Consider the following 55646-nt stretch of genomic DNA (forward strand, 5'->3'; position numbering starts at 1 on the left):
GTGCCTTTTGGGCCAGCACGCCAGCATAGTGGGCAAGGCCCTCGCCCGATGCTTCGTAGTAGTCCACAAAACGCCACTGGCCCGAAGGCTCCACCTGAAAAAACCAGATGGCCGTGGCGTCATCCATGCCGAGGTCCCAGGCCGTGTGCACGGGCAGTTCCGGGGCGAAGGGCAGAGGGATGATACGGCCCTCGCGGTCGGCGGCGTCCATCAGGGGCGCGTAGTAGGCCCCGCGCACGGCGGCGGCGAAGGAGCATTCAAACTCCTGCATGTATTCGGCTTCGTCCATGCTGCGCCGCGCGGCCGCCAGTTCCGCCTGGGGCAAGTAGCCTGTCTGCGAGGCCGGGAACCGGAAGCGCGACCACAGCCCTTCCGTGTCGGCCCCGGCCTGCTGCCAGACATCGTAAAGCAGGTTGTCCGTGCCCTGCGGCGTGCCGCAGAACAGCGCCCGGCCCAGACGGTCTGCCAGCATGGGGCGGAAAATCTGTGTCCAGACCTGACGCGGCATGTCGGCGGGTTCGTCCAGCACAAGATCGTCCAGATACAGACCGCGCAGGGCCGGGGCGTTATCGGTGCCGAGCAGCCGTATGCGGCCCCCGGTGGGCAAAACGCACACAAGCTCGCTTTCCAGAAAACGCGAACCGGGTATGGCTCCGGCAAAGCGCTTGCAGTAATCCCAGGCCACGGCCTTGGCCTGCCCCTGAAAGGGCGCGGCGTAGGCCGCCCGCCAGTCTTCACGGCCAGCGACAAGCGCCTGCCGGATGAGATCATTGACCGCCGCCACTGTTTTGCCGAAGCGCCTGTGGCAGAGCAGCACGCAGAAGCGCTTGCGCTCCTCGTGAAACTGCCATTGCAGGGGGCGCGGACTGTAGGGAATGACATGCGGCATGAGCGTTGAAGCCTCCTGCGTGGTCTGGATCAGACTGGCTTTCAAATGGTTCACATTTCAATCAGGGCCTGTTCGTCAGGGGCGCCTGTCAGGGGACCACATTGGCTTCAGGCACGGTGCCTTTGCCGGAAGATGAACTGGGCGGGCCGCCCCACACCACCACGACCTTGGGCGGCGCATCGGGTGCATCCTCTTCGCGCAGTGAGCGTAAGATTGCGTGCAACTCTTTTATTTCCTTGACGATATCAATGCTTTTTCCGGCAATTTCAGCCTCGTCCAGTGTGCGCGTGAGCAGGTCAAGGCGCTGCTCCAGACTGTCCAGGAGGCGCGAGCTTTTCCGCGTTTTTCTGCCGCGAGGGCTTGCGGCGGGCATCAGTGGTTTTCTCCATCCGCGCCAATGCCGGACTTGCGCAAAAAAGCGCCTTGACGGGCGGGCGGTATGAGGTGCAGGCGGTCCTCCTGCCGTTCAAGACCGTGTTCCAGCCGTTCCAAAAGTCGGTCCAGGCCGGAAATGCGAATGTTCAGGGCCTGTATTTCGCCGCGCAGGGTTGAAAGCTCGTTGTGCAGCCCGGCCAGATCGGCATTGCCCGGCGTGAGGCGCAGGGTTTCTTCCAGAGCGCTGATGCGGCGGCAGGCGGCGGCCTCACGTCGGGTATCGCGCTGCAGGTGCAGCAGGTACTCGTCCTGCCGCACAAAGGCGCGGCGCAGGCTCCAGAGCGCCCAGGCAAAAAGCCCCTGAACGCCAAGCACCAGCAGGGATGCGCCGGATGAGGAAAAAATGTCCATAGTCATGATGATCTCCATTGTGCTGCGTTTGGGCGTGCGGCGGCCTCATGGGCCGCGCCGCGCCGCCCGCTGTCAGAATCCCAGTCCCAGCATGCCCAGAAGCAGGGCCATGACCTGATCCAGGGCCGAGGGCGGCAGTTTGTCGGCCCATCCGGCGAAAAACAGCGGCACGATGACCAGCCGCCCCACGACCTCCCAGCAAAACAGCAGGGCCAGCACCCAGCCGAGAAAGGAGCGCCACAGGCGCATACGGCTGGCTGGCGCGCCAGAAACCTCAGCCTCGTTGATACGGCTCTGGGCCTCGTTCTGCCGGTTGCGGTCGGGCACGATCCTGTCCGCCAGGCCAGTGAGGCCGCCAAGAAGTTTGCCAAGCAACATCCACATCAGCCGTCCTCCCTCTCAAGTTCAGCCAGATACTGGTTCAAGGCTTTGACCCGGTTGCGCCAGCCTGCCAGAAACACCTGCATGGAGGGCCGCCGCGCGGCGAGGTCCCGGTAAAACGTGTCGCGCAGGCGCAGTACCTGACGGGCCGCGAACCAGTGTTTGCCGCCCTGTTCCAGCGCTTCGGCCAGTTGGCCCGTGGCTGGCCCCATGACGCCGTCTTCGGCAATGGGAACGTAGTGGTCCAGTTCAGCTTCCCCCACTGTGTTCATGGCCCGCTGCATCTGGCGCACGGCCCGCGCCGGGCCCATGTTCACGGCCCCGTCATACAGGGTCACGGCCAGGGGCAGGGGAAGCCCGCCACAGCCGAGCTTGTCCCAGAAGTGTTTCTTGAAAAGGGCGGCGGCCTGGGCTCTGGTGCAGGCGCGGATGTCGTCACCGTCCACATCGCCGTCCATGTCCATATCAAGGCTGGCATAGCCGCACCGGGGGGTGCGCGCGTCGGAGCAGCCGTCACAGCTGCGGGCCTGGCGCAGGCAGTCCTCACGGGCCTGGCGGGCCAGGTCCTGAACCCAGCGCAGCGAAACGCCGTACTTGGTAAGACCGCCGGGATCAGCGGGATGGTCGGAAAGGCCGCCTTCCCATCGGGCGGTGAAGTCGTGGGCTTTTTGAAAAAATGCGGTCATGGCATGTTCTCCCGGTCATGATGGCTGTGAGCGTTGCGCCTCCATCATCGGCGGCGTGGGTACAACATGTCAGAAAGGCGGCTCAGCGTAAGACTGAACGGGTTCAGCACCGCTATTTCCCCGTCTGGCGCGGGTCGGAACTGTGCAGACCCCCCTTTCAGGCCAAAAATGAAATTTAAAAAGCCCGCTATTTCGCGGGCTTATAAATATTTTTACCTGTGTAGTTTGTCTTTTTTGTTATTTATTGCGGGAGGTTATCCTGATTTTCCTTTTGCGGGCCCATCTCCTTGAACTCGTGGAGCAAATAGCCCTGCGCCGGAGCGGAGGCCACTTTTTTGAGTATTTTCCAGACCTGACGGTCGGACAGTCCGTGCCGCCGGGCCAGACAGGCCACGGCAGCGGTGCTGCTTTTGCCCTGCGCGGTATGGCGGGAAAAGGTCTCAATGATCTCCTGCTGGCGCAGTTTTGTGAGTACGGAAGAACAGCGCGGCACGTACAGCGGGGTTCCGCCAAAGGCCGCAATCAGCCTGGCCGCGCAGCGTTTTCCCAAACGGCGGCACAGGGGATGATGGCGCTCAGCGGGTATGACGGCGGGCACACGGATGGTCTGCCCGCCATAGGCATCGAGCAGCCGCCAGAGGTCATCCAGACGCCCGTTTTTCTGCCCGCCCAGGGCGTGCCATATTTGCCGCATGTTTTCGGGCAGATGCTCCAGCAGTTGCTGCCAGCGTTTTTTCTGATCTGCCTTTTGCAGGGCCTGCCCCCACGACCGCCGCCCGTCAGAGGCCGCTGGCCGAGGCGTTTTGCCAAGGGGCGCGGGCGCGGCGCTGGCATTGCGGGCTGCGGAATGCACGCGGGCAGGGGCCGCGCCGGCCGCGCTACTGGTGTACATAACGAACCCCTTGAACCCGCCGCGCGGTTCCGTCAGTGACTGCCCCGTGCGAGCTATCCGGCCTGAGCGAAGTATCTGCCCTGCACGGCGTATCCACGGTGGGTGGGTACGCGGCCAGCCGCGATGTGTCGGGCGTGGGCGTGCCCGTGGGTATGTGCGGCGGGCAGAGCGCCGCATCGTCCATGCAGCGGGCAAGCAGGCGCAGGTGGTCGCCCAGCAGGCGCAGCACAGGCTTTTGGGCGGGGAGTGCGTTGTTTTGTAAAATGTCCAGCACAGCGCTTACGGTTTCGATGTTGTTATAAAGTTCTGACATGCTATGCTCCCTGAAGTGAATATGGAGTGTCGTGCGTATTGGAAGATTTATAATTTTTTGTTTTAACGATCAAGGGAAAAGTTTTTAATTAAAAGAAAAGATTTATTATGCTGTTATTTATGTATCTTATCATTCATATAGGCAAATTTGTCGCCAAAAGCCTAGTGCTTCGCTGTATTTTACGCTTTTTTAAAAGAAAAGATTGTAAATTTGAGAAAAAATGGTTATGGTCAACGCGGATAAATAAAACCTTTCAATGTTTTTTAAAGAAAAGTTTTAAACCGGTACCCTTTGCCAATGGAAACGCCATGAAAACAGCAGCAGGAGTGAATTTGTCCAGAATTTTCGCGCAGCGTTTGCGCCAGCGGCGCGAGATCCTTGGCCTGCACAAGCAGGATGTGGCCAATGAGGTGGGGGTAAGTCTGACCACTATTCAGCAATACGAAAAAGGGCAGATGCCCAAGGGCGCGTTTGCGGTACGCCTGGCCGAAGCGCTGGACTGTTCCCTTGACTGGCTGCTGGCTGGCAAGGAGACCGTTGACGATGGCGGGCTTGGCACTGGCGAGGCAAGGCTGGTCATGGTTCCCATGGTGGAAGCCAGGCTTTCCGCTGGCAGGGGCAGTTTTGAAACTGGCGGCGAGGTGCTGCGGCACTATGCCTTTCGCTGGGATTTTCTCCACCGCAAGGGCAATCCTTCGCAGATGGTTCTTCTGCGTGTTTCAGGCGACAGCATGCAGCCGCAGATCATGCACAATGACGTGGTGCTCATAGATCAGGGGCAGCGTGACCCCGTGCCGGGCCGCATCTACGCGGTGGGCGTGGAAGACATGGTATACCTCAAGGTGGTCAACGCCATGCCGGGCAGGCTCATTCTGACGAGCTTCAATCCCGACTACGCGCCCATAGAGGCGGATACCGGCGAACAGCTGGCGGATCTCGTGCGCGTTATAGGGCGCGCCGTGTGGGTGGGACGGGAACTGGATTGAGTGGAAACCGGGCCGGGGCAGACAGGGTGGGCCTGGGCTGCGGCTCTGGCTGCGGTAATACCCCCGCGCGGTGATACGGCGGATGCGGGTGCTGCGCCGGGCATGAGTGAGCCGTCGGATATGGGCGCTGCGCCGGGTACGCCGGAGGCGACGCCTGAAAGCGGCGGCACTGCTTTGCCAGCGGCGAAACGCGCCAGGGGGCTGCCAGACCTGACCTTGTGCGGCATAATCTTTGTGCCCTGATTTTTTGCGGTCTGACCTTGTGTGGCATGGCCATGCGCAAAAAGCCGCATTGCGGCCTTGGCACAGTGTGCTGCGGAGTGGCGTTACGCTGGCTTGTACAGTCCCGGCCTTTCGGCCAGAGCCGTTTACAAATGAAATGAGTTGACCGCTCTGCAAGGATTTTCCTGAAAACCCTTGCCACGAAATGCGAGCAGACAGGCTTTTGCCTGCCGTACGCGAGCATTTCAAGTGTTAAATGCTCTAGGGCTTGAGGGGCGGACGCGGATTTGCCACTGGCGCGGGGGTGGCGTCCATTTCATTGGCGCTGGCCAGGTTGCGGTTCCACGCCCGTATGGCCGCCCCCTGCGAGACGGACCATTGCTGTGAGGTCTGTCCACATGAGCAAACCACCCGCCAGACTTCCTGCCGCCGTCCTGGCGGCAACATGGACTCCAGATAAACATTGGTGCCGCCGCAAGCAAGGCAAGGGCGAATCGTGTGTGGGTCAAGCTCTTTCATGCCCGGCAGCATAGCAGCTTTGGCGCGTGTCCACAAGAAGTACGTGCGGCAGTCCGTCAGGGTGGTGCCGTGTCGTGCGTCCATGTCTTTTGTGTCTTTTTGGGTGGGCGCAATCTTCCTAACGCTTTGCTGACGCCCCGTGGCGCAGGTTGTATTTGTGTGGCGCATCATGCGCTCACACAGCATGATAGACAAAATTTCTGGAGGATTTATGCGCTATTTTCTCGTTATGATTATGGCTGCCGCCATTGCCCTGCCTGTCCAGGCGGCCAATGCCGCTGAAAACACCGCTTCCGTAGGCGACTCCCAGGGCGTTGCGGCCCCGGCTCCCCACAAGGTCAAAGCCAGGACCCCGCATGAAAAAGGCCAGGGCGTGGCAAAGCTGCAAGAGGTGGACACCGTTTCCAAGGCTTTGACGGCTCCCAACAAGAGCCCGGCCACGATCGTGGCCACTATTGTGGAGAAGGTTGACGGTCAGAAGAACCGCTATATTGTGGACGACGGCACCGGTCGTATGACGGCGGCCATCGGTCCCAAGGCCCTCAAGGGCGTGAATCTGGCCCCCGGCATGAAGATTCGCCTCAAGGGCAAAATCAGGGTTGCCGCTGACAAGGCTCCTGTCATGGGCGTCAGGGCCGTGCACGTTATCAAGTAAATTTTTTTCTGTCCCGTGGCGGACGGGACGCCTCCTGCCCTGCGGTCCGCTTTATGCCGCAGGGCCCACAAATTCCGGCTTGGCGTCGCGTGGTGCATTTTTGATGGCTTTTGAGCTGTCCCACATGAAAAGCCGCGCAATTGTCTTGCGCTAAACCGCAAAAAAATCCACGCTGAAAATGATGCTGGCCATATGCCGCGTGCAGGCATGCAGGACACGTCCAGGCCATAATGGTCAGACACAGATCAGGCACACGCCGCGCACGCGCGGCCGGGCCACTGGCGCGCCGTCCGTCCACAGCCGGGCATATGAGCCACCACGCACGGGCGGGCCAGGTCCAGCCGAGTCAGCGGCCACACACTTTCACAGCTACGAAAAACAAGGATAACAGCTGCCGCATGAGGGGCTTCAGAACGACAGCCCGAAAGCGGGAGCACAACATATAGGATACCATCATGCGTATAGCACTTTTACTGATGCTGCTTCTTTTTGCCATACCGGCCCACGCGGCCTTTCAGGGGCCCGGCGCTGGCGGCTTCAAGGGCCCCACGGTGGGAGTTGAAATAACCTCCGCCAAGCAGGCGCTGGAAGGCCATGACGATGCTCCGGTGCTGCTTACCGGCAAGATTGTCGGCCGCAAGGCAGGCAGTGATGATAAATACATCTTCAGGGACGCCACAGGTGAAATAATTGTGGATATCGACAATAAGGTCTTTGCTGGCCGCACTGTCACTCCTGAAAATACCGTGAAGCTCTCCGGAAAGGTGGACAAGGATCTGCTTGAGCCCGCCAAGGTTGACGTCAAGGTTCTGGAAATTCTGAACTGATCGTGCTGCGCGGCCGGGTTTGCATCTGGCCGCGCCACGTATGGAGAATACGTATGCGAGTGTTGGCAGTGCTGCTGGCTCTGGTCATGGGTTTCGCCGGGGGGGGCTTTTCTGGCGAAACTGCGTGGGCTGGGGGTTTTGAAGGCCCCGGCGTGGCGGCCACCGTGACCCGCGCCGCTGATGTGCTGGGCGCGCAGGACGATGCGCCCTGTGTGCTGGAAGGACATATTGCAGAAAAGCTGCCCCGCCGCAAAAACCGCTACCTCTTTGAGGATCACAGCGGCAAGATCATTGTGGAAATCAAGAATGAGGTGTTCGGGCACCTTACGGTGACGCCGCGCGACAAGGTGCGCCTGCTCGGTCATATAGACTGGAACCGCAAGCGCCCCAATGAGGTTCAGGTAGACGCCATGGCAATAATCGGCACTGCGGACGCGCACGATTCACCGGGACGGTAAACCATGCCGCGCGCTCTTCTGCTTGTGGAAGATAACGAGGACATCCTCGCCAATCTTTACGCCTTTCTTGAGCCTATGGGCTATGTTCTGGACTGTGCCCGCAATGGCAAGGCCGGGCTTCAGATGGCCCTTGAGCACGATTTCGACTGCATCGTGCTGGATGTCATGCTGCCGGGGCTGGACGGCGTGAGCCTGTGCCGCCGCCTGCGGCAGGAGCACAGATGCGCCACGCCCGTCATCATGCTCACGGCGCGTGATGCCGTGGCCGACAGGGTGACGGGGCTTGAGGCCGGCGCCGACGATTATCTGGTCAAGCCTTTTGCCTTCAGGGAACTGGAGGCGCGCATCCGGGCTTTGCTGCGGCGGGGCCGCATGCAGAGCGTCACGGGAATGGACAAGGGCGGACTGTGGACCTGTGCCGACCTCACGCTGAACGATGAAGAGCATTGGGCCGAGCGTCAGGGGCGGCGGTTGCGTCTGAGTCCCACAGGATTCCGTATTCTCAAGGAACTGCTGCGTGCGGCGCCGGGGCTTGTGCGCCGTCAGCATCTGGAACAGCTGCTGTGGGGCGACGAACCGCCGGAGGGCAGCGCGCTGCGCACCCATATTCATGAATTGCGGCGCGAGCTGGACAAGCCCTTTGGCCTGCCCCTGCTGCACACGGTGCCGCACGTGGGCTACCGCCTGAGCCCCGACCCCGCCGACGGATGCGTGGCCGACATTGCGGAAAATGGCTTCTCATCAGGCCCGACCAGTCCGGCTCGCTCGGCCAGCCCGGCCAGCTCCTGTACTGACAAGGATGTGGGCTGATGACTCCCGCTGCGTCCCCTTCGTCTGCTTCTTCCCGCATCAGGCCGCCAGCCCGAAGCCGCACTGTTTTTGCGCGCCGGATTCTGGTGGCTTTTGTTTTTCTGGCTCTGGGCATGGGAACGGCCCTCAGCATTGTGGGGCATCTTTCCTTTGATTATCTGGGCACCTACCTGGTGGGCTGGCATGCCCGCCCGGTGATGGAAACCCTTATTGAGGCCGAAAAGCGCGCCTGGGAGGCTGAAGACAGCGGGCGCGACCAGCTGTACTACGGTGAAGACCTGGCAGCGGCCATGCACTGGACGTTTCTGGTGGGCAAGCAGGTGTCGCCGCAATGGCGCGACCTGCCCGACGGCCTGCACTTTGTGGAGAACGATGCCGAGTTTGTTCTCATCGAGCGCCGTGACGGTGTGGAGTACATGCTCAGGGGCGGCACTGGCGGTTTTCAGGCGCTCAAGGACCGGCTCAACGGCATCCTGCTGCTCTGCGCGCTGGCCGGACTGGCCGTGGCGGTGCTTCTGGCCATAGTTTTGAGCCGTCGTCTTACCGATCCCCTGCGGCGGCTTACCCTGGCGGTCGAGGGGCGTCCCACCACGGGGATGAACCGTATGACAGCCGGCTCCCAGGCCGTGCGCGACCCGGAATCCGACATGTGGGACGATCCGCCCGCCGACCGGGCCATGACCGTGTTTGCGACGCCCGCCGAAATTCCCATGACGGACATGGATGACGAGGTCGGCGTGCTGGCCCGCGCCATTGCCGCCCGCGAGGAGGCGCTTTGGCGTTTTGTGCAGCGCGAGAGCCATTTTACGGGCGATGTGAGTCACGAACTGCGCACCCCGCTCACGGTCATGCAGGGCGGGCTTGAGGTGCTTGAACTGCGCCTGGAACGCCTGCAGCAGGGTGACGACCTTGCCCCTGTGGTCAGCAGACTTCTGCGCACCACAGGCCGCATGAGCGATACGGTGCGCACGCTTCTGTTGCTGGCCCGCCGCCCTGAAGAAATACAGTTTCAGGTTTTGGACTGCGCCGCCTTGCTGCGGGAGGCCATAGGCGAGATGGAGCGCGAAGGGCTGGCGTACGCGAGAGAAGTGACTGACGGGTCCGACACGCCCTGTGCGGCAGGCTGTTTGCCCCACATGGTGGAGCTGATGCTGCGCAGCGAATCTTCGCCTGCGCCGCAAGACGGCGGTCTGCCCGCATCGGGGCCGGCCTGCGAGACGACCGAGGGGCTTCTTTGTGAGCCGTCCGCACGACCGCGTTCCTTTGCGTCTCCCCCGGTCGATCTGGCAACAGTCATACCCGCGTACGCGCACGCGCGCGCTCAAAGGGAACTGGCCATAATCATTTTCAAGAATTTGCTGGACAATGCCTGCAAGTATACCGAAAATGACCGCGCCTTTGTGCTTCTTGAATCCGGCAGGATGCTGGTGGGCAACAAAGGCCGGACACCTTGCGATGTCGATATTTTTGCGCGCGGCGTGCGCCGGCGCAACTCCACTGACCACAACGCCGACGGGGATGGCGCAGGGTATGGGCTGGGGCTTTCATTGGCCCAGCGCGCCTGCGAACGCCTCGGCTGGCTGCTTGAACTGCTGCCCTCCGCCTATACCGGAGCGGAAGAGATAACGGTGTTTCGCCTTGTTTTTCCTCCGGCAGCCCAAGGAGAAGACGTGTAATGTCAGGTTCTCAGATCAGCCCTGTTCGCGGTATGTTTTCGGGCCGTCGCAAGCTGGTGGCGGTGGTTCTGGTTCTGCTGGCTGCGGCGGCGGGCTGGAAGCTGCTGGGCAAGGGCGGCGGCCGCCCCGGCATGAGCATGGATGCTCCGCCAGTGCGCGTGGCCACGTCCCTGGCCCAGAACGTGCCGCATTTTCTTAACGGTCTTGGCACGGTGCTGCCGTCCGGCGACGTGCTTGTGACCAGCCGGGTTGACGGTCAGTTGCTGCGCCTGCACTTTGCCGAAGGCCAGCGCGTGAAAGCCGGAGACCTGCTGGCGGAGATAGACCCGCGTCCCTTCCAGGCCAGCCTGGATCAGGCCATGGGCAATCTTGCCAAAGACAGGGCCCAGCTTGAAAACGCCCGCAACGACCTTGCCCGGTACGCCAAACTTGCCCAGGGCAACTACATAGCGGCGCAGCAGTATGAAACGCAGCGCGCCCTGGTGAGGCAGTTTGAGGGCGTTGTGCGGGCCGATCAGGCCGCCGTGGATTCGGCCCGCCTGCAGCTGGAATACAGCCGCGTTACCGCCCCCATCAGCGGGCGGCTCGGCCTGCGCAATGTGGACGAAGGCAACATGATCAAGGCTTCGGACGCCAACGGTCTTGTGCGCATCACCGAAATCAGCCCATGTGACGTCATTTTTACCCTGCCGGAAAGCCAGGTGCCGCTGGTGGTGCAGGCCCTGCGCCACAACGAGAGCCTGCCCGGTTCCCCGCCGCTGCTTGTTCAGGCCTGGGACAGGGAGCAGAAGCGCCTTCTTGCCGTGGGGCAGCTTCTTTCGCTGGACAACCAGATAGACAGCGCCACCGGCACGGTGCGCCTCAAGGCCAGCTTTGCCAACAAGGACGGCGCTCTTTACCCCAACCAGTTCGTCAACGCGCGTCTGCTCGTGCGCGTCCTGCCGGGAGCCGTCACCGTGCCAGCCTCCGCCGTGCAGCTGGGCACGCGCGGGGCCTACGTGTATGTGGTTCGCCAGGCTGAAAAAGGGCAGGATGAGGCGCAGATACGTCTGGTGACGCCCGGCGTCAGTTCCGGCGGCCTGACGGTCATCGAAAAGGGGCTGGAGCCTGGCGAAAGGGTGGTGGTGGATGGCCTGGACCGCCTGCGGGACGGCACTGCCGTGCGCGTGGCGGCCACAGTGGAAACGCCCAGGGCGGAGTCCGTGGACGGAACCGCCGCTGAAGACTCCGGCGCTGCCCAAAACGCCCCCCCCAATATCCCGCAGGCGCAGGGGAGCGCGCCCACCGACGGCACGCCGCCGCCCAAATCCGGGCAGGCCCCGTAGAAACGCGCCGCGCCGCTTTTGCCGTACAGGACAATGCCGCCATGAATCTTTCGCGCATCTTCATTCTCCGGCCCATAGCCACATCCCTGCTCATGGTGGCCCTGCTGCTGTCTGGTCTTCTGGGCTACCGCTACCTGCCTGTGGCGGCGCTGCCGCAGATAGACTATCCCACCATCCAGGTGCAGACGCTGTACCCCGGCGCTTCCCCCGACGTCATAGCCTCCGTGGTGACGGCCCCGCTGGAGCGCCAGTTCGGCACCATGCCGGGCCTTGTGCAGATGAGTTCGCTCTCGTCCGCCGGAGCCTCTGTCGTTACCCTGCAATTCGACCTTTCAATGGCTCTGGACGTGGCGGAGCAGGAGGTGCAGGCCGCCATCAACGCGGCGGACAACCTGCTGCCTTCCGACCTGCCCACGCCGCCCATATACAACAAGGTCAACCCGGCGGACCCGCCCGTCATCACCCTTGCCGTCACCAGCGACGCCATGCCTCTGACCCGGCTGGAAGACCTGGTGGATACGCGCATGGCACAGAAGATTTCGCAGCTGCCGGGCGTGGGGCTGGTGACGCTTTCGGGCGGGCAGCGCCCCGCCGTGCGCGTGCAGATGAATCCCAGGGCGCTGGCCAACGCTGGCCTTACTCTCGCTGACGTGCGCACCGCCATAGCCAAAACCAACGTCAATGACGCCAAGGGCAGCTTTGACGGGCAGGAACGCGCCAGCACCATCGACGCCAACGATCAGCTCTCCTCGGCGGAGGAATACGCCAATGCCATCATTGGCTACAGGGACGGCGCTCCCCTGCGCCTCAAGGATGTGGCCGATGTGGTGGAAGGGGCCGAGAACGCCCGTCTGGCGGCCTACGTCGCCGGTGACGGCATGAGTTTTCGCCCGGCCATCGTGCTTTCGGTGCAGCGGCAGCCGGGGGCCAACGTCATCGGCGTCGCCAACAGCGTGACGCAGCTTTTGCCCGTATTGCAGCAGACCCTGCCGGGCAATGTGGAGGTGCGCGTGGTTACGGACCGCACCACCACCATCCGCGCAACGGTGCACGACGTGCAGCTTGAACTGCTGCTGGCCGTGGCTCTGGTTATCTGGGTCATCTGGCTTTTTTTGCGCAACGCGCAGGCCACCATCATCCCCGCGCTGGCCGTGCCCCTCTCTCTGGTGGGGTCGCTGGGCGTCATGCATCTTGCGGGCTATTCGCTCAACAACCTCACGCTCATGGCCCTTGTCATCGCCACAGGCTTTGTGGTGGACGACGCCATTGTGGTCATTGAAAACATTTCCCGTTATCTGGAGCAGGGCATGCGCCCGCGTGAGGCCGCGCTCACGGGCGCGGGGCAGATAGGCTTTACCATCATATCCCTGACCATTTCGCTGGTGGCCGTGCTTATTCCCCTGCTCTTCATGGGCGATGTGGTGGGCAGGCTGTTCAGGGAATTCGCCGTTACCCTGGCCGTGACCATCCTTATCTCCGCGGCCATATCACTGACGCTGACGCCCATGCTCTGCGCCGTCATGCTGCGGCCCGAGCGCCACGCAAGCCAGAAAAGCGAAGGCCGTTTTTTTACGCGCCTGCTCCAGTGGTACGAGGGCAGGCTGGACTGGGTGCTGGCCCATCAAAAGTTCACCCTGACCGTGGCCGTGGGCACCCTGGTGCTGACCGTGCTCCTGTACGTGCTGGTGCCCAAGGGATTTTTTCCCGTGCAGGACACGGGCGTCATACAGGGTGTGGCCGAAGCCCCGCAGGACACGTCCTTCAAGGCCATGGCCACACGGCAGCGCGAGCTTGCCCAGGTCATTCTTGAAGACCCGGCAGTGGAAAGCGTGGTGTTTTTTGTGGGGGTGGACGGCATCAACCAGACCATGGCCACTTCGCGCCTGAGCATAGAACTGCGCCCGCTGGACGACCGTGACGCCCGCGCGCCCGCCATAGCCCGGCGCATCATGAAAAAGGCGGCCGCGTTGCCCGGCATGACGCTGTATCTGCAACCCGTGCAGGACCTGACCATTGAGGACCGCGTGTCCCGCAGCCAGTACCAGCTCACTGTGGAAGCTCTGGACAAGACGCAGCTTGACGCCTGGGTGCGGCGGATGGTGGACGCCCTGCGCCAGCAGCCCCAGCTTGAGCTTGTGACCAGCGACTACCAGAGCCCCGGCCGCATGGCCTGGCTCAATATCAACCGAGACGCCGCCGGAAGGCTCGGCATCAGCATGTCTGATATCGACAACGCCCTGTACGACGCTCTGGGCCAGCGCCTCATTTCCACCATTTTTACCCAGACCAACCAGTACAAGGTCGTGCTTGAGGTGGCTCCGCGCTTCCGTCAGGGGCCGCAGGACATTGAAAATATCTACGTCAAGGGCGGCGACGGCAAGCCCGTGCCCCTCACCAGCATCGCCACGGTGGAGGAACGTCCCACCCAGCTTTCCATAGCGCGTCAGGGGCAGTTTCCCGTGGCGACCATATCCTTCAACGTGGCCCGGGGCTCTTCACTGGGCGCGGCTGTAAAGGCGGTCACCACCACCTTTGAGAGCCTGCAACTGCCGGATTCGTTGCGCATACGGTTTCAGGGGGCCAGCCAGGCCTTTGTGTCGTCCACCGACAATCAGGTGTGGCTCATTCTGGCGGCCATCGTGACCATGTATATTGTGCTGGGCGTATTGTACGAAAGTTATATCCACCCTGTGACCATTCTTTCCACCCTGCCTTCCGCCGGGGTGGGGGCTTTGCTGGCTATCATGCTTGGGGGCATGGAGCTTGGCGTGGTGGGCATTATCGGCATCATCCTGCTCATCGGCATTGTCAAAAAGAACGCCATCATGATGATAGACTTCGCCCTCGACGCCGAACGCAATGAGGGCAAAGCGCCGCTGGCCGCCATACGGCAGGCCTGCCTGCTGCGCCTGCGGCCCATTCTCATGACGACTATGGCGGCCCTGCTGGGCGCGCTGCCCCTTATGGTGGGCTGGGGCATGGGCGCCGAGTTGCGTCGTCCCCTGGGCGTGACCATGGTGGGCGGCCTTATTGTCAGTCAGGTGCTGACGCTTTTTACAACGCCGGTCATCTATCTGTGGTTTGACCGCTTGAGCCGCCGTGTGCGCGGCAAGGGCGCGGCTGAACCCGATGCCGCGCCGGATGGCGCATCCGCAGGCGAAACCGGGGGCCAGGCCTCGGGCATGAACGCGCCCGCGCGGCCCGAAGAGGGCAGGTCATGAACCGCCCCCCGGAAGCCGGAACAGGCGGCAGGCCGGACACCCCCCGCGTGCGCAGAAAACCGGAGCCCGGCCACAGGCTCGGCCCTCTGGTGCTGCCCCTGAATATTTCCGCGCCCTTTATCCGGCGGCCCGTGGCAACAGCCCTTCTGACCATAGCCATAACCCTGGCGGGCATCGTGGCCTTTGGCCTTTTGCCCGTGGCCCCGCTGCCGGATACGGATTTTCCCGTGGTTATGGTGCGGGCGAACATGCCCGGCGCAGGGGCGGAAACTATGGCCGCCACGGTGGCCACGCCGCTGGAACGGGCCTTGGGGCGCATAGCCGGCGTCACGGAAATGACCTCAAGCAGCAGCCTTGGTTCCACCCAGGTCATTTTGCAGTTTGACCTCAACCGCAATATCGACGGCGCGGCCCGCGACGTGCAGTCGGCCATCAATGCGGCGCGTTCCAACCTGCCGACCATGCCGTCCAACCCTTCCTACCGCAAGGTGAACCCGGCTGGCGCGCCCATCATGATCCTGTCCATCACCTCGGACGTGCTGACCCGCTCACAACTGTACGATGCGGCCTCCACGGTGCTGGCGCAAAAAATATCCCAGCTTGCCGGCGTGGGTGAAGTCATTGTGGGCGGCGGCGCGCTGCCTGCGGTGCGCGTGGAGGTCATACCCGACGCCCTCAGCAGGGTGGGCCTGAGCATGGCGGACGTACGCAAGGCGCTTGCCGCAGCCAATGCCTATCTGCCCAAGGGGCAGATTGAAAGCGAGACCAACTACTGGCTGGTGAGCGCCAACGACCAGTTGCACCAGGCGGAAGACTACAAGCCTCTCATCGTGGGCCGCAGCGGCGGCAGGGTCATACGCCTCGCTGACGTGGCGGAGGTGGTGGACAGCGCGCAGGACGTGCGCGCCATGGCTGTCTCCAACGGCAAACCCGCCGTGCTGCTCATTGTTTTTCGCTCGCCCGGAGCCAATATCATCGAGACTGTGGACAGGGTGAAAGATATGCTGCCCCAGTTGCGCTCCTGGCTGCCGGAGAGCGCTGATCTTGAGTTGCGCATGGACCGATCGCTGACTATCCGCGCATCGCTGCATGAGGTGGAAAAAAGCCTGGTGCTGGCCATGGCCCTTGTGGTGCTGGTGACGTTTCTTTTTCTGCGCAACGGGCGCGCCACCAGTATTCCGGCGGTGGCCGCGCCTGTGTCGCTCATTGCCACCTTTGGGGTCATGTACCTTTGCGGCTACAGCCTGGACAACCTCTCGCTCATGGCGCTCACCGTCTCCACGGGTTTTGTGGTGGACGACGCCATTGTGGTGCTTGAAAACATCGTGCGCCGTCTGGAAATGGGCGAAAGCCCCCTGCGGGCCGCCCTGCGCGGCGCGAGGGAAGTGGGCTTTACCGTTGTGTCCATTTCTCTTTCCCTGGTGGCGGTGTTCGCGCCCATTCTTTTTATGGGCGGCGTGGTGGGGCGGCTGTTCCGAGAATTTTCCGTGGTGCTGACCACGGCGGTGCTTGTTTCAATGGTGGTTTCGCTCACCACCACGCCCATGATGTGCGCCAGACTTTTGCGGCCCATGAACCAGAGCGAGCACGACGCCAGGGCCGCTGCCCAGGCGCAGCGGTTGTGCGCCGGCGGCCTTTGCGGCCTTGTGCGCAGATTTTTCGCAAGGCTGGGTGATGCGTGGGGCCGGGTGCTTTCGGGCATGCAGAAGGGCTACGCCAAAAGTCTGCCTGTGGTGCTGCGGCATCCGCGTCTGACCATGTTTGTTCTGCTGCTTGTGGTGGCGGCCAATGTATGGATGTATATCACCGTGCCCAAGGGTTTTTTTCCCGAGCAGGACACGGGCGTCATCATGGGCGGCATCCGCGCCGACCAGAGCGCGTCCTTTCAGGCCATGCAGGTCAAGCTGGCCAAGCTTGTGGAAGTTATACGCGCGGACCCGGCGGTGCAGCAGGTTTCTGCCCATATTTCCGGCGGGCGTGGCGGCGGTGGCGTCTTTATTGCCCTCAAACCTCTGGCTGTACGCAAGGTGAACGCGCAGGCCGTCATAGGCAGGCTGCGCGGCAAGCTTTCCGGCGAACCCGGCTTGCAGATTTTTTTGCAACCGGCGCAGGACATCATGATGGGCGGGCGCGGTTCGCGTTCGCAGTACCAGTACACCCTTCAGGCCGATAATCTGGACGATCTGCGCACCTGGGGCCGACGCATGCAACGGGAGCTTGCGTCATTGCCGATATTCAAGGATGTGGACAGCGATATTGAAGAGCGCGGCCTGCAAACCACAGTCACGGTCAACCGCGACGCCCTGGCGCGGCACGGGCTGACCATGAAGGACGTGGACTCGGCCCTGGGCACTGCCTTTGGGCAAAGTCAGGTCTCCACCATTTACCGCGACAAGAACCAGTACCGCGTGGTGCTCGAATACGGGCCGGACTGGCTGCAAAGCGAGGAAGCCCTTGAAAAGGTCTATCTGCCGGGCAAAGAGGGGCTGGTTCCCCTGCTGAGCGTCGCCCATGTGGTTCCGTCCTTTGCGCCGCTCTCCGTCTCGCATCAGGGGCAGTTCGCCGCAGTGACCCTTTCCTTCAATCTTGCGCCGGGTTCGGCGCTTTCGCAGGCGCAGACGGCCATTGATGAGGCGCGGGTCAAGATCGGCATGCCCTCCACCATTGTGGGCAGCTTTCAGGGCACCGCCAAGATGTTCAGCGACACGGCGGGCAATCAGGTCATCCTTATCCTGGCGGCCCTGGCCGCGCTGTATATTGTTCTTGGCATGCTGTACGAAAGCCTCATCCATCCTTTGACCATTCTGTCCACGCTGCCTTCAGCCGGAGGCGGGGCCTTGCTGGCGCTCATGCTCTTCAAGATGGAGTTCAGCGTCATTGCCCTTATCGGCGTGCTGCTGCTGTGCGGCATCGTCAAAAAGAACGCCATCATGATGATCGACTTTGCCCTGGAGGCTTCGCGCAGCCGCAATCTGCCCCCGGACAAAGCCATCTATGAGGCATGTCTGCTGCGCTTTCGGCCCATCATGATGACCACGGCAGCCGCTATCCTCGGGGCCGTGCCTCTGATGCTGGGCCAGGGCGACGGAGCCGAGATCCGTCAGCCCCTTGGCGTGACCATTGTGGGCGGCCTTCTGGTGAGCCAGATTCTGACGCTCTATACCACGCCCGTGGTGTACCTGTGCCTTGACCGCGCCCGGTTGCGCGTGCGCCGCTGGTGGTGGCGCGTACGCTACGGCGAGGCCGTGGCGGGCAGATTGCAGGTTTTGAGCAAGAAGGCGTAGGCCCAGGCAGACGCAGACGCGGAGTATGTCAGGGAAGTACGGATTAAAGAGCCTCTTGGAAACGCGCAGTTGTTTCGTTTGGCAAGGCGCAATCTTTTTTTGAAGCAGGAGTGGACTCTTCCGTCCTCAACTGTTTCAAAAAAAGTGAAGCAACGCCGCCAAACGGAATAAATCAGCGTTTCCTTTAAAATGTTTTGTGGGGGAGGGACCCTTTTGCAAAAGGGTCCCTCCCCCACACCCCCTCCCCCTAAAACTCTTATTGTGGTTCAGAGAGTTCACTAATGAAATACCCTGACGGCTGCGCGCAACAGTCCATCAAGTATGCGAAAATGCCGTAACGTGCGTGGCTTCAGCCAAGGTGCAAAGTAAAAACCCCCTGACGGGGGTTTTTACTTTGCACGCGGGGATATTGAGTGAAGTGGCGGTGGTCGCGGGCAATCTGGATTTCAAAGGCGCACCGCAATACGGTGGAAGATTCTCACAAGCGTATGCCCATAATGCCATATGCAAGCATCATGAGATCAAACCATATAAACATGGAAATTGGCTGTAAGAACAGGCACATGACAAAAGTGGTCAGGGGTATTTTAATAAGAATTGAAGGGCTGACCCTATGGCGAAAGCGTAAAAAATACAGCCCTGCTGACAGCAATGCAACTACCCCTGTCCACAGTGCGGCTTCTACTATTCTGTATACCCAAATTTCGTCAAAGGAGTCCTGGTGCAAGACGCTCGTCAGTTGCGTTAGTTCAACATTAGTGAAGAAGAAAGTAGCGCCAACACCTATAAAAACCTGCGCATACATCCAGAAGCTACGCTCGAACCGAAATATTTTCAAACAAGCAACCGTGCCCGCAAAACTCGTGATAGCAATAGCAGTATTGGTGACAACATCAGCCGTGCCGGTGAGTTCCAAGGATAACCATACGTCCTGCACAGCCCATAACGTAAGCAGCAATAACGGCCACTGCCGCACCCATAAATCTACTATGAATCTGGTTGTAGTATTTACAATATACTCAATACGTTCAACGATCATGTGCACATCCTTTTGAGCAAGTATGTCTCACAGTGAATTCGTATTTTCGGTGATTCCCAAAAGGCTGGAGTCAATTACTGAAACGAATGATACTTCTCACTCGGGTATGCCGAGAAGGCCATATATATTCATTATCAGGATAAACCATGTAAGCATAAAAAAAGGCTGCAAGAATACGTACATGACAAAGGTTGTCAGGGGTATTTTAATAAGCACTACGGAGCTGACCCTATGACGAAAGCGTAAAAAATACAGCCCTGCTGACAGCAATGCAACTATCCCTGTCCACAGTGCGGCTTCTATTGTTCTTGATATCAACTCTTCGTCAATGGTTTTCAGGTGCAAGGCGCTCTTCAGTTGCTTTAATTCGGGATTAATGAAAAAGACAATGCCCCCAACACCAATAAAAACCAGCGCATACATCCAGAAGCAACGCTCAAACCGAAATATTTTCAGGCAAGCAACCGTGCCCGCAAAAGTCGTGATAACAACAGCAATATTGGTGACGACAACAGCCGTGCCGGTGAGGTTTACGGATATCCATAAACTCAGTACAGCCCAGAGCGTTAGCAGCAATAACGGCCACTGCCGCACCCATAAGTCTACCACGAATCTGGTTGTAGTATTTACCACATACTCAATACGTTCAACGATCATGCGCGCACCCTTGGGATAGAATGTAGCTCAATGTAGCATGACAGCATCTGTTCAAAATAAAATGGGGCAGCGAATATTGGGTTAAAGAGTTTGTTACGCCATTATTAAAGTACATTTGAGATAACTAGAGCAGATTAACTTTGAGAATATATACTCTCAAAATTTAAGGCACGCTCACTACTACGTTAAACCGTGCAGATAAACTGCGCTTACGCCTCCGCAGCGAACATCAGTTCGCGCAACCATCAGAGCAATGTAAAAGTTAACGAACTCTACACCAAGCGTATGTGGTTAAGTAGTTTTTTGGCTATGGTGCTGTCAACAACATTTTTTATAGTTAACAAGCTATAAAAAATGGAGAAAACAAAAAACTGCACAGGTTAATATTTTTTTAATTAACGGGCTTTATTGATATAAATTTTTATAAAAGTGACCAAAAGCGCCCTTCGGTACCGGATAACCCGCACCAATCAAGCAAATAGCGGTGCTGAACCCGTTCAGTCTTACATATCCTCGTCATGAAGCTATACTCCCGCCAAATCATCAACCATTGTCATACAGGAGGCTTCATAATGGCAGGAAGTTATGGCGGCAGGCATGGCGGAGCAGGGCATGACGTATCAGGGCAGCCCCGGTTGAAAAATGGGCAGTTTACCTTTGTGGCGGATAAGGCCAGGGCGGAGATGGCCGCAAGGCAGGCTCAGGCTGCTCTCAACGCGCCCATGCCCGTTTCGCCCGACGCGCCTCTGGAAGAACGCATGTACGCCGAGAGCGTGGCTGATGTGGTCAAGAGACATTCACAAAAAGATCACTCCGATCTCAAACCCTATACAGCGGAACCCGGTGCAACGGTGCCATACTATCGTATGGGGGTCAGGCCGTTAGATTGGGCAGCTTTGCAAAGTAGTTATGGCAAGAGGTTCTTAAAAAAAGGCCCACACGTTGACCATATGCACTTTGTGGGCAGCGACGGCAGTAACTTCGGCTTTACATGGGGCGGGACATTCTCTGAGGACGTGGAAAAGCTGGACACCTATCAGGTAGAAACGCCCAAATACCGTAAAGAGTATATTGACCGCGCGCGTGCGGAAATTGATGAGGAACACGGGCCGATAGAAATTTTTCATACTCAGCAAGATAGAAGGTTACGCTATCTTATTAATGTTAACTGCCAAAGTTATTTCGCTAAGGTGCTCCAGAAAGCCAAACAGTATGAGACAAAGGTCAAACCCTTGGTGCTCCCGTAGAGGAGTTTACTCATATGTCTAATTTTTAAGAACATGTTCTGACAATCAAGCCCCGGTGGCATCAGAACTGCCGGGGCTTGTCTTTTATTCGGGTATGCCGAGAATGCCATATACCTGCATTATCAGGATAAACCATGTAAGCATAAAAAAAGGCTGCAAGAATAGGTACATGACAAAGGTGGTCAGAGGTATTTTAATAAGAACTAAGGGACTGACCCGATGCCGGAACCGCAAAAAATAAAGCCCGGCTGACAGTGCTATAATGACTCCCGTCCATTGCAATGCTTCTGTAAGTCGCCATATAACATTGTAGTCTAACGCTTCCAGATGCAGAGATTTCTGTATTTCATGTATATTGACTGGATCAAAGGCTACAAAGGGAAGGCCCATAAACGCCAGTCCGTATATCCAGAAGCAGCGTTCAAGGTGAAACACCTTCAGGCAAGCAACTGTACCCACAAAACTTGCGGCGAAAACAAGCCTGCTTATGATGTTATCCGTTTCCAGAAAATCCACCACAGCGCACAGGATGAGCAGCAATAACGGCCACTGCCGCACCCAGAAGTCTACTACGAACCTGGTTGTGGTATTTACCACATACTCAATACGCTCAACGATCATGCGCATATCCTCTTGTGCAGACTTATGTTCGCCGTAATTTTCGCAATACCGGCTCCATAATGGACGGGGCCAGCCACAGGCACAAAGGCAAAAAAAGCAGCAAAAAGGCGCAGCCGCCCAGGGCAAGGGCCAGCAGGGCCGCCCACAGGGCATGCAGGCCAAGATCAGCCGCGCGGCAGAGGGCATAGGCGCTCAGCCACCACGCGGCGGCAGCGCCGGGCAGGGAGCAGCCAATGGCGCGTAACGCAAGACCGCACAGGCCGGCAAAAGCGCCCTGTCCCTGCCGCCGAGCCCACAGCGCCATGAGCCACAGCACGTAAAGGCTCACGCTCAGGCCGGAAAGGGCGGCAATGGCCCATGCCCCGTGCGGCACAGCCCAGTAATAGTAAATGGGCAGGCAAACCACTGTCATGATTGTGCCGGTGACAGCCGGGGTTATGGTGTCGCCGTGGGCATAATAGGCCCTTACCAGCACCATGTAGATGATCCAGAACGGCGTTGCGGCCAGCATGATTTGCGTGAGCGGGGTGGCGGCAAGGGTTTCGGCGGGGCCAAAGCGGCCGCCCTGAAAAATGACGCCCAAAATAGGCCCGGCGCAGGCCGTCATGGCCAGAGCGCAGGGGATGATAAGCCCCAGACTGGCCCGCAAGGCCGTGCGCAGGGTGCGGTCAAAGCCCTCCCTGTCGCCATCGGTAAGCAGCTTGACCAGAAAGGGATACGACGCCACGGCGGCTGCCTGCCCCATAAGGCCCACAGGCACCTGCGTGATGCGCCGCGCGTAGTTGAGCAGGCTTACGGCTCCGTCGCCCACCAGTGACCCGAAAACGCGCAAAAACTGCTCGTCCAGCATCATGATGGTCTGCCCCAGCATGAGGGGCAGGGCGGTGACAAGAAATTTGCCCATGAGGGGATGCCGCCACACGGCCCGCAGGCGCATGCCGTCCTGCATGGCGACCATGAGGGGCAGAATGAAGGTGCCGACGGCGGCCCCGAAGGTCACGCCCACGCAGTAGCCCGTCATGCCTTCAAGGTGTCTGAGTATGGAGGCGGGCAGAGCGTTCTGCACCAGGGGCAGCCCGGACAGCCAGGGCAGGGTCAGGCCGCCAAGGATGATGCCGCCGTTGTAGATGATGGGAGCCAGCGCGGGCACGCGGAACTGCCGCCGCAGAAAAAGCAGGGCCGTTATGCAGGCGCCGCAGAGAAAGAAAACCTGCGCGGGCAGCACGATACGCATGAAAAAGGCCAGCCGCAGCCACTGCTCCGGCGTAAAGCCGGGGGCTATCAGGCGGGCCAGGGGTTCGGCGGCCAGCATGCCCGCCAGGGTCAGAGCCAGTGAGGCCGTACCCATCCAGCAGAACACGCAGGAAAAAAACTTCCAGGCGTCGTCCTCATCCTCCTGAAAGCGGCGCGACAGCAGGGGGATGATGGTGATGGACATAAAGCCGCCAGCCAGCATGTAATTGATGATGTCCGGCACCACAAAGGCGGCGAAGTACATGTCCGCCTCGCCCCCGGCCCCGAACTGCCACGAGATGACCTTGTCGCGCACAAGGCCCATGAGGCGCGAAATGATGGTGCTGGCGGCCAGAATAAGGGCCGCCGCACCCATGCGTTGTCTGGCGGACAGAAGGCCCATCAGCCGCGTTTTCCTGCTGATTTCTTGCCGGGCCTGCCGGATTTTGCGGGAGCGGCCGTACCGTTTTTGCCGCTCTTGCCGCCCTGTCCGTTGCCTTTACGGGACGACGGTCTGCCGGGCTGGGCGGGTTTGCCCGCGCCGTTCTTTTTTCCTTTTCTGGCGGGTTTGCCCGATGTTCCGTTTTTGGAGCGGCCATCACCGTCGCCGGGCGAAACCAGCTTCCAGCCGGAGGATGAACCCTTGCGGCCCCCGGCAGCGCGGCCCGCTCCTGCGCCCTTGCCACGCGCGCCTCGCGCGCCCCGGCTGCCGATGCCCTTGGGCAGTTCCAGCGGCATGAGGCGGATTTCAAGGCGGCCCAGATTCACTTCGGCCAGGGCCACGTCCAGCTTCTGGCCCATGTGCCAGATGATGCCGGAATGCTGGCCCACAAGACTCATTGTGCGGGCGTCAAAGTCATACCAGTCGTCGCCCAGGTCTTCCACGCGGATCATGCCTTCCACAGGCATTTCTGTCAGTTCCACGAAAACGCCAAAGTCCGTCACGCCCGCCACAATGCCGCTGAAATGCTCGCCCACGCGGGGCAACAGGGCAAGGCAGCCAAGGCGGCGGTCCATTTCGCGCTCGCAGGCCATGGCCGCCCGTTCGCGCCTGTTCAGCTGGTCTGCTATGCGCAAAAGCTTCTGTCCGGCGGGCACAGGCCCGGCGTCCAGCCCAAGCGACGTTTTGAGCGCCCTGTGGGTGAGCAGGTCGGCATACCGTCGGATGGGCGAGGTAAAGTGGCAATAGGCCACGGATGCCAGCCCGAAGTGCCCCTCGTTGACGGGCATGTAGCGCGCCTGGGGCATGGCCCGCAGGCAGAGGCGGTTGACCAGGAATTCCTGCGGCGTGCCCTGGACAGCGGCCAGTACGCCCTGCATGGAGGCCGCCGAGGGCCGGGGCGGCAGGTTTTCAAAACCCGTGGCTTCCAGCGTGTCAAAAAGGCTTTCAAGCCTTTCGGGGTCCGGTTCGGGGTGTATGCGGTAGAGAAAGGGAATGCCCGCGTCGCGCAGGTGGCGGGCCACGGCCTCGTTGGCCGCGATCATGAATTCTTCGATGAGGCGGTGGGCGTCGTGCCGCAGGCGGTGCCCAAGCCAGGCCACGCGGCCAAGGTCGTCCAGGCGGCATTCCGCTTCGGGCAGGTCAAAGTCCAGCGTGCCGCGCTGGCGGCGCACGTCGCGCAATACGGCGTAAAGCGCGAAGGCCTTGTCCAGCATGGCCAGCACTTCTTCTCCGCGCTCCTGCGCTGCGAGGTCGGCGAGGGCGGCCGTATCTTTGTCCAGCAGGCAGGCTTTGACCTGATCGTAGGTCAGGCGCGCCGCCGAGCGCATGACAGCCTGCGAAAAACGCGGCTTGCCCGGCTGACCCTTGGCGGTAAAGGGAATTTCCGCCAGCACGGCCAGCCTGTTTACGTTGGGACGCAGGCTGCACAGGCCGTTGGACAGAATTTCGGGCAGCATGGGTTCCACGGAACGGGGAAAATACCAGGAATTGCCGCGCGAAAGGGCTTCGGCGTCAAGCGCGCCGGGGCAGCCGCGCCCGCGCGGGCGCACATAATGGCTCACGTCGGCAATGGCCACGCGCAGAATCCAGCCCTTGCCTCCGGGCTGCTCCTCCACATGGATGGCGTCGTCAAAGTCCCTGGCGTCAGCGCCGTCAATGGTCACGAGCGCGAGATGGCGCACGTCCTGCCGGCCCTTGAAGTCGGCCTCTTCAGGCTCGCCGGGCAGGGCCTGGGCCTCGGCCAGAACTCCGGCGGGAAAGTCGCGGGGCACTTCGTGGTTGAGCTTGACCAGCTCTTCCTGCACGGCCACGTCGTCTTCGCGCCCGTAGTCGCCCAAAAGGCGGGCGCTCCACAGGTCGGAGGCCAGGGGCTTGACGGGGGCCAGCAGCACGAGGGTTCCCTGAGCCGGGGCTGGCGTGCCTTCGGGCAGTTCCACGTTGAAATCTGCGGGCAGGCGGCTGTCCGCCGGGCGGCAGAAGATGCTGTTGCCGTGGCGGTGGACCACGTGCGCGGGCACTTCCTTGAGGCCGCGTTCAAGCACTTCGAGGACGCGGCCTTCAGGCGAAGGGCCGCGCTGCGCGCCGGGCGCAAGGGCCACGCGCACCATATCCTTGTGCCATGCGCCGCCGTTCTGGGCAGCGGGGATGTAGATATCCTTGTCTCCGGCAAACTGCCAGCGCGAGTCGCCAGGGTCGTCATCATCGGCAGGGCGCATGGGCGTCACAAAGCCAGCGCCCTCGCGCAGGGCGCTGAAGCGCCCGGTAACGCTTTTCAGGTTTTCGGGCCGTGTCCACAGCCCCCCGCGCAGCCGCAGCGCGCGGCCATGCTGTTCAAGGTCTTCAAGCGCGGCTTCCAGTTCTTTTCTGTCGCGGCGGGCAAGGCCCAAAACGCGTAAAAGGCCGTCCAGGCGCATGGGGCGGTTCTGGGCGGCAAGGGTTTGCAGCAATTCTTCATGAGAAGGGACGCTGCCAGTGATCGCGGCAGCACTGGTGCTGCCGCGAAGTTTTTTTTGTTTTTTCATAAAATTCATTCACTCTGCAAGGCACGAAAAAGGGGCAAAAGGCCAGACCTTTCGCCCCCTACTGCGTGCTTGCTCTCAGGCTGTGCCCAAGTGCGGCTATCAGTTGCGGTTGCCGCCGAAAAGGCGCAGCAGCATGAGGAAAAGATTGATAAAGTCCAGATACAGGGTCAGCGCGCCAAGGATGGCGCCACGGCGCACGGCCGTCGCATCGTCCAGGGGAGCGCTTTCGCCGAACCGGCGCAGCTTTTGCGTGTCATAGGCGGTGAGGCCCGTAAAAATAAGTACGCCAAGGCAGCTCACCACAAAGTCCATCATGGCGCTCTTCAGGAAGATATTGACGACCATGGCGATGACAATGCCGATGAGGCCCATGAACAGGAAGCTGCCCATGGCGGTAAGATCGCGCTTGGTCACTGTGCCGTAGACGGTCATGGCCAGGAAGGTGCCTGTGGTGACCAGAAAGGCGTTGGTGATGGACGCGATGGGGTAGATTACAAAAATGGACGACAGCGTAGCCCCTGTCAGCGCCGAATACAGCAGGAACAGGCCGGTGGCCGTGCTGCCGGACATTTTGTGCACGGCGGCCGAAATGGCGATAACCAGGCCGAACTGGGCCACGATAAGGGCGATCATGATCAGCGAATTGCCAAAAATGACCTGCTGCACTGCGGGCGTGCTTGCTACAAACCAGGCCATAAGGGTGGTGACGCCAAGGCCCACGGTCATCCACTGGTAAACCTGGCGCATGTAAATGGAAGCAACGCTACTGACGCCGCTTTGCGCGACACTGCGGGAATTCGACATTATATCCTCCGAAAAACTGTTGAAGCCTGACCGACCCCGGCATTCCTCCATGGACTGCCGTACGGCACTGCCGCGAGGATGATGTCCTTTTGCATGCCGGACAAGCCGTATCTCCTGTCTTCTTTCATATACTATATGACACAAGCCCGGTTTAGCAAGTCCTGCCCCGCGCAAAACGCCGATAATCCGGAATGCGGGCGCGCCACATTGCCTCAATGTCAGCGCAGGATGCCGCATGGGACGGCATGTGACATTTGCGCGGCATATGTCGTCTGCGCGGCCATATGTCGCCAAAACGGCGTGCAGGCGTTATCTGACAGTAACTTGATGGGCGCGGGCTGCCGTGGTAGCGTTGCGGAGCAGCCGGGCGGACGTCCGGCCATCATACCGCAGCAATGTAAGGAGTTACATATGAAATTTTTCCGTTCCGGCGTCATGTTTCGCGCCCTTGCCCTGTCTCTCTGTCTGATGGCGGCTCCGCTCATGGCCGTGGGGCTTGGGCTTTCTTCCGCCCATGCTGCCGCTCCCGATCCGGCTGTGAAGCTTGAGACCAACTATGGCGACATCATCGTGCGCCTGGACGCCCGCAAAGCCCCCATCAGCACCGCCAACTTTGTGCAGTACGTCAAATCGGGGTTTTATGACGGCACCATTTTTCACCGGGTCATCAAGAATTTTATGGTTCAGGGCGGCGGGTTCACCCCTGACCTGAAGCAGAAGGAAACCCGCGCCGCCATCCGTAATGAAGCGGATAACGGCCTCAAGAACAAAAAGTACACCATCGCCATGGCCCGTACCGGCGAACCGCATTCGGCGACAGCCCAGTTCTTCATCAATACCAAGGACAACGATTTTCTGGATTTCAAGAGCCAGACTCCCCAGGGTTGGGGCTACGCGGTCTTTGGCAAGGTGATCAAGGGTCAGGAAGTGGTGGACAAGATCGCCGCCGTCACCACTGGCAAAAAGGGTTACTATGACGACGTGCCTATGGAAAACGTCACCATCAAGAAGGCCGTGATCGTTGAGTAGTGCTGCTGCGCAGTGATGATTCGCGCTTTGGCGCAGGAAAAGGGGCCGCAAGGCCCTTTTTTTGCGCCCTGCAGACATGGCGGATTTTTTATCTTTGATTTTGGCCGGTTGCGGGTGGGCGGGAATTCTTCGCAGTCAGCGTTTCAAAGCAAAACAATGCAGGGCCTGTCCTTCGAGAGAGTTTTGTTGTGCCCTGCGGGGCTGCGGCTCTGAAGAAAACAAAGCAGGGCTTGTCCTTTGAGAGTGGGCTTCTGTGCCCTGCGGGCACGGCGGCTTTTCATTTATTTCGTTTTGGCCGCCTGCGCGGCGGGCGGCAAGGCGGGGCCGGTTATGGGGCTGCGCCCCCTTCTCGGCCCCCCTTGCATCCCCCCCGAAGCACCCCCCTGTCCTACCCTGGCCAACAGTTTCTCTTTTTCGGGGGCGGCTACGCACGAACCTCGCCGACGTGTCGGCTTCGGTTCTTTATGACGCCGCCCCCGGCGTTGCCCCACTCCTTGCCTGAGAAACAGCACAGGCTCGAGTGTGTTGCCTGCGTGACAGCACTTTTAGGTTGAACCACGCCGGTCTTATCATCGCCTTGGGGTAACGTACGCGGAAAACAATTTCAGAATACATTGTACTCTTTGTGAGGTCAGCAAAACGACAGAAACAAAACTGTTCTCGGCACCGCGTACTGCATAACCATCCAAACGGTCAGGATAAGAACCATACTCATCGCCACAGAATACCTGTCCAAACCAAAGGAATGCCATTCTCGAGGCTCTCACCAGTCAATAAGACGCCCCCACGAACCTCCATTCAGTACGGCGGCGCATGCTGGGATAAGGGGTCCTTCATCGAACTCCCATTCAGCGCGAACCCGCACACTGGCATTGCGCGGCGCGGAGGGAGATCGCCGAGCAAAGCGAGGAAGCTCCCGAAGCGACAGCCGCGCAGCCCTCGTGGAATGGCGGAATATGGAAAACCCTTGAAGACTAGCCCGTGGGAGTGGAGAGGTACGACAAGCCCAGCGGGGTAGTCCGGGGGGAGTGCAGAGGGGGCCTCGGAGGGGCGGCAGCCCCTAACAGGCCCCCATCTGCCGCGCGCCGCGCAGGCGGCCCAAACAACATAAAAAGAAAAGCCCCGTGCCCGCAGGGCACAGAAGCCGCCTCTCAAAGGACAGGCTCGACTTTGTTCTCTTTTAAGCCCCTACAACGCTAGTACCGCCGCCACTGCGTGTCTTTATCCAATAGTGATACGCAATTCCTGAGAGTCCTTGCAGTCAACCAAACGGCCCCCTCTCAGTCAGAACGAACCCGCACACTGGCATTGCGCGGCGCGCAGGGAGATCACCGAGCGAAGCGAGGAAGCTCCCGAAGCGACAGCCGCGCAGCCCTCGTGGAATGGCGGAATATGGAAAACCTTTGAAGACTAGCCCGTGGGAGTGGAGAGGTACGACAAGCCCAGCGGGGTAGTCCGGGGGGAGTGCAGAGGGGGCCTCGGAGGGGCGGCAGCCCCTAACAGGCCCCCATCTGCCGCGCGCCGCGCAGGCGGCCCAAACTAAAATAAAGAAAAGCCGCCGTGCCCGCAGGGCACAGAAGCCTCCTCTCAAAGGACAACCCCTGCTTTATTTTCTTCAGAGCGCTCGCCGCGCATACCCACGGCCTTGCCACGCGCCGCGCAGGCGGCCAAAATCGAAGAAGTCGCTATTTTCCCGCAAGAGCGGCAAAGCGCCGCATGGTCAGATGGCAGATGGCCACGGCCAGAGCGTCCGAGGTATCCAGCGCCCAGTCGGCGTTTTTGACGTTGAGCAGGCGCTGCACCATAAAGGACACCTGTTCCTTTTCGGCGCGGCCCGTGCCCACCAGGGATTTTTTTACGAGCGTTGGTTCATAGTCGCGTATGACAAGGCCGTGAGCGGCGCAGGCGGCCACGGCCACGCCCCTGGCCTGCCCCAGCTTGAGGGCGCTGGCCGCGTTTTTGGCGGTAAAAACCTGCTCAATGGCGGCTTCATCGGGTTTGAGGCGGGCCACGATGGCTGAAAGCTCATGATAGATGCGCGCCAGACGGTCAGAAAATTCCTTGCCGGCCGAGGCCGTGCGCACCACGCCGCAGTCCATCAACTGCAACACGCCTGAAGTCTCGCGCACCACGCCCCAGCCCGTGCGTTGCGAACCGGGGTCGATGCCCAGAACCGTGACGGCTCCTTTAGCGTTGCACGTCGGCATATTACAGCAAAAACGAGGTGATGACGTAGTCCGCCGCCAGAATCAGCACGCAGGATATGACCACGGCCGAGGTTGTGGCGTTGCCCACGGCTTCGGGACCCACGCTGTCGCGCCGCATGTTGGTGTAGTAGCCCTGGCGGCAGCAGATGGTGGAGACCAGCAGGCCGAACACAATGGCCTTGATGAAGCCGCCGGACACGTCCGTCATGGTTACGGAACTGGAGATGCGGTAAAAGTAGGCGCCCTGGTTGATGCCGAGCATGAGCACGCCCGTGAGATAGCCGCCAATGATGCCGATGACGTCAAAAACGGCCGTAAGCAGGGGAAAGCTGATGAGCGAAGCCACAAGGCGCGGGCTGACAAGGTAGCCCATTGAGTTGATGTCCATCACGTCCAGGGCGTCGATCTGGTCGGTGATGCGCATGACGCCTATTTCCGCCGTCATTGAAGATCCCGCGCGTCCTGTGAGCATGATGGCCGTAAGCACCGGGCCAAGTTCGCGGATGAGCGTCAGCGACACGGCGGAACCGAGCATGCCCACGGACCCGAACTGCACCAGGGTGTAATAACCTTGCAATCCCAGCACCATACCGCAAAAAATGCCTATGAGCATGATGAGAAAAAAGGACTTGGAGCCGATGATATACAGCTGCTGCAAGGTGCGCGGAAATATCTTTCTGCTGGCGAATATCTGGGCGAGCCCCTCGAACATGAAGATGGCCGTGCCGCCCAAAGCGTCCAGGCCGCGCAGGCAGGGACGGCCAATAAGGCGTAAAAAGCCTGTGAAGGTAAGGGCTTGTGTCATGTGGACTCCTTAGGGCAGTTTACGGATGAAACAAGGTAACTGCTCTGCAAGGATTTTTCTGAAAAATCCTTGCCACGAAATGCGAGCAGGCGGGCTTTTGCCGGCCGTGCGCGAGCATTTCAAGTGTTAAGGAAACGCTGATTTCTTTCGTTTGGCGGCGTTGCTTCGCTTTTTTTGAAACAGTCGAGGACAGAAGAGTCCACTCCTGCTTCAAAAAAAGATCGCGCCTTGCCAAACGAAAGAACTGCGCGTTTCCAAGAGGCTCTTTAATCAGTGCTTCCTTAAATGCTCTGGGCCGGATTGCCATTGCGAGCATAAGTCCCCACCGTTATAGCATGTAACTTTAAAAAAAGTTACATGCTCAGCGGCCCGTGCCGCGACTTTTGCCGGGTACGGCTTTTTTGGACTTCTGTATGGGCGCGCCGAGTTTCATGCGGGCAAGCTCTTCGCGCAGGTTGTTTGCGTCAATATCTGTGCCGCGCATGTTGACCATGACCAGTTGAACCTTGCCGCTTTTTTGCAGGCGCGTGCGTATGCCGCGCTCTTCAAGATTTTTGCGCAGCTTGTCGGCATCGTCAGTGCTTTTGAAGGCCGCTACCTGAAAAACAAAATCGTACTGCGGCGCTTGCGGGGCTGCCGGCTTTTGGGCCTGAGCCGATGCCTGGGCCTGCGTCGCGGGAGTTTTTGGAGCAGCCTGCGCACCAGCCTGCGCTCCCCCTTGAGACGGCTTGATGCCCCAGGCGGCCAGGCTGTTGGCGCTGGGCCGATCAAAGGGATACGCCGAGGGGTTGGCCGGGCTGGCGGTCTCGGGGGCTGAAGGAGCTGCGGCCGCAGCCGGAGCCGCCGCCTGCGGTCCTGCCGCAGTGCCGTCAGGGGTGGGCGCTTCCTGGCCTTTGTGGGCTGCGGCGTCGGGTTCCGCCCCGGCCGCCGTCGCTGTCGGCGTATTCGGAGCATCCGCGCCGCCTTGCGCCGCCTGCGGGGCCTGTTTGTCCAGTTGCAGGCCGGTCATCTGCTCGACGCGCTGCTCCGGGTTTTGTCCCCGGCCCACCATAAAGCCCATAAAGAAAGACCAGCCCACGGCGGCCATGAGTATGAGTCCCAGCAGGGTGGCCATGGGCGCCGACAGGCGTAGGATGAGCCGTTTTTTATCGCTTGCGGCGGGGCTTGCGGCGATTTTTTGTCTGGGCTTGCGTAGCGGTGGGGGCATTCCTGATCCTTGTGTGCGTTCTTGGAGCAATTTCACTAGCAATGCTGTCGCCATCCGTAAGGCTTCTTCGTCGCCTAACGGCTGCCGCTTGAAATTGCTCTGGCGACTGCGTGAGCAGGCGCCCGCCGCGAAGGCGTAAGCGCAGTTTATCTGCGCGGTTAAACGCCGTAGTGAGCGTGTCTTAAACTTTGAGAATGTATATTCTCAAAGTTAATCTGCTCTACTGGCGTATGCGCCGGACGGACAGGGTGAACCGCGCCCGCCCGGCGTCACAAACAAATCCTGCAATACTACATGCTTTCCGGCGCGCTGACGCCGAGCACGTCCAGGCCGTTGCGCACGACCTGACCAACGGCCCGCAGCAGGGCCAGACGGGCCAGGGTGCGCGGGGCGTCATCGGCCAGCAGTACCTGATGCCTGGCGTAATAGCTGTGCAGAAGTCCGGCCAGATCCGTCAGGTAGTGGCTCACATGGTGCACGCCCAGGCACTGCGCGGCGGACTGCAGCATGTCTTCAAACCCGGCAACCTTGCGCAGCAGGGCCATGTCTTCGGGCGTATCCAGCGGGGCCAGCAGGGCGGCGTCCGTTTTTTCGGGCAGCTCGAAGCCGCGTTCGGCGGCCCGGCGCAGCACCGCGCAGATGCGCGCATAGGCGTACTGCACGTAGTAGACAGGATTGTCCATACTGCGCTGCTTGGCAAGCTCCAGGTCAAAGTCCAGCGGACTGTCGCTCTTGCGCGATAAAAACATGAAGCGCGCCGCGTCCGTGCCCACTTCCTTGATAACGTCGGACAGGGTTTCAAAGGTTCCCGCCCTGGTGGACATGCTCACGGGCTGGCCTTCGCGCAGCAGGTTCACAAGCTGGATGAGCACCACGTCAAAACTGCTCTGATCCTTGCCCATGGCCGTGATGGCCGCGCGCATGCGGGGAATGTAGCCGTGGTGATCAGCGCCCCAGATGTCGATAAGCCAGTCAAAGCCGCGCTCGAACTTGTCGTGGTGATAGGCGATGTCGGAGGCAAAGTAGGTCAGCGTGCCGTCGGATTTTCTGAGCACGCGGTCCTTGTCGTCGCCGAGCTGCCCGGTGGCGAACCAGAAGGCATTGTCCTTGTCATAGGTATAACCGGATTTGCCCAGCGCCGCAAAGGCCGCATCCACCGCGCCGTCTTCCACAAGGGTTTTTTCCGAAAACCAGCGCAGGTGCTCCACGCGGAAATCGCGCAAGTCGTCCTTGATGCCGTTGAGGATGTCGTTCATGGCCTTGTCGTAGCACATGTCCTCGCCCTCGGCTGCGGGCATGTCGGGCAGGGCGGGATTGGCTTCAAGCATTTCGCGAGCGATATCAATGATATAGTCGCCCTTGTAATAGTCTTCGGGCCATTCCACCGTGCGTCCGGCCAGTTCCAGCACGCGCAGCCATACGGAAAGGCCCAGCAGGCGCATCTGGCGACCGGCGTCGTTGATGTAGTATTCCGTATGCACGTGGTGTCCGGCCTTGCGCAGCAGGCGGGCCAGGCTGTCGCCAACGGCGGCCCCGCGCCCGTGACCCACATGCAGCGGGCCGGTGGGGTTGGCTGAAACATATTCCAGAAGCACCCTGCGGCCGGGCTCCTTGCTTTCGCCGTAGCTCTGGCCCGCGCTTTCAATATCGGCGACGGTTTCACGCCAGAATGCCTGGCTGAAGGTCACGTTGCAAAAGCCCGGTCCGGCGACCTCAACCTTTTCCACATCAGGGCAGCGCTCCTGAAGCTTTTGGGCAAATTTTTGCCCAAGCTCGCGGGGATTGGTTTTGGCTTCCCTGGCCAGCAGCATGGCCGAGTTGACGGAAAGATCGCCGTGGCGGGGATCGCGGGGCGGCTCTATGACCGTTTTGGCGGGCCAGGCAAGGCCCTCTTCTTCAATAATGGCCGCCAGGGCCGTGCGCAGGGTTTCAATGGCGCGCATAGTGCTTTCGCATCCTTTACGTATACAGGTTCTTCTGGTGCAGTTTGTCACTGCGGCGGGGCAGTCGGCCCGTGTCCGTCAGTCGGCTCCGGCGTGGGGCCGGAGTATTTTTGTCTTGTGGGGCCGCGTGCCTTGGCAAAGGTATCTTCGCAAAGGTTCAGACGCTTTCGCCTGGGCGCGCAACCGCGCGGACGCCCAGTTTTAATGCCGTTGCCCGGCGCGTGCGCCGTCACGCAGCGCGTGGGCTTTTTCAGCGGGCGTCTGTCCCCGCAGCCGGCAGGGCCGCTTCAGTATGAAAGCGCTCTAGCCAGCCAAGGCCGCCGCGCTTTCGGCATTATTGACAAGCTCAACAGTCAGTTGATCCGCCTGGGCGCGGTCGGCCAGACAGGGAGCGACCATCTTGCCGAGCACGGCCTTGGGGCCCAGTTCCAGCCAGCGGCGAGCGCCGTCATCGTACTGATTGCGCATGGTGTCAATCCACTGCACGGATGAGGTCATCTGGGCCAGCAGGCTTTCGAGCGCGCTTTCGCCCTCGTGAACGGCCTTGCCGTGGGCATTGCAGTAGACGGGGAATCTGGGTCTGCTCCAGGTGGCCTTGCGCAGCTGCGGAGCCAGCTCCTTGCTGGCGTCAGCCATCATGGGACTGTGAAAGGCTCCGCTGACCTTGAGTTCAATGCCACGGCCCTTGGCTTCTTTCGCCTTCTGGCAGGCCAGGGCCACGGCGGCCTTGGTTCCGCTGACGACAAGCTGCCCCGGCGTGTTGTAGTTGGCCACAAGGATCATCTCGCCGCACTCGGCGGCGGTGTCGGCCACGATCTTTTCCACCTGGGCAAGATCCAGTTTGAGCAGGGCGGCCATGGCTCCCTTGCCTTCAGGGTCCGCTTCGGCCATAAGGCGGCCGCGCAGGCTGGTCAGTTCCAGCACGCTTTGGGGCGAAAGCACCCCTGCGGCGGCCAGTGCGCTGAATTCGCCAAGGCTGTGCCCGGCGGCGGCCAGGGGCTTCACACGGCCGGCCACGGCGCTCCAGAGGTTCAGGTTCACCACGGTAAGGGCCGGTTGCAGGGCGCGTGTGTCATTCATGGCGGCGTCGTCGCCGTCCCAGTAAATTTCGCGCAGGGGCAGACCGCTGGCCCGCTCGGCCAGTTTCCAGAGGTTCATGGCCTCGGCTGAGGCTTCAGCCAGATCGCGGCCCATGCCCGCTTCCTGTGATCCCTGACCGGGAAAAAGCAGAACGGCTTGTGTCATCGGAACGTATCCTCCAAGGGCGCGGCAGGCAGGCCGCATGTGGTCAAAAATGGCGCGGCGTGACCGCAAGCCCTCTTTTTTACGTTATCGGCGCGGGGCTTGCAAGTCCCGGTCGGCGGGGCTATGAGTATGCACCGGCATGATCGTGAAACACCGGACGGCAAACAGTACAGGAGCAGCGCAAGACCATGCAGCGACAAGCGGTAGACAGGAAGGAACTGGCACGGCTGGCGGCGGCCACAGGCGCGGACGTGCCGCAGGAGGCCCTGGAGCCTCTGGCCGTATACCTTGAGATGCTCTGTCAGTGGAACAAGGCCATGAACCTTGTGGGCCCGCACTCCTGGCAGGATATGCTCACCCGTCTTGTGGCGGACAGTTTTCATCTTGCGTCCTTTCTGGACAGCCTGTCCGTGCCCGCCGCTCCCCTGACCTGGGATCTCGGCGCGGGCGCGGGGCTGCCGGGCATACCCCTGCGCATGTTGTGGACGAAGGGCGCGTATTATATGGTTGAAGTGCGGGAAAAAAGGGCGCTTTTTCTCTCCAGCGTGCTTTCGCAGACCCAGTTGCCCAACACGCACGTTTTTCGCGGCCCGGTCGAGCATTTTTTTCACGGCCAGTATTATCCGGCGGATTGCATTGTAAGCAGGGCCTTCATGCCCTGGCGGCAACTTCTGGATCTGACCTTGCCCCGGTTGCGCCGTGAAGGACACCTTGTGATCCTGGCGCTGGAGCCCGCGCCGGAAGTTCTGCCTGCCCCCTGGCGTCTGGCCGGGCAGCGCAGTTACGTGGTCGCGGGCAGCGGGCGCTGGTTCTGGGCGCTCACCCCCGATATGCCGGAAAGCGACCGTAAAACCTTCAGCGCCGGTCAGCATAAAGAAGACGGAGCATAGCATGCCCCAGCAGAGCCCTGCCCCTGAAAACAATCATTCGGCGGAACTTTCGCCGGAAAACGCGACGCGCGGCCTTTCCGCCAGCGCCGGGCATATGCCGGAATCCTCTGAAAATCCGCGCGCCACGGGCGGAGCCCTGGGCGATGCCAACGGGCCTGTGGGGCGCGATGCGCGCGTAAATTCGCAGGGTTTGGCGCATCCGTGGGCCTTGCCGCGTGCCACGCATCTTGGTTTTCCGCCAGGGCCGGATGTGGCCGGGTACTGGCTGCGGGGATTTTTCTGGGGTGTCGTGACGCTTGTGATGGCTTTTGGGCTGCGCATGCTGGAATGGCCCTGCTGGCAAAATCCCGAATACCGTCTGGGCAGCCAGTGGCTTCTGGCCACGCACGACGCCTATCACTGGGTGGCGGGAGCAGAGGGCATCGGCCTTGCCGTGGGGCACCCCATGGCGGAAATGCTGCGTTTGATGGCCGAAGCCCTGGGCACGTATCCCGCCGCTGTGGCCTTCTGGTTTCCGGCGGTGCTGGCAAGCTTTGTGGCGCTTATTGTCTACGCCTGGGTATGGGCTTTGGGCAGCATGGAGGCGGGCGTGGCGGCCGGTCTGCTCACATCGCTTGCGCCGGGCTTTCTGGCCCGAACCATGCTCGGCTATTATGACACGGATCTTGTGACCCTGTTTTTTCCTCTGCTCATGACGCTGGCCCCGGCCAGCTGGGCCATGCGCTACATGCTGCTGCCGCAGATGGTGCTGCGCCGTCTGGCCATAGGGTCTGGCATCATGACGGCCAGGCGGCTGTTCAGCCGGGGCCTGCCCGAAGACGGGCTGGTCGAGCGGCTGCGCCATGCCGAACACCTTGGCAATCCTCTGCGCTGGCAGTGGATTGTGCTGCTGGGCTGTTCGGGCGTCATTTCGTGGTGGACGCAGGAATGGCACTCGGTTTTTCCCTATCTTATCCGCTACAACGTGCTCCTGCTGGCCTTCATGAGCCTTATCATGGCTCCGCGCGGGCGGCGGGCGCTGCTGCTTCTGGGCAGCCTCGCGTATGCCCTGCCGACGCTCTCGGGCCCGGTGGGTCTGGGCTTCAGTCTGCTGCTTCTGCTGGCGGGCACAAAGTCCGGCCTCAGGGCGCGGCGCATGCTCTGCCGTCCGTGGGTTCTGGTTCTGTTGTGGGTAGGTGTTGCGGCCCTGCTGGTGCGCGGTGAAATTCTCGCCACGCTCATGAACCACGTCAACGCCTACCTGAAGCACGCTGGCGACGTCAAAAGCACGGGCGAAGGCGCTGTGCTCGTGTACCCCTCGGTGAACCAGTCCATCATCGAGGTGCAGGACCTGAGCTTCGCCGCCCTGTTCCCCTATTTCCATCCCTGGATGGAAGCGGCCATCCTTGGCCTTCTGGGTTTTTTTGTGGTGATGGTGCGCCGGCCGGGAGCACTTTTTCTGCTGCCGCTGGCGGCTCTTGGGATTCTGAGCACCAAGCTTGGCGGGCGCATGGTCATGTTCGGCGCGCCTGTGGTCGCCCTGGGGCTGGCCCTGCCCCTGTACTGGGTCTGGCAGCGCCTTTTGCGTACCAACCTGCGCGGGTCCGTGGCCGGGCTGCTGACCTCCGCCGTGCTGGTGGCCCTGATGGTGGTTCCCTTTGTGGAGATGATCCCCGCCATGTCGCAGGGGCCCATGATCAACCGCCGCCACGCCGAAGCCCTGACGCGGGTGCGCACCATGACGCCCCCGGATTCCATGCTCTGGCTGTGGTGGGACTGGGGCTACGCCGCCCACTATTTTTCACGCCGCGCCACCATTGCCGACGGCGCGCAGCACGCAGGGCCGTCGCTGTACTTGCCCGCCGCCGTTTTCGCCACCGACAATGCCCGTTTTGCCCGCCAGCTCATCCGGTACACGGCCTCGCGCGGCAATGAGGCCGGCAATGTTTTTGAGGGGCTGGACGGAAATTCGGCCCAGGCCCTCATGGACAAGCTGCGCTCTGACGAAACGCCGCTCATTGAGGCCAAGGGCAAGCTCTATCTTGTGGTGAGCTTTGAAATGCTGCGGCTGGGCTTCTGGATAAGCAATTTCGGCAACTGGAATTTTGTCACGCACTCCGGCGAGGGCGGGGCGCTGTCCATTGTGCCGCAGGAGCTTGCCTACAGGCTGGACACGGGCGAAGTGCGCCTTGAGGGCAGCACCAGCGCCATCTACGCCTCATCCATCAACGTGTTTGAAGAAACCGGCGTCACGCGGCACAACTATATTCAGGAGTGGTTTGACGCGCATCCCAATGCCACGCCGCAACAGCAGCAGGAATTTTTGTCCAAGCGGCGCAATATCAACTTTTTCTTCAACCGCGTGACAGACGAAAAACTGGCCATGGACGAAGGGCTGTACAATTCGCTCATGGTGCAGCTGCTTATGGGCGAGCCGCAGAACCCGCGTTTTTCGCCCTATTTCAAGCTTGTGTATGACAACGTGTTCGCCAGAATTTACGAAGTGTTGTAAGAACGCGCGCCGCGCTGGCGCAAGGGCGTTAGAGCATTTTAACTTTGAAAAAGTGTAAAGGCTCTGACGCTGCACGAAAGGGCGGCGCGCCACAGCGTGGCGTGGATTCAGTCGAAAAATGCGATTTTTCGACTGAATGAACACTTTGAAATGTGAAGCATTTCAAAGTTAATCTGGTCTAGTGGTGGTAGGGAACCTTGCGCAGGATGCATTCCGCGCGGTAAATCTGCTCCAGCAGCACCACGCGGGCCAGTTCGTGCGGCAGGGTCATGTCCGACAGGCGGATCATTTTACTGGCTTTCTGACGCACGCAATCGTCCAGCCCCCAGGCTCCGCCGATAATAAAACAGGCCCGGCCGCGCGCGTCCTGATCCATCTGTTGCAGCAGGGCGGCCATCTGGGGCGAGGTAAGCCCCTGGCCGCGTTCGTCCAGCACAAGAACCACGTCCTGAGGCGTCAGGGCCTCAATGATGCGCCTTCCCTCAAGGGCATTGCGCTGATCAGGGGGCAGGGCGGCGTCGCCATCGCGCACTTCGGTATATTCCAGGGGCCGCCAGCGGTTGATGCGCGTGAGGTAGTGGGCTGCGGCGTCTTTCCAGAAAGGTGTTTTTAACTTGCCCACGCTGATGCATCGTAAGGGTTTGCCTGCCATGTCTCTCCAATCATTCTGTCAGGATCTGCAAGAGGCCGTCGCCTGTCTGCGCGGCGGTCATGCGCTGATTTTTCCTACCGAAACCTTTTATGGTCTGGGATGTCTGGCCACAGACAGCGTGGCTGTAAACAGAGTCTACCAGTTGAAGCGGCGTTCCGTCCATAAGCCCTTGCCACTGCTGGCGGCCAGCGCGGAGCAGGTGCGGGTCGTGGCCTGCCTTGAGGCCATGCCCGAAGCCCTTGCCGCCTTCTGGCCAGGGCCGCTTACGGTGCTGCTGCCCGCAAGCCCCGCATTGCCTGCGGCCCTTGTGAATGAACGCGGTCAGGTGGCGGTACGGGTGACGCCGCATCCTGTGGCGGCGGCTCTGGCCCGGGGGGCGGGCGGCCCGCTGACGGCCAGCAGCGCCAACCTCAACGGGCGTCAGCCCGTGTGCCGCGTGGAACAACTGGACCCCGAACTTCTGGCAGCGCTGGAACACCAAGGGCAGACACCCTGCGTGGTAGCCCTTGGCCCGTCCCCGCGGGGGGGGGAGCCTTCAACCCTTGTGGAGCCCTTGGCGGACGGGGAAAACGCCGGGCCGCGCTCGCGGCGGCTGCGCATGGTTCGCGCCGGGGCAGTGAGCGCTCAGGCCCTGGAGGCCGCGGGCTTTACGATTGTCTAAGGTCGCGCTGAAATATTATTTGGCATGCTTTGTGGGGGAGGGACCCTTTTGGAAAAGGGTCTCCTCCCCCATGCCCCCACCCCCTAAAATTTTTATGGTGGGTTGGTATAGTACAAGGCGCTATTTACTGATTTCGCGCCACGCCGGTTGTTTTCGGCCTGAGTCTTTACACATCTGGCCGTAACCGCTGGCGGCTGGTCAGGGGCATTGCGCGGCGGGCCGTAATGCAGCGCTGACTGCCGGGGCATCGGGCAAGCGGGCAGCCCGGACTAGCTGGATCATCTGGCTGGATTATCAAGGCTTCACGAAAACCTGCCGCCGTACTATGGCGTTGATGTACTGGTCTTCAGTCTGAATCAGCCCCAGCTTTGCGCAGATGTCCGCATAGCTGTTTTCGCGGTTGTCACGGAACTTCTCGGTCAGGGCCATGAAAGGGCGCAACACAAGGCCCCACCCGCGCAGACGCGGCTTTGCCAGATCCACCAGCAGAAATTTGCCGCCGGGTTTCAGCATGCGGGCAATATTGTTCAAGGCGGCGCGGCGCACCTTGGGGCTTGCCTCGTGCAGGGCCATTGAGGTCATGACAAGGTTCAGCGCCGCATCTGGAAAAAGCGCGTCATCCATAGACGCCGTGCTGAAGTGCAAGACCCCGCCCTGACCGCCAGGCCGGTTGCCGGCATAGGTCGTCTGGTCTTCGGAAATGTCCACCCCGTGTATGATGCAGCGCGGTGACGATCTGTGCGCCAGCGCGAAACTCAGGGCCCCCGTGCCGCACCCCATGTCCAGAGCTTTCATGCCGTCTTCAAGGCGCAGGTCGCCAACGGCGCGCTTGTAAAAATCATCGTTCAGACCGAATATTCTGGCCATGCGTTCGTAGTGCTTGCCCGCGCGCATCCCGGTAAAGGCCTCGCCTTTTTTCGCCGTGTTGTGGCTGTTCATATTTTTTCCCGTAGCTGGTTAGGGTGAAGCGTGCAGACCATGGCGCGCCTAGCGTCAATGCTGCCGTGCGTGCTTGCGGCGGCGTGCGCTGATACTTTGTATGGCAGCCATACAAAATATCTCCAAAAAAAGCCGCCTCGATCAGGTTTTGCTGAAGGCGGCGAGCCGCATCAGAATGTCATTGAGCAGGCTGGTAAAACTGTTCAGCATCTCCGGGCTATGCTCCGCTGCCGCTTCAAGCACCAGATTGTCGAGCTTCTGGTGAAAACAGATGTGGTTTTGGTGGGCAAGCAGGCCTTTATCAGTAAGATAAATGTTCAGCCTGGTCATTTTCAGGGGGTCTTTTTCCTTGCGCACAAGCCCCTTGCGTTCAAGTTTGCGCAGCATCTCAGAAACGCTGCCCTTGGTTATTCCAAGTTTCTCGGCCAGCCCGTTCACATGAATGCCCTGGGCATTGTGAATGGTCATGATCATCTGTATTTCCGCCAGATGAATCTCCACATCAGTGCCAAAATTGCGGCATTGACGCTCAAGCATGTGAAACTGGTTTACCAGTGAGAGCAGCGCGAAGCAGATGTGGTTATTGCGCAGGCGCTGGATGTCCGGGTCGTCGTGGGCGGCAAGAATTGACTGCTGAATGCGCAATTCGACGGCGGTTTTTTTGCTGTCCTTATCGTACATGCGGGATATGTATGGTAGCCATACCTTTTTGTCAAGATCTGGCGTCGCTTGCCTCTGAACGCTTGCGGCCCGACCTTTGCTGGCTTAGTATGCCTGTGCCTGCGGCTTTCGCCGAGGGGCAAAGACCATTGAGGCTCAAATGAAAAAAGACGTTGTCTGCCCGCACTGCGGCAAACCCTATTCCTGCTTTCGCAATCCCGCGCCCACGGCGGATGTGATCATTTACGAACCGGGCAGGGGGGTGGTGATCATCCGGCGCAGGCATGCGCCCATCGGCTTTGCCCTGCCTGGCGGGTTCATCGATGAGGGCGAGCAGGCTGAAGAGGCCGCCGTTCGTGAAATGCGCGAAGAGACAGGGCTTGATGTGGAGCTGACCGGATTGCTGGGCGTGTATTCGCGGCCCAAGCGCGATCCGCGCCAGCACACGCTTACCGTGGTTTTTACGGGCAGGGCGCATAATCCCGACGCCATCTGCGCCGGGGACGACGCGGCCCAGGCCGCCTTTTATCCAATGGACGCCCTGCCGCAGCCGCTGGTCTTTGATCATGCGGAAATTCTGGAGCATTTCAGGCAGGCACTGGCCGGACAGCGGCAGGTGGCGGCCGTGCAGCCCCTGGCCTGCCACCATCTGGCCGATATGAACGCCGACACGGAAAAAAGCGCGGCATCCGCCGCATCCACCGGCGCAGCCGCGTCCGCCACATCCACCGGCGCAGCCGCGTCCGCCACACCCGCAGGGCATGAAGGGGAGAAGTGCTGATGGGCTACCGCAACATGCAGGAATGCCTCGCCGATCTGGAGAGCTGTGGCCATCTCAAGCGTATCGACGCTGAAGTGGACCCGCATCTGGAGCTGGCGGCCATCCAGCGGCGGGCCTTCAGGGCCAAGGCTCCGGCCCTGCTGTTCACGCGGGTCAGGGGAACGTCCTTTCCCATGCTGTGCAATCTTTTCGGCACGCGCGAGCGCCTGCACCATATTTTCAGGGACAGCCTGCCTGCCGTGCGGGCCGTGCTGGCCGCCAAGGCCGATCCCGCGGCCGCTCTTAAAAAGCCCTGGCGCGCGCTGCCGGCGGTGCCGGGGCTCTGGCGCATGCTCCCGCGGCTGCGGCGCGGCACAGTCGGAAGGGAGGGCGGCAACGTGCCCGTGCTGGAGCGCCGTTGCGCGCCCGCCGACCTGCCGCAACTGACCTGCTGGCCTATGGACGGCGGGGCCTTCATCACCCTTCCCCTTGTTTACAGCGAAGACCCCGTTAAACCGGGAACCGACGCGTCCAATCTCGGCATGTACCGGGTACAGCAGAGCGGCAATGACTACGCGCCGGATGAAATGGGCCTGCACTACCAGATCCACCGTGGCATCGGCGTGCACCACGCCCACGCCATCGCGCAAGGACGTCCGCTCCCGGTGCACGTGTATGTGGGCGGCCCGCCAAGCCTCACCGTGGCCGCGGTGATGCCCCTTCCCGAAGGTCTCAGCGAATTGCGCTTCGCCGGTCTGCTTGGCGGACGCCGTATGGATATGGTCAGGGTTGACGGCCTTCCCTTGCCCGTGCTTGCGGAAGCGGATTTTTGCATCAGCGGGCACATCATGCCCAAGCCCAAGCCCGAGGGACCCTTTGGCGACCATGTGGGGTATTACAGTCTTACCCACGATTTTCCCGTGCTCAAGGTGGATGCGGTGTACCACCGCAAGGGGGCGGTGTGGCCTTTTACCGCCGTGGGGCGGCCGCCGCAGGAAGATACCGTTTTCGGCGAATTCATCCACGAACTTACCGGGCCGCTGGTGCCGCAGGTTTTTCAGGGCGTGCGCGAGGTGCATGCCGTGGACGCGGCAGGGGTGCACCCCCTGTTGCTGGCCCTGGGCAGTGAGCGCTATACTCCCTACGAAGCCAGGCGCAGACCGCGCGAACTCCTGACCATGGCCCTGCATCTGCTGGGAACCACGCAGACGGCTCTGGCCAAATATGTTCTCGTGGCAGCTCACGAGGATGCCCCCGGCCTCAGCGCGGGCCATGCGCCGCAGTTCTTGCGTCATCTTCTGGAACGCACGGATTTTGCGCGCGATCTGCACTTTATCACGCACAGCACCAACGATACCTTGGACTACACGGGGCTTGGCCTCAATGAGGGGTCAAAGCTCATATGGGCTGCCGCCGGGGAAAAACGGCGCGAACTCGGGCTGGAACTGACAGGTCAGGCGGCCGATCTGCCTTCCCTGCCTGAGGGCTTCGGCGACGCGCGCGTGGCTGGCCCCGGCCTGCTTGTGCTGCGCGGTCCACGGCACGCTCTGGGCAGAAACGAGACTGATCCGGCGATGGAAAACCTTGCGGACGCGCTGGCCCACTGGCCCGGACGCGAAGCCTTTCCCCTGGTGGTGGTTGCGGACGATGCGGCGTTCTGCGCCAGGGATATGGACAACTTTCTCTGGGTGGCCTTTACCCGGTCCGACCCGGCCACGGATGTGTACGGGGCCCGCGCGCAGACGCGGGCGAAGCACTGGTCGTGTGAAGTGCCGCTGGTTATGGACGCCCGCCTGAAGCCCTTCCACGCTCCCCCCCTGGAAGAGGACCCGGCCACCACCCGCAGGGTGGATGCCCTGGCCGCACCGGGCGGGCCTTTACACGGATATCTTTAACATGGGGGAGGCAGCGGCATGAAAATAGCCCTTTTGCAGTGCAACAGCGTCACTGGCGATGTGGCCGGAAATATGGAACGCATACTTGATGACGTGCGGCAGGCCGCCGCAGCCGGGGCGGAGTTGTGCGTGACGCCTGAACTGGCCTTGTGCGGCGTGGCTCCGGGGCACTATCTTTGTGCGGATGATTTCGCGGCCGGGTGCCGCAAGGCGCTCGACCACATGGCTGAAACGCTCAAGGACGGCCCGGCCCTGCTGGTGGGTACGCCCGTGCCCAGCGTATACGCCTCGGGCCTGCTTTCCAATGCCGCGGTGCTGGTTCATAAGGGCGCGTGGCAGGTGGCCTCGCGCAAGGTTTACCAGGGCGGAGCCCAGGGGTCGGGGCCGGATGCCGAAGACAGCCGCTATTTTGACAGGGGCATTTCCTGCGGCATTCTGACCCTGGGCGGCTGGCGCATGGGCGTTGTGCTGTGTGAAGATGCCCAGCGCGAAGAAGATGCCTTTTGGAAAACCCGCTACGCCAGCGGGCACAATCCGCTCATGGAACTGGTGCAGCGCGGCGTTGACGCCCTCATCCACATGGCGGCGGCTCCGTATACGGAAGGAGCGCAGGCCGCGGGCGAGCATATGCTTTCGCACGTGGCCGCCCGGCATCATGTGCATCTTTTTTCCGTCAACCTTGTGGGCGGCAACGACAGCCGCGTGTACAACGGGCAAAGTCTGGTTTTTGATCCCACGGGTCAGCTGCTGGCACGGGGAAAGGCTTTTGACGAAGACGTGCTGCTGGTGGACACAGCCCGCAATACCGCAGGCGGCAAGACTCCGGAGCCGTTGTGCGCCAGCGTTGAGGAAGACTGCTGGCGGGCGCTTACATTGGGCACACGCGACTTTGTGCGCAAATGCGGCGCTGCAAAGGCCATTGTCGGGCTGTCGGGCGGTATGGATTCGTCCCTTGTGTGCTGCGTGGCCGTTGAGGCTCTGGGGGCGGAAAACGTCACCGGCGTGCTCATGCCTTCGCCCTACAGCAGTGACGGCTCGGTCAGTGATGCCCTCAGCCTTGCCAGCAGCCTTGGCATCACCACGGTCACACTGCCCATTGAACCTGTGATGAACGCCTTTGCCCAGACGCTGGCTCCTGGTCTGGATCTTTTTGAGGCCCGCCCGGGCGACACCACCTTCGAAAACCTTCAGGCGCGCATTCGCGGAACCCTGCTGTCCTCCCTGGCCAACCGCGCCGGGGCGCTTGTGCTCAATACGGGCAACAAAAGCGAGGCCGCCATGGGGTACAGCACCCTGTACGGCGACACCGTGGGGGCTCTGGCCGTCATCGGCGATCTGACCAAGACGCGCACCTATGCCGTGGCGCGCTGGTATAATGAACACAAGGGAGAGCAGATCATTCCGCAGCAGGTCTTTGACAAGGCGCCCTCGGCGGAACTGCGCCCCGGCCAGAAAGACGCGGACAGCCTGCCGCCCTACGAAGAGCTTGATCCTGTTCTTGAAGATCTGCTGCTGCCCACAACGCCGCCTGTGACCGGGCATTCTTCACCCCTGCGTCTTGAAGTGCGGCAGAAGCTTTTTTCGGCCGAATTCAAGCGCAGGCAGGAGCCATTGGCGCTTTTTGTCAGCCGCATGCCCTTTGGCGAGGGTTGGCAGGCCCCAGTGGCCGGGCATTATCGGCTGCCATAACATTTGCGCAGCCGGGGCTGAATGCGGGAATTTTTTTGTACATCGACTGTGAGGGGACGGTCATTTTCGCCGTGCTTTCACTGTGTGGACGTTTTGTGTGAGGGCAGGGGTCTGGCGCGTCGCGTCAGGCCGGATCGGCTGTGGTCATGCGCCCCCTGCGCAGCCGGCCTGCCTGCTTGATGTTTGCCGTAGCTGTGTGGCGGCTGCGGACGTGTGGACGGCTGGAGAACGGCGGCCCGCCTGAAGCCTGGCGGGCGGGGGTTTTTTCTTGAAGACGGCGGCGCGCTGGGGTAAGAGCAGTGTGTTGCATAACGAAGATCGAGTGGAGGAAAGTATGGTGGAAGCACCTGAAAAAAATCTGGCCCTGGATATTGTGCGTATTACCGAAGCAGCGGCTCTGGCGTCAGCCCGCTGGCTCGGACGCGGCGACAAGGAGGCCGGAGACGGCGCTGCCGTTGACGCCATGCGCATCAGCTTTGCCACTCTTCATATTGACGGTCTGGTGATTATTGGCGAGGGCGAAAAAGATAACGCCCCCATGCTGGCCAATGGCGAAAAAGTGGGCATGGGCGTGGGCCCCTGCCTTGATGTGGCTGTGGACCCGGTGGAAGGCACAAGCCTTCTGGCCTATGGCCGCCCCAATGCCATCTCTGTGGTGGGCGTCGCCCCCCAGGGCTGCATGTTCAACCCCGGTCCGAGCTATTACATGCAAAAGCTCGTGGTATCCCGCGAAGCGCGCGATGTGATAGATCTGGACGCGCCCGTCAAGGTGAACCTGGCCAACGTGGCCAAAGCCCTGGGCAAGAGCGTGCAGGACCTGGTGGTCTTTGTGCTGGACAAGCCCCGGCATGAGAAGCTCATCAGCGAAATCCGCCAGGCTGGCGCGCGCATTCAGCTCCACACTGACGGCGACGTGGCTGGCGGCCTCATGGCTGTGGACCCGCGCTCTGAAGTGGACATCATGATGGGCACGGGGGGCACCCCTGAAGGCGTGCTGGCCGCCTGCGCCATCAAGGGCATGGGCGGGCAGATACTGGCCCGGCTTGATCCGCAGTCCTATGTGGAAAAAGAAGCCATCAACGAGGCCGGTACTGACGTGCGCGAGGTGCTTACCGTCAATGACCTTGTACGCAGCGATGACTGCTTTTTTGCCGCCACCGGCATCTCCGGCGGCGATTTCCTGCGCGGCGTGCGCTACAGTTCCAAATACGCCGTGACGCATTCCCTTGTTTTACGCGGTAAAACGGGAACGTTGCGGTATGTGGAGTCTTATCATAATATGGACAGACTCTCGAAATTCAGCGCGGTTCGGTATTGAATGAATACTTTGTTGTCGGGCTTACGGGCGCAGTCGCGCCCTGTGGCGTCACTGAACATGAATTTTCATACACGTGCGGCCACTATGGCTGCACGTACGCTCCTGGCCGGAATGGTCGTCCTCTGCCTGACCCTGGCGTCCGGTTTGCCGGGCGGTTTTTTTTCCGGTCAGGCCCTGGCTGCTGTCAACCATGCGAAAAAACAGGCCCCAGCGGCTTCCACTGTATACGAAAAGCAGCCTCCCGTTACGGACAAGGAGCTGCTGAACTTCCTCGAAGCGCTGCCGCAATTTCGTGCCTGGGCCAAGGCCAATAATGAAGAGGCGCACCCCACTCTGAACGACGGCAAGGCGGATTTCATGTACTCGCCGCAGGCAGCCGCCTGGGTGCAGCAGCATGGATGGGACCCGGTACGCTTTTTTTGCGTCATGGGGCGCATGGCCGCCGCTCTGGCCATCGTTGAAGAAGGCAACGACATGACTGGCGTGCGTTCCAAAGACATGCCGGAAGTGACGGAAGGTGAGCTGGCTCTGGCCCGGCGTCATCTTGGCACCATGCTGAAGGTCAGCACCGATGTGCCGCCCATAAGCCGGTAGGCGGGGCATATCCGGCGCGCGACGCTTCTGGCGCTGGCGCGAACGCGGAAAAAATGGTTCGGGCTCGCAACATGAAAACCAGCCCGCAGACATCATTGCTGCGGGGCACTGTGGGCGGTCCGGGATGGATCGCGTCAGTTTTCGTAGGCTGCTGCGAGGGTCATTTGCCACGCAACGCCTGCAGCACAAAATCTGCAAAGGTGGTTTTGCATGTCGACCCGGCGGTACGCGTTCAGTTGGGATTTTGTCGGCAATATTCATGATGGTCGGCCAAATCTTGGCAACAGCGCACGCATTGAGGTATATCGCCTGTTTCAGTATACCCTGCGTGATATCATCGAGTTGCGCTACGGTACGACCGAATCCGAAGAAGTCATGCGCGAGAGCGGAAAACTCGCCGGGTGGAAATTCTGCGAAAGATTTGTCGGCCGCCGTGAGCGGTTTGACGATTTTGTGGCGGCGGTGCAAAAAGCCCTGCTGGACTTTGGTATCGGCATTATGCGGATCGAAAGCGCCAACTACGAAACCTTGCATTTTACCCTGACCGTGGCTGAAGATCTGGATTGTTCCGGTCTGCCGGACAAAGAGCACACGGTCTGCCACTACGATGAGGGCTTTCTGGCAGGAATGCTTCTGGCCCAGACCGGCGAGGAATTTTACGTGCGTGAAACCGATTGCTGGTGCACCGGCGACAGGACATGCCGCTTTGAGGTCAGACCGCAGCCGCAGATGGCCACCAGCAATGCCTGAGGCAGGGTCGCATTGAGCAGATATCTTCTCAATGGCTGCCTAAGCCCCTTGGATCTGTCGATCCGACCATGCCGCGACACGTCTTCACGATGAGCGCCAGCGCAAACCGTTGCCGGCGCCAATGCGCTGGTAAAGAACTCTGACAGGGTTCAGGTTCACGGCGCGTGGGAGTTTCGCCCGTTGCGCCAGCAAAGCGCCCGGTTTTCGCCGCCACAAGGGGCCAGAACATAGGCAATCAGCAACCACCAGGGCTGCGTCCATAGGGACGCAGCCCTGTTCGCGTATTCAGGCGTAGGAAATCATGGCAGAAACCGGGAGCGGACGAGGATTGAGAATATATATTTTACGGCCATGCACATTCGCACAGCCCTTGGCAGCCAGGGCAAAGCCGCGCAGCGCGCGTGCCGTCACAGCGGTCGCCAGTGCATGCGGCTTCGTCAGGCGGAGAGGGGGAATTTGATTCTCGGTACAGGGCGAGCGCCCGTGCATGAGGCTGCCAGAGCAACTTCAGGTGAGCGCGCACGATCCAGCGACAGGCGCGGTTTGAAAAGCGCTCCGAGCCCGTGGCGGGCACAAGGCGCAATCCCCGGCCACAACACGCCAAGCAACGTGTTTTTACTTCGTGCCTGCGTTATGGGCTGGCGTGTCGCGGCTGTATCGCGGCAGGCGCACCGCCGCGGAATAAAAAATCCCTGAAAAGGGCATTCAGGGATTTTTCGCTGTAGCTGCATTCCCACGCCAGGAGACCGTGCGGCCCTCAGTGGGTGAACAGCGCCGCCCATCCCCCGTTGAAAAGATTTTCCGGCCCCGGCACCTGCCAAGGGCCGGAAAATCATGTGGGGAGGGGAGTATGTTTTGGCAGCGGCATGGCCCGGGGGCCATGACTACGCGGCCATTGTGTCAAAAAGTTCTTTGGCGTTGTTGTTGGCGGGGTTGGCGCCAAGCACAGTTTCCAGATGCTGACGGGCATCGTCACTGCGGCCAAGGTAAATCAGGCATCCTGCCAGGGTCACGCGAACGGCTTCGGCTTCAACGCCGGTGCGCAGGGTGTCTTCCAGATGGGGCAGCACGCTTTCAACGCGGTCCAGCTGATAGGCTTCACGCACAAGGCAGTTCAGGGCGATGATGTTTTCGGGGTTCTTGTTCATGGCGCGGGCAAAGTAGTCAAAAGCGCCTTCGTGCTGACCCTGTTCCATAAGAACCAGGCCGATGCCGCACAGGGCCTTGTCGGTCTCTTCAACCGCAGCGGCCTTTTGGTAAAGAACCAGCGCCTTGTCAAGCTCGGAGCGCTGCACCGCCACAGTGGCCAGGCCCATGTACGGGGCCGCGCTCTGGGCGTTGCTGTTGGCAGCCTTGCGATAATATTCTTCGGCCTTGTCAAAGTCACCCATGAACAGGTAGCATTCACCCAATTCTTTATTGATTTCGTAATCCAGTTGATTGCTCATTTTTTCCTCCCCAACTGAGGCTGGTTTGCGGAGGCGCAGAATGCGCCTTTGGTTTGCCCCGTATTATGCACTGCGCGTGCCAATTCTGAATTATGCAAGCAAATCAGTGCATTGATTTTTTGATGCGAAGGGGTTTGCGGGGTGGCGGCAAAGGCAGCCGCGCAAAAAACGCCAAAAAGCCGCCACTGACGGGGCGGGCGGCAGATTTTGCCGCCGGGTACGCAAAAAGCCTTTTGCGCACAGGGGCAAAAGGCTTCAGGCCAGGGCATATGCCCTTTGAAATGGTGTGACCGCAGTAAGGACTGGCTCAGTATCCCCGCTTCAGCCCGAAAAATACTGAGGCCAGATCACCAAGCCACGCCCGTTACGGCGTTTGGCCTCCACGGCGGGCGACTGCACGCAGACGCCAGAGCATTTCAACATTGAACCGCCTTGGCGTTACGCTAGAGCAGATTACCTTTGAAATTCTTCATATTTCAAAGTTTTCATTCAGCCGAAAAATGCGATTTGCGGTAGCCGTTGGCGGGTCTTTGCTGCTTACGGATAACCAATGCTGTCTTTGCGGCAGCCGTTGCTTTAGCCGTTGTGACGCGCTGCCCTTTCGTGCAGCGTTGGAACATGTACCTTTTTTCAAAGGCAACAGACTCTATAATAAGAGTTTTAGGGGGTGGGGGCGTGGGGGAGGAGACCCTTTTGCAAAAGGGTCCCTCCCCCACAAAGCATTTCAAAAGGAAAAAGGCGATCCGCGTTCAAGAGCGCAGGGTTCAGGCATGCAGGCTCTGGCTGCCCCCGTGCACATTGATATGGTGCAGCATGACGCCAAGAACGCCTTCAATACCCAGAAGCGAAGTGTCCACAATAAGGGCGTCCGGGGCAGGGCGTAGCGGGGCCACGGCCCGGTTGCGGTCGAGAGCGTCACGCTGGCGGATCTGTTCCGTGAGGCTTGTCAGTTCTGCGGTTTCCCCTCTTTCTTCAAGGTCGCGCAGTCGCCGCATGGCGCGCACTTCCGGGGCGGCATCCAGAAAAAATTTGAAGCGCGCGTCGGGGAAAACCACTGTGCCCATGTCGCGGCCCTCGGCCACCAGGGGCGACCTCTCGCCAATGGCCCGCTGCGTCTGGCGCAGGATGTCGCGCACCACCGGCACCGTGGCGATGCGGGCTGCCAGCATGCCCACTTCTTCAGTGCGGACTTCGCCACGCACGGCCATGCCATTGCAGAACAGGGTAGACTGCTGCCCCATGCCGCTGAGAGTGAACGTCCAGTGCGCACAACGGCCGCGCAATTCGTCTTCAGGGAGTTTTTCCGCGCCGGGCCCCAGCTTGAGGGCCATACAGCGAAACATGGCGCCGGTATCCAGATAGGCCAGCCCCAGGCTTTCGGCCATGCGGCGGGCCAGGGTGGTCTTGCCGACCCCGGCCGGGCCGTCCAGCGTTACGACAGGCAGGCGGGCGCTCATTTGTGCTCCTTGGGCGCGGCATCAGCCCCGGCATGGCGGTTTTCCAGAAGAATTTCGTCCATGGCCAGCAGAAAGGCCCTGTTTTCCCGTTCATTACCAACGCTGACGCGCAGATGGTCAGGCAGATTATAGCTTTTGAGCGGGCGGATAATGATGCCCCGGCGGAGCAGGGCTTCAAAGCAATCCTCTGCTCCCAGCGTGTCTTGCGGCAGCTGGAAAAGAACAAAATTTGCCGCGCTGGGCCAGACGTAGCAGCCCAGGGCCGTGAGGCCAACCGTAAGGGCATTGCGCCCCTGACGCACGGTCTGCATGGTGTGCGCATAGAACGTGGTGTCTTTCAATGCGGCGAGAGCGGCCTCTTCCGCCAGAATATTGACGGAGAAGGGTAAACGGGCCCGCCAGCAGTAGTCGGCTATGGCTGGAGGCAGAACGCCGTACCCCACGCGCAGGCCCGCAAGGCCGAAGCTTTTTGAAAATGTGCGCATGAACGCCGTGTTTTCGGGCAGGTGGCCGCTGGCCAGAAGAGAAGATTCCGGCTCGTTTTCCGCAAAGTCCATGTAGGCTTCGTCCACCACAAGCAGGCAGGCGGGCGCAATCTCGGCCAGCTTGTCGGCCAGTCGCGCCACGCCTTCGCGCGGCGGGCAGTAGCCCGAAGGATTGTCGGGCGTGGTGACGAAAACAAGGCGGGTATTGGCATCCACCCTGGAAAGCAGGCCGTCAAAGTTGAAAGAAAAATCGGCATTGAGCGGGTGGCGGCGCACTTCAACGCCGCAGACGCGCCCCTGGATGGGGTAGATGCTGAAGCAGGGTTCAAAACAGACCAGATTGTGCACGCCGGGTTTTGCCAGAATGCGAATGAGCAGGTCTATGATCTCATCGGAGCCGTTTCCGACCACTATGCGGCGGGCATCAACGCCGTGGAGCTGCGCCAGCGCCCCCGCGAGCCGGGGATTGCCCCCCTGGGGGTACCGAAAGCCCATGGCCGCGTGGCGCTGTACGGCTTCACACGCCAGGGGCGACATGCCCAGCGGATTTTCGTTGCTGGCCATTTTGATGGCCGTGGCAAGATTGTACTTCTGCTGAATCTCGGCAATGGACAGGCCTGGAACATAGGCCTTCAGGGCAAGAATTTCCTGCCGCACGCTGATCTCAAACATGTCTTCTCCACAGCCGGGCATGGGGGGGCTCTCGGCAACAAGAGGATTATTAACGGGCCGCGCCCCTATTATGGAGACGCGGCCCTGATGTGATGTCATGCCGGGGTACACATGGCATATCCGGCTGGATGACCGGCAATGTCAGGCGTGTTTGCAAGTCGCCGCAACAGCGGCATGGCGTACGCTTTGCAGCTGTATGCCCTCAAGGGTGCTTGACACTAGCTGGGGCGTACGGTCAGCACGGGCATGTCGGCGTTTTTGACCACCTTTTCGGCAACGGAGCCAAAGAGGATTCTGTCAATGCCCTTGCGGCCGTGGGTGCCCATAACAATGATGTCCACCTCTTCTTCCTTGGCGTGGGCCAGGATTTCTTCGGCCGCGTAGCCGATGAGCACCTTGCCCGTGGCCGTCACGCCAGCAAAGTTTTCAGCCACAAAAGATTCCATGGACTTTTCAGCGCCGGAGACGATTTCGCCCACAAAGTTTTCTATGGTGTTGGGGGGCACGTGAAAGCCCACATACTGGCTCAGCGAAGGAGCGGTGTATACAACCACAACGCTTGCGTTCAATCCCTTTGCAAGCAGAACGGCGTATTCGGCCACATCCTTGCTGTGTTCGGAGAGGTCTACCGCGCAAAGAATCTTTTTGATTTCCTTCATGGCAAGCTCCTGTTCCCCGTGGGATGATAAGGTTAAAAAATCCGCATCCTGAATATTTTCAGTTTATTCGCCATGCGGGCTGGTTCGAGGCTGTTTATCATTTTGTTAAATTTTAGTTTTTTTTACAACAATAGACAAGGTCTTTTGGAGAGCATATGCTTGCGCCTGGGGAAAATTTTTCCCTTCCATAAATACGGTATGTTATAAAATCAGCTAGTTGAGCCGACCTGCGACTTGGCAGACTTCTTGCACAAATGGCGCAAATGCGGAACGCCAACCCTGGAGGCGACATGAAGATCAAGAATGAGCAACTGGAAGCCCTGCTTCGCCAGCAGGAGCAATCCTCCGGCACAATCCGCAAGTCGGGCGATCAGGGGGCGGGCTTTGAAGCCGCTCTGGCCGAGCAGTTGGGGCTTGTGGGCGCCGGGACGTCTTCCACCGCCGGGGGTACGCTCCCGGTGGGCGGTATGCAGACGGCCCAGGCGTCACAGGCGTCCATGATAAGCCAGATGCTGCTGGGCGCTACAGGGCAGGCCGACGAAGCCAATCCTACTGAAGACGTGCTGCAGGAAGCCTTCAGCCAGGCTTCGGGTACGCTGGATATGTGGGATTCCTACGTCAGCACCCTTGGCGATGCCGGCAAAAACGGCTCCTTGCGTCAGGCCTATGCGCTTTTGCAGGGCATTGACGGACAGGTTGCCTCACTGAAGGAAAATACCGCGGGTCTGCGCGGGCAGAATCCCGGCCTGGATACCCTGGTGAACAATCTGGAGGTGCTCGCCACCACAGAAAAGTTCAAATTCAACCGCGGAGACTACAACGTCTGATTTTTCCTTGTGAGCAGATTGCAAAAAAGCCGTGAACATCAGGGGTTCACGGCTTTTTTGTTTTTGTGGGAGTGTCGTTGGAGAGGGAGTGTGCGTGTCAGGGTTGGACTTGTGTGATCCCCCGGGGCGCTGAAGGGCTGGTGCGCCCCGAAGGATCCGTTCAGGGAACTGGCTCTATGAATTGGCTATATATCAAGAGAGTGGCACTCTCGAAGTCTACGGGCTTACCGTCATGAAGGTGCGCAGGCAAATTGCGCGTGTTCTGTTGCCGGGCGGCCGCCTGAGGCAGCCGCCCGTAGGCTGGTGTCAGTCGAAAAGCTTAGTTGGTCTTGGCGTTGGGGGCGGTGTCAGCGGGCTGGTTCATCATGCCCATGCCGTAGCCGCCGCCGTGCATGCCGGGGCCGCCGTGATTACCGGGGCCGCCGTGGCCGCCGCGCGGGCCCATCATGCCCTTGCCGCCCATGCCGGGGCAGTCGCCCATGCCGCCCATCATGCCGCGGCCCATACCGTGACCGCCCATGTAGGGAACGCCCTTATCCTGCATCTGCTTGCGCATGGCGCCGTCAAGCTGGTACAGCTTGCCGTCCACGTCCTTCACATCCTTCTGCAGGGCCACGATCCTCGGATCGTCAGGCTTCACTCCCTGATAGAGCAGGGCGTTGATCTCGGCCTGCTTGCCGTACTTCTGCTGGAAGAGCGGCTGCATCTTGGGGCCGAATTCCTTGTGGATGTCCTGTATGGCGTTGATCTGTTCAGGAGTCATGTTCATATGGGGACCCATATGCTGGCCCATCCGGCCGGCCGCAGGGGGAGCGGGAACTTCGGCCGGGGCGCTGCTGGCGATGCCGGCGGTTCCAAGCAGGGCTACAAGAGCGAGCGCCGCAGTGGTAGAAGCAAATTTGGATGTTTTCATGGTGTGTCCTTTATAATGTTCGGTTGAGGCCGAAGTTTTTTGTCTTTGTGCGGACCTTGGCGCCGCAGTGCGTCGTTACCGTGTATGCGAACGGGTGATTCAGGGGGCCGTATATGCCATTTCTGCCTTGCCAGCCCGGCCCCCTATGGCCGCCGCAGCCGGACAGCGACGCCGCTGTTGTGATTGTCTGCCAAGAACGTTGGTAAGGCGTCTCATGTGTGGTCCTTGGGGTTTCAGGGCGTCTGCGGCCGGGGCTTACCGGCCCATGTGGCTGCCGCCATGGGGACCGTGGGGGCCGTAGCCGCCGTGACCGCTGCCGCCGTTGCCGCACCAGGGAGAGGCAGTTCCGGTGCTTGTGGCATTCTGGGCGTGCACGGGCAGGGCGGTGAGGGCCATGGCGAACACAAGGGCCAAGGATGCAAAGATGAACGAGGGTTTGATGGTTGAAGTTTTCATGATGGTCTCCTTGACTGTATATGTATCGTGCTCTTGATTGTTTCCTGAAAGGAATATCAGATCACGTTTTTAAGCTTTTCGTATTCTTCCGGTGTTATTTCGCCGGAAGCAAGGCGTCGTTTCAAAATGTTCAGCGTGTCGCGGCGGTCAAAGTTGCAGGGTTTGCGTCCAATAAAGCGAAAGATACAGTAAATCGCCAGAACCAGCACCGTAACCGCAAGAAGCATTCCTATCCAACCGCCACCCCAGCCGAAAAAATTCAGATAATTACAAGCATGCATTATGTGTCCTCCCGGTGAGACCGGGCGCGCCCTGCATTGGGGCGGGGTTGCGCTGTCACCTGTTTGCGCGTTTTCACGCGCTCTTGCCCCCTATAAGGCAAAGCTCGTGCCAACGTTGTGCGTTTTCTTATAACATTAGATAGTAATTAATTTTATTTTATTGTGGACGCTTTTGGGCAGTATCCTGGTCTGATGGATATTGTCCATTTTTTACCCAC

General features: G+C 60.5%; 52 protein-coding genes (1 of these 52 only partly in view). 22 read left to right on the plus strand and 30 right to left on the minus strand.

Going from position 1 to position 55646, the window contains the following annotated elements:
• The 7 genes from ACZ5DH_RS01410 to ACZ5DH_RS01440 all read right to left on the minus strand — a co-directional run.
• Positions 1 to 934 carry the 5' portion of a hypothetical protein gene (locus tag ACZ5DH_RS01410; RefSeq protein ID WP_464255385.1) on the minus strand. It extends 446 nt beyond the left edge of the window, so 934 of the gene's 1380 nt are visible here — the first part of the coding sequence; its start codon is at positions 932 to 934; its stop codon lies off the left edge, out of view.
• 43 nt (positions 935 to 977) lie between these two features.
• Positions 978 to 1262: a hypothetical protein gene (locus ACZ5DH_RS01415; RefSeq protein ID WP_464255386.1), complete on the minus strand. Its 285-nt coding sequence runs from the start codon at positions 1260 to 1262 to the stop codon at positions 978 to 980.
• Entirely contained in the window at positions 1262 to 1681 is a 420-nt protein-coding gene (locus ACZ5DH_RS01420) for a hypothetical protein (RefSeq protein ID WP_464255387.1), read from the minus strand. Before ACZ5DH_RS01420 ends, ACZ5DH_RS01415 begins: the two co-directional genes overlap by 1 nt.
• A gap of 66 nt (positions 1682 to 1747) precedes the next feature.
• Positions 1748 to 2059, minus strand: coding sequence for a 3TM-type holin (locus ACZ5DH_RS01425; protein WP_464255388.1), 312 nt, complete (start codon positions 2057 to 2059; stop codon positions 1748 to 1750).
• Positions 2059 to 2742 (minus strand): glycoside hydrolase family 108 protein, encoded by a 684-nt coding sequence (locus ACZ5DH_RS01430; protein ID WP_464255389.1) that lies wholly within the window; start codon positions 2740 to 2742, stop codon positions 2059 to 2061. The genes ACZ5DH_RS01425 and ACZ5DH_RS01430 overlap by 1 nt, the downstream gene beginning before the upstream one ends.
• A gap of 241 nt (positions 2743 to 2983) precedes the next feature.
• Positions 2984 to 3634: a Mor transcription activator family protein gene (locus ACZ5DH_RS01435; RefSeq protein ID WP_464255390.1), complete on the minus strand. Its 651-nt coding sequence runs from the start codon at positions 3632 to 3634 to the stop codon at positions 2984 to 2986.
• The gene (locus ACZ5DH_RS01440; protein ID WP_464255391.1) at positions 3621 to 3947 is read right to left on the minus strand and encodes a hypothetical protein; all 327 of its coding nucleotides are present in this window, start codon (positions 3945 to 3947) and stop codon (positions 3621 to 3623) included. Before ACZ5DH_RS01440 ends, ACZ5DH_RS01435 begins: the two co-directional genes overlap by 14 nt.
• A gap of 308 nt (positions 3948 to 4255) precedes the next feature.
• Here ACZ5DH_RS01440 and ACZ5DH_RS01445 point away from each other — a divergent pair, with 308 nt between their 5' ends.
• On the plus strand, positions 4256 to 4933 hold the full coding sequence (locus ACZ5DH_RS01445) for an XRE family transcriptional regulator (protein WP_464255392.1): 678 nt from the start codon (positions 4256 to 4258) through the stop codon (positions 4931 to 4933).
• Complete coding sequence (locus ACZ5DH_RS01450; RefSeq protein WP_464255393.1) at positions 4934 to 5176, plus strand: hypothetical protein; 243 nt, start codon at positions 4934 to 4936, stop codon at positions 5174 to 5176.
• 240 nt (positions 5177 to 5416) lie between these two features.
• On the opposite strand, the gene ACZ5DH_RS01455 is transcribed toward ACZ5DH_RS01450, so the two are convergent.
• Positions 5417 to 5758, minus strand: coding sequence for a hypothetical protein (locus ACZ5DH_RS01455; RefSeq protein ID WP_464255394.1), 342 nt, complete (start codon positions 5756 to 5758; stop codon positions 5417 to 5419).
• Positions 5759 to 5885: 127 nt separating this feature from the next.
• On the opposite strand from ACZ5DH_RS01455, the gene ACZ5DH_RS01460 reads away from it, so the two are divergent.
• The 8 genes from ACZ5DH_RS01460 (at position 5886) to ACZ5DH_RS01495 (ending at position 17930) form a co-directional block, all read left to right on the plus strand.
• A complete protein-coding gene (locus ACZ5DH_RS01460; protein ID WP_464255395.1) occupies positions 5886 to 6329 on the plus strand; it encodes a NirD/YgiW/YdeI family stress tolerance protein in 444 nt (147 codons plus the stop codon).
• A 455-nt stretch (positions 6330 to 6784) separates the two neighbouring features.
• A complete protein-coding gene (locus ACZ5DH_RS01465) occupies positions 6785 to 7156 on the plus strand; it encodes a YgiW/YdeI family stress tolerance OB fold protein (RefSeq protein ID WP_464255396.1) in 372 nt (123 codons plus the stop codon).
• Between the two features lie 53 nt (positions 7157 to 7209).
• Positions 7210 to 7614, plus strand: a complete 405-nt coding sequence (locus ACZ5DH_RS01470; RefSeq protein ID WP_464255397.1) for a YgiW/YdeI family stress tolerance OB fold protein — start codon at positions 7210 to 7212, stop codon at positions 7612 to 7614.
• A gap of 3 nt (positions 7615 to 7617) precedes the next feature.
• Complete coding sequence (locus ACZ5DH_RS01475) at positions 7618 to 8424, plus strand: response regulator transcription factor (RefSeq protein ID WP_464255398.1); 807 nt, start codon at positions 7618 to 7620, stop codon at positions 8422 to 8424.
• A complete protein-coding gene (locus ACZ5DH_RS01480) occupies positions 8424 to 10100 on the plus strand; it encodes a sensor histidine kinase (protein ID WP_464255399.1) in 1677 nt (558 codons plus the stop codon). The genes ACZ5DH_RS01475 and ACZ5DH_RS01480 overlap by 1 nt, the downstream gene beginning before the upstream one ends.
• Positions 10100 to 11425, plus strand: coding sequence for an MdtA/MuxA family multidrug efflux RND transporter periplasmic adaptor subunit (locus tag ACZ5DH_RS01485; RefSeq protein ID WP_464255400.1), 1326 nt, complete (start codon positions 10100 to 10102; stop codon positions 11423 to 11425). The genes ACZ5DH_RS01480 and ACZ5DH_RS01485 overlap by 1 nt, the downstream gene beginning before the upstream one ends.
• Before the next feature lie 41 nt (positions 11426 to 11466).
• Positions 11467 to 14646 (plus strand): MdtB/MuxB family multidrug efflux RND transporter permease subunit, encoded by a 3180-nt coding sequence (locus ACZ5DH_RS01490; RefSeq protein ID WP_464255401.1) that lies wholly within the window; start codon positions 11467 to 11469, stop codon positions 14644 to 14646.
• Entirely contained in the window at positions 14643 to 17930 is a 3288-nt protein-coding gene (locus ACZ5DH_RS01495) for an efflux RND transporter permease subunit (protein ID WP_464255402.1), read from the plus strand. Before ACZ5DH_RS01490 ends, ACZ5DH_RS01495 begins: the two co-directional genes overlap by 4 nt.
• A gap of 478 nt (positions 17931 to 18408) precedes the next feature.
• On the opposite strand, the gene ACZ5DH_RS01500 is transcribed toward ACZ5DH_RS01495, so the two are convergent.
• Positions 18409 to 18969, minus strand: a complete 561-nt coding sequence (locus ACZ5DH_RS01500) for a hypothetical protein (RefSeq protein WP_464255403.1) — start codon at positions 18967 to 18969, stop codon at positions 18409 to 18411.
• Positions 18970 to 19065: 96 nt separating this feature from the next.
• Positions 19066 to 19626, minus strand: a complete 561-nt coding sequence (locus ACZ5DH_RS01505; RefSeq protein WP_464255404.1) for a hypothetical protein — start codon at positions 19624 to 19626, stop codon at positions 19066 to 19068.
• A gap of 572 nt (positions 19627 to 20198) precedes the next feature.
• On the opposite strand from ACZ5DH_RS01505, the gene ACZ5DH_RS01510 reads away from it, so the two are divergent.
• Positions 20199 to 20873, plus strand: a complete 675-nt coding sequence (locus tag ACZ5DH_RS01510; protein ID WP_464255405.1) for a hypothetical protein — start codon at positions 20199 to 20201, stop codon at positions 20871 to 20873.
• Between the two features lie 84 nt (positions 20874 to 20957).
• Here the strand turns inward: ACZ5DH_RS01510 and ACZ5DH_RS01515 are convergent, their stop codons facing one another.
• The 4 genes from ACZ5DH_RS01515 to ACZ5DH_RS01530 form a co-directional block, all read right to left on the minus strand.
• Positions 20958 to 21494: a hypothetical protein gene (locus ACZ5DH_RS01515; protein WP_464255406.1), complete on the minus strand. Its 537-nt coding sequence runs from the start codon at positions 21492 to 21494 to the stop codon at positions 20958 to 20960.
• A gap of 22 nt (positions 21495 to 21516) precedes the next feature.
• Positions 21517 to 23130, minus strand: a complete 1614-nt coding sequence (gene murJ / locus ACZ5DH_RS01520) for a murein biosynthesis integral membrane protein MurJ (protein ID WP_464255407.1) — start codon at positions 23128 to 23130, stop codon at positions 21517 to 21519.
• Positions 23130 to 25691, minus strand: coding sequence for a ribonuclease R (rnr, locus tag ACZ5DH_RS01525; protein ID WP_464255408.1), 2562 nt, complete (start codon positions 25689 to 25691; stop codon positions 23130 to 23132). The genes murJ and rnr overlap by 1 nt, the downstream gene beginning before the upstream one ends.
• Before the next feature lie 99 nt (positions 25692 to 25790).
• Positions 25791 to 26495 (minus strand): Bax inhibitor-1/YccA family protein, encoded by a 705-nt coding sequence (locus ACZ5DH_RS01530; protein ID WP_464255409.1) that lies wholly within the window; start codon positions 26493 to 26495, stop codon positions 25791 to 25793.
• A 411-nt stretch (positions 26496 to 26906) separates the two neighbouring features.
• Here ACZ5DH_RS01530 and ACZ5DH_RS01535 point away from each other — a divergent pair, with 411 nt between their 5' ends.
• Positions 26907 to 27524, plus strand: coding sequence for a peptidylprolyl isomerase (locus tag ACZ5DH_RS01535; protein ID WP_464255410.1), 618 nt, complete (start codon positions 26907 to 26909; stop codon positions 27522 to 27524).
• Positions 27525 to 29209: 1685 nt separating this feature from the next.
• Here ACZ5DH_RS01535 and ruvC read toward each other — a convergent pair.
• The 6 genes from ruvC to ACZ5DH_RS01565 all read right to left on the minus strand — a co-directional run bounded on the left by ruvC (position 29210) and on the right by ACZ5DH_RS01565 (position 34931).
• Positions 29210 to 29731 (minus strand): crossover junction endodeoxyribonuclease RuvC, encoded by a 522-nt coding sequence (gene ruvC, locus ACZ5DH_RS01540; RefSeq protein WP_464255411.1) that lies wholly within the window; start codon positions 29729 to 29731, stop codon positions 29210 to 29212.
• Between the two features lies 1 nt (position 29732).
• The gene (locus tag ACZ5DH_RS01545) at positions 29733 to 30536 is read right to left on the minus strand and encodes an MlaE family ABC transporter permease (RefSeq protein ID WP_464255412.1); all 804 of its coding nucleotides are present in this window, start codon (positions 30534 to 30536) and stop codon (positions 29733 to 29735) included.
• Between the two features lie 19 nt (positions 30537 to 30555).
• A complete protein-coding gene (locus tag ACZ5DH_RS01550; RefSeq protein WP_464255413.1) occupies positions 30556 to 30852 on the minus strand; it encodes a hypothetical protein in 297 nt (98 codons plus the stop codon).
• 45 nt (positions 30853 to 30897) lie between these two features.
• Complete coding sequence (locus ACZ5DH_RS01555) at positions 30898 to 31743, minus strand: SPOR domain-containing protein (RefSeq protein WP_464255414.1); 846 nt, start codon at positions 31741 to 31743, stop codon at positions 30898 to 30900.
• Positions 31744 to 32033: 290 nt separating this feature from the next.
• A complete protein-coding gene (gene argS / locus ACZ5DH_RS01560; protein WP_464255415.1) occupies positions 32034 to 33686 on the minus strand; it encodes an arginine--tRNA ligase in 1653 nt (550 codons plus the stop codon).
• A 303-nt stretch (positions 33687 to 33989) separates the two neighbouring features.
• On the minus strand, positions 33990 to 34931 hold the full coding sequence (locus ACZ5DH_RS01565; protein ID WP_464255416.1) for an ACP S-malonyltransferase: 942 nt from the start codon (positions 34929 to 34931) through the stop codon (positions 33990 to 33992).
• Between the two features lie 188 nt (positions 34932 to 35119).
• Between ACZ5DH_RS01565 and ACZ5DH_RS01570 the strand changes: the two genes are divergently transcribed.
• Positions 35120 to 35821, plus strand: a complete 702-nt coding sequence (locus tag ACZ5DH_RS01570; RefSeq protein ID WP_464255417.1) for a 16S rRNA (guanine(527)-N(7))-methyltransferase RsmG — start codon at positions 35120 to 35122, stop codon at positions 35819 to 35821.
• Position 35822: 1 nt separating this feature from the next.
• Complete coding sequence (locus tag ACZ5DH_RS01575) at positions 35823 to 38312, plus strand: STT3 domain-containing protein (protein ID WP_464255418.1); 2490 nt, start codon at positions 35823 to 35825, stop codon at positions 38310 to 38312.
• Positions 38313 to 38490: 178 nt separating this feature from the next.
• On the opposite strand, the gene ACZ5DH_RS01580 is transcribed toward ACZ5DH_RS01575, so the two are convergent.
• Entirely contained in the window at positions 38491 to 38964 is a 474-nt protein-coding gene (locus ACZ5DH_RS01580) for a 23S rRNA (pseudouridine(1915)-N(3))-methyltransferase RlmH (RefSeq protein WP_464255419.1), read from the minus strand.
• Between ACZ5DH_RS01580 and ACZ5DH_RS01585 the strand changes: the two genes are divergently transcribed.
• On the plus strand, positions 38963 to 39625 hold the full coding sequence (locus tag ACZ5DH_RS01585; protein ID WP_464255420.1) for an L-threonylcarbamoyladenylate synthase: 663 nt from the start codon (positions 38963 to 38965) through the stop codon (positions 39623 to 39625). The two genes, ACZ5DH_RS01580 and ACZ5DH_RS01585, sit on opposite strands and share 2 nt — an antisense overlap.
• 294 nt (positions 39626 to 39919) lie before the next feature.
• Here ACZ5DH_RS01585 and ACZ5DH_RS01590 read toward each other — a convergent pair whose 3' ends face one another.
• Positions 39920 to 40564 (minus strand): class I SAM-dependent methyltransferase, encoded by a 645-nt coding sequence (locus ACZ5DH_RS01590; RefSeq protein ID WP_464255421.1) that lies wholly within the window; start codon positions 40562 to 40564, stop codon positions 39920 to 39922.
• Positions 40565 to 40705: 141 nt separating this feature from the next.
• Complete coding sequence (locus ACZ5DH_RS01595; protein ID WP_464255422.1) at positions 40706 to 41245, minus strand: MarR family winged helix-turn-helix transcriptional regulator; 540 nt, start codon at positions 41243 to 41245, stop codon at positions 40706 to 40708.
• 139 nt (positions 41246 to 41384) lie between these two features.
• Between ACZ5DH_RS01595 and ACZ5DH_RS01600 the strand changes: the two genes are divergently transcribed.
• From ACZ5DH_RS01600 to ACZ5DH_RS01625, 6 genes are all read left to right on the plus strand, one after another.
• Complete coding sequence (locus ACZ5DH_RS01600; RefSeq protein WP_464255423.1) at positions 41385 to 42005, plus strand: NUDIX domain-containing protein; 621 nt, start codon at positions 41385 to 41387, stop codon at positions 42003 to 42005.
• A complete protein-coding gene (locus ACZ5DH_RS01605) occupies positions 42005 to 43879 on the plus strand; it encodes a UbiD family decarboxylase (protein WP_464255424.1) in 1875 nt (624 codons plus the stop codon). Before ACZ5DH_RS01600 ends, ACZ5DH_RS01605 begins: the two co-directional genes overlap by 1 nt.
• Before the next feature lie 18 nt (positions 43880 to 43897).
• The gene (locus ACZ5DH_RS01610; protein ID WP_464255425.1) at positions 43898 to 45568 is read left to right on the plus strand and encodes an NAD+ synthase; all 1671 of its coding nucleotides are present in this window, start codon (positions 43898 to 43900) and stop codon (positions 45566 to 45568) included.
• Between the two features lie 334 nt (positions 45569 to 45902).
• Complete coding sequence (glpX, locus tag ACZ5DH_RS01615; RefSeq protein WP_464255426.1) at positions 45903 to 46886, plus strand: class II fructose-bisphosphatase; 984 nt, start codon at positions 45903 to 45905, stop codon at positions 46884 to 46886.
• An 84-nt stretch (positions 46887 to 46970) separates the two neighbouring features.
• Positions 46971 to 47480 carry a serine/threonine protein phosphatase gene (locus ACZ5DH_RS01620; RefSeq protein ID WP_464255427.1) on the plus strand — a complete coding sequence of 170 codons (510 nt, stop codon included), beginning with the start codon at positions 46971 to 46973 and terminating at the stop codon, positions 47478 to 47480.
• A 210-nt stretch (positions 47481 to 47690) separates the two neighbouring features.
• The gene (locus ACZ5DH_RS01625) at positions 47691 to 48230 is read left to right on the plus strand and encodes a V4R domain-containing protein (RefSeq protein ID WP_464255428.1); all 540 of its coding nucleotides are present in this window, start codon (positions 47691 to 47693) and stop codon (positions 48228 to 48230) included.
• A gap of 884 nt (positions 48231 to 49114) precedes the next feature.
• Here the strand turns inward: ACZ5DH_RS01625 and ACZ5DH_RS01630 are convergent.
• The 4 genes from ACZ5DH_RS01630 to ACZ5DH_RS01645 form a co-directional block, all read right to left on the minus strand.
• Positions 49115 to 49678: a tetratricopeptide repeat protein gene (locus tag ACZ5DH_RS01630; RefSeq protein WP_464255429.1), complete on the minus strand. Its 564-nt coding sequence runs from the start codon at positions 49676 to 49678 to the stop codon at positions 49115 to 49117.
• A gap of 764 nt (positions 49679 to 50442) precedes the next feature.
• Positions 50443 to 51135 carry a (d)CMP kinase gene (cmk, locus tag ACZ5DH_RS01635; RefSeq protein WP_464255430.1) on the minus strand — a complete coding sequence of 231 codons (693 nt, stop codon included), beginning with the start codon at positions 51133 to 51135 and terminating at the stop codon, positions 50443 to 50445.
• Complete coding sequence (hisC, locus tag ACZ5DH_RS01640; protein ID WP_464255431.1) at positions 51132 to 52292, minus strand: histidinol-phosphate transaminase; 1161 nt, start codon at positions 52290 to 52292, stop codon at positions 51132 to 51134. The genes cmk and hisC overlap by 4 nt, the downstream gene beginning before the upstream one ends.
• 218 nt (positions 52293 to 52510) lie before the next feature.
• Complete coding sequence (locus tag ACZ5DH_RS01645; RefSeq protein WP_179980993.1) at positions 52511 to 52951, minus strand: universal stress protein; 441 nt, start codon at positions 52949 to 52951, stop codon at positions 52511 to 52513.
• A 290-nt stretch (positions 52952 to 53241) separates the two neighbouring features.
• On the opposite strand from ACZ5DH_RS01645, the gene ACZ5DH_RS01650 reads away from it, so the two are divergent.
• On the plus strand, positions 53242 to 53778 hold the full coding sequence (locus tag ACZ5DH_RS01650; protein WP_464255432.1) for a hypothetical protein: 537 nt from the start codon (positions 53242 to 53244) through the stop codon (positions 53776 to 53778).
• A 319-nt stretch (positions 53779 to 54097) separates the two neighbouring features.
• Here ACZ5DH_RS01650 and ACZ5DH_RS01655 read toward each other — a convergent pair whose 3' ends face one another.
• From ACZ5DH_RS01655 to ACZ5DH_RS01665, 3 genes are all read right to left on the minus strand, one after another.
• Positions 54098 to 54691 carry a hypothetical protein gene (locus tag ACZ5DH_RS01655; RefSeq protein WP_464255433.1) on the minus strand — a complete coding sequence of 198 codons (594 nt, stop codon included), beginning with the start codon at positions 54689 to 54691 and terminating at the stop codon, positions 54098 to 54100.
• A 255-nt stretch (positions 54692 to 54946) separates the two neighbouring features.
• Positions 54947 to 55147: a hypothetical protein gene (locus ACZ5DH_RS01660; protein ID WP_464255434.1), complete on the minus strand. Its 201-nt coding sequence runs from the start codon at positions 55145 to 55147 to the stop codon at positions 54947 to 54949.
• A 56-nt stretch (positions 55148 to 55203) separates the two neighbouring features.
• On the minus strand, positions 55204 to 55428 hold the full coding sequence (locus tag ACZ5DH_RS01665) for an SHOCT domain-containing protein (RefSeq protein ID WP_464255435.1): 225 nt from the start codon (positions 55426 to 55428) through the stop codon (positions 55204 to 55206).
• Positions 55429 to 55646: the final 218 nt, after the last annotated feature.

The organism is Desulfovibrio simplex (genome assembly GCF_055387835.1).

Coding starts and splice junctions, on each gene's coding strand:
- ACZ5DH_RS01620 (WP_464255427.1), top strand. CDS start 46,971: ATGGCTGCACGTACGCTCCTGGCCGGAATGGTCGTCCTCTGCCTGACC.
- ACZ5DH_RS01415 (WP_464255386.1), bottom strand. CDS start 1,262: ATGCCCGCCGCAAGCCCTCGCGGCAGAAAAACGCGGAAAAGCTCGCGC.
- ACZ5DH_RS01500 (WP_464255403.1), bottom strand. CDS start 18,969: ATGATCGTTGAACGTATTGAGTATATTGTAAATACTACAACCAGATTC.
- ACZ5DH_RS01610 (WP_464255425.1), top strand. CDS start 43,898: ATGAAAATAGCCCTTTTGCAGTGCAACAGCGTCACTGGCGATGTGGCC.
- ACZ5DH_RS01445 (WP_464255392.1), top strand. CDS start 4,256: ATGAAAACAGCAGCAGGAGTGAATTTGTCCAGAATTTTCGCGCAGCGT.
- ACZ5DH_RS01600 (WP_464255423.1), top strand. CDS start 41,385: ATGAAAAAAGACGTTGTCTGCCCGCACTGCGGCAAACCCTATTCCTGC.
- ACZ5DH_RS01665 (WP_464255435.1), bottom strand. CDS start 55,428: ATGCATGCTTGTAATTATCTGAATTTTTTCGGCTGGGGTGGCGGTTGG.
- ACZ5DH_RS01425 (WP_464255388.1), bottom strand. CDS start 2,059: ATGTGGATGTTGCTTGGCAAACTTCTTGGCGGCCTCACTGGCCTGGCG.
- ACZ5DH_RS01650 (WP_464255432.1), top strand. CDS start 53,242: ATGAAGATCAAGAATGAGCAACTGGAAGCCCTGCTTCGCCAGCAGGAG.
- ACZ5DH_RS01575 (WP_464255418.1), top strand. CDS start 35,823: ATGCCCCAGCAGAGCCCTGCCCCTGAAAACAATCATTCGGCGGAACTT.
- ACZ5DH_RS01595 (WP_464255422.1), bottom strand. CDS start 41,245: ATGTACGATAAGGACAGCAAAAAAACCGCCGTCGAATTGCGCATTCAG.
- ACZ5DH_RS01530 (WP_464255409.1), bottom strand. CDS start 26,495: ATGTCGAATTCCCGCAGTGTCGCGCAAAGCGGCGTCAGTAGCGTTGCT.
- ACZ5DH_RS01570 (WP_464255417.1), top strand. CDS start 35,120: ATGCAGCGACAAGCGGTAGACAGGAAGGAACTGGCACGGCTGGCGGCG.
- ACZ5DH_RS01630 (WP_464255429.1), bottom strand. CDS start 49,678: ATGAGCAATCAACTGGATTACGAAATCAATAAAGAATTGGGTGAATGC.
- ACZ5DH_RS01625 (WP_464255428.1), top strand. CDS start 47,691: ATGTCGACCCGGCGGTACGCGTTCAGTTGGGATTTTGTCGGCAATATT.
- argS (WP_464255415.1), bottom strand. CDS start 33,686: ATGCGCGCCATTGAAACCCTGCGCACGGCCCTGGCGGCCATTATTGAA.
- ACZ5DH_RS01435 (WP_464255390.1), bottom strand. CDS start 3,634: ATGTACACCAGTAGCGCGGCCGGCGCGGCCCCTGCCCGCGTGCATTCC.
- ACZ5DH_RS01495 (WP_464255402.1), top strand. CDS start 14,643: ATGAACCGCCCCCCGGAAGCCGGAACAGGCGGCAGGCCGGACACCCCC.
- ACZ5DH_RS01505 (WP_464255404.1), bottom strand. CDS start 19,626: ATGATCGTTGAACGTATTGAGTATGTGGTAAATACTACAACCAGATTC.
- ACZ5DH_RS01545 (WP_464255412.1), bottom strand. CDS start 30,536: ATGACACAAGCCCTTACCTTCACAGGCTTTTTACGCCTTATTGGCCGT.
- ACZ5DH_RS01660 (WP_464255434.1), bottom strand. CDS start 55,147: ATGAAAACTTCAACCATCAAACCCTCGTTCATCTTTGCATCCTTGGCC.
- murJ (WP_464255407.1), bottom strand. CDS start 23,130: ATGGGCCTTCTGTCCGCCAGACAACGCATGGGTGCGGCGGCCCTTATT.
- ACZ5DH_RS01490 (WP_464255401.1), top strand. CDS start 11,467: ATGAATCTTTCGCGCATCTTCATTCTCCGGCCCATAGCCACATCCCTG.
- ACZ5DH_RS01480 (WP_464255399.1), top strand. CDS start 8,424: ATGACTCCCGCTGCGTCCCCTTCGTCTGCTTCTTCCCGCATCAGGCCG.
- ACZ5DH_RS01440 (WP_464255391.1), bottom strand. CDS start 3,947: ATGTCAGAACTTTATAACAACATCGAAACCGTAAGCGCTGTGCTGGAC.
- ACZ5DH_RS01590 (WP_464255421.1), bottom strand. CDS start 40,564: ATGAACAGCCACAACACGGCGAAAAAAGGCGAGGCCTTTACCGGGATG.
- ACZ5DH_RS01475 (WP_464255398.1), top strand. CDS start 7,618: ATGCCGCGCGCTCTTCTGCTTGTGGAAGATAACGAGGACATCCTCGCC.
- ACZ5DH_RS01550 (WP_464255413.1), bottom strand. CDS start 30,852: ATGCTCGCAATGGCAATCCGGCCCAGAGCATTTAAGGAAGCACTGATT.
- hisC (WP_464255431.1), bottom strand. CDS start 52,292: ATGTTTGAGATCAGCGTGCGGCAGGAAATTCTTGCCCTGAAGGCCTAT.
- ACZ5DH_RS01555 (WP_464255414.1), bottom strand. CDS start 31,743: ATGCCCCCACCGCTACGCAAGCCCAGACAAAAAATCGCCGCAAGCCCC.
- ACZ5DH_RS01655 (WP_464255433.1), bottom strand. CDS start 54,691: ATGAAAACATCCAAATTTGCTTCTACCACTGCGGCGCTCGCTCTTGTA.
- ACZ5DH_RS01510 (WP_464255405.1), top strand. CDS start 20,199: ATGGCAGGAAGTTATGGCGGCAGGCATGGCGGAGCAGGGCATGACGTA.
- ACZ5DH_RS01515 (WP_464255406.1), bottom strand. CDS start 21,494: ATGATCGTTGAGCGTATTGAGTATGTGGTAAATACCACAACCAGGTTC.
- ACZ5DH_RS01470 (WP_464255397.1), top strand. CDS start 7,210: ATGCGAGTGTTGGCAGTGCTGCTGGCTCTGGTCATGGGTTTCGCCGGG.
- cmk (WP_464255430.1), bottom strand. CDS start 51,135: ATGAGCGCCCGCCTGCCTGTCGTAACGCTGGACGGCCCGGCCGGGGTC.
- ACZ5DH_RS01420 (WP_464255387.1), bottom strand. CDS start 1,681: ATGACTATGGACATTTTTTCCTCATCCGGCGCATCCCTGCTGGTGCTT.
- ACZ5DH_RS01430 (WP_464255389.1), bottom strand. CDS start 2,742: ATGACCGCATTTTTTCAAAAAGCCCACGACTTCACCGCCCGATGGGAA.
- ACZ5DH_RS01455 (WP_464255394.1), bottom strand. CDS start 5,758: ATGGACGCACGACACGGCACCACCCTGACGGACTGCCGCACGTACTTC.
- ACZ5DH_RS01585 (WP_464255420.1), top strand. CDS start 38,963: ATGTCTCTCCAATCATTCTGTCAGGATCTGCAAGAGGCCGTCGCCTGT.
- ACZ5DH_RS01460 (WP_464255395.1), top strand. CDS start 5,886: ATGCGCTATTTTCTCGTTATGATTATGGCTGCCGCCATTGCCCTGCCT.
- ACZ5DH_RS01485 (WP_464255400.1), top strand. CDS start 10,100: ATGTCAGGTTCTCAGATCAGCCCTGTTCGCGGTATGTTTTCGGGCCGT.
- ACZ5DH_RS01565 (WP_464255416.1), bottom strand. CDS start 34,931: ATGACACAAGCCGTTCTGCTTTTTCCCGGTCAGGGATCACAGGAAGCG.
- glpX (WP_464255426.1), top strand. CDS start 45,903: ATGGTGGAAGCACCTGAAAAAAATCTGGCCCTGGATATTGTGCGTATT.
- ACZ5DH_RS01535 (WP_464255410.1), top strand. CDS start 26,907: ATGAAATTTTTCCGTTCCGGCGTCATGTTTCGCGCCCTTGCCCTGTCT.
- ruvC (WP_464255411.1), bottom strand. CDS start 29,731: ATGCCGACGTGCAACGCTAAAGGAGCCGTCACGGTTCTGGGCATCGAC.
- rnr (WP_464255408.1), bottom strand. CDS start 25,691: ATGAAAAAACAAAAAAAACTTCGCGGCAGCACCAGTGCTGCCGCGATC.
- ACZ5DH_RS01645 (WP_179980993.1), bottom strand. CDS start 52,951: ATGAAGGAAATCAAAAAGATTCTTTGCGCGGTAGACCTCTCCGAACAC.
- ACZ5DH_RS01605 (WP_464255424.1), top strand. CDS start 42,005: ATGGGCTACCGCAACATGCAGGAATGCCTCGCCGATCTGGAGAGCTGT.
- ACZ5DH_RS01580 (WP_464255419.1), bottom strand. CDS start 38,964: ATGGCAGGCAAACCCTTACGATGCATCAGCGTGGGCAAGTTAAAAACA.
- ACZ5DH_RS01465 (WP_464255396.1), top strand. CDS start 6,785: ATGCGTATAGCACTTTTACTGATGCTGCTTCTTTTTGCCATACCGGCC.